This is a genomic window from Rossellomorea sp. RS05 (genome assembly GCF_039822645.1).
Classification (GTDB): domain Bacteria; phylum Bacillota; class Bacilli; order Bacillales; family Bacillaceae_B; genus Rossellomorea; species Rossellomorea marisflavi_B.
Genome location: NZ_JBDKWY010000007.1, coordinates 115,344 through 173,014, shown reverse-complemented (window position 1 = coordinate 173,014; position 57,671 = coordinate 115,344). Strand labels below are relative to the sequence as shown.

Annotated in this window: 57 protein-coding genes and 1 riboswitch (2 of these 58 cut by a window edge); of the genes, 38 read left to right on the top strand and 19 right to left on the bottom strand. The window is 49.1% G+C overall.

The window, feature by feature from the left end; translation table 11 throughout:
- Positions 1-737, bottom strand: the 5' portion of a protein-coding gene (locus ABJ225_RS17135; protein WP_347321185.1) for a GGDEF domain-containing protein. 421 nt of this gene lie to the left of the window's left edge; only the first 737 of its 1,158 coding nucleotides appear in the window; the start codon lies at positions 735-737; its stop codon lies beyond the left edge, outside the window.
- 186 nt (positions 738-923) lie between these two features.
- Positions 924-1,105: riboswitch (Lysine riboswitch) on the top strand.
- A gap of 109 nt (positions 1,106-1,214) precedes the next feature.
- Between ABJ225_RS17135 and ABJ225_RS17130 the strand changes: the two genes are divergently transcribed.
- From ABJ225_RS17130 to ABJ225_RS17120, 3 genes are read left to right on the top strand one after another with little or no spacing between them, the layout of a single operon-like run.
- On the top strand, positions 1,215-2,045 hold the full coding sequence (locus ABJ225_RS17130) for a transporter substrate-binding domain-containing protein (RefSeq protein WP_347321184.1): 831 nt from the start codon (positions 1,215-1,217) through the stop codon (positions 2,043-2,045).
- A gap of 40 nt (positions 2,046-2,085) precedes the next feature.
- Positions 2,086-2,811 (top strand): amino acid ABC transporter permease, encoded by a 726-nt coding sequence (locus ABJ225_RS17125; RefSeq protein WP_048004653.1) that lies wholly within the window; start codon positions 2,086-2,088, stop codon positions 2,809-2,811.
- Positions 2,812-2,829: 18 nt separating this feature from the next.
- Positions 2,830-3,573, top strand: coding sequence for an amino acid ABC transporter ATP-binding protein (locus ABJ225_RS17120; protein ID WP_048015781.1), 744 nt, complete (start codon positions 2,830-2,832; stop codon positions 3,571-3,573).
- Between the two features lie 165 nt (positions 3,574-3,738).
- On the opposite strand, the gene lepB is transcribed toward ABJ225_RS17120, so the two are convergent.
- The 3 genes from lepB to ABJ225_RS17105 form a co-directional block, all read right to left on the bottom strand.
- Positions 3,739-4,281, bottom strand: coding sequence for a signal peptidase I (gene lepB / locus ABJ225_RS17115; RefSeq protein ID WP_048004655.1), 543 nt, complete (start codon positions 4,279-4,281; stop codon positions 3,739-3,741).
- A gap of 153 nt (positions 4,282-4,434) precedes the next feature.
- Positions 4,435-4,824, bottom strand: a complete 390-nt coding sequence (locus ABJ225_RS17110; protein ID WP_347321183.1) for a MerR family transcriptional regulator — start codon at positions 4,822-4,824, stop codon at positions 4,435-4,437.
- A 5-nt stretch (positions 4,825-4,829) separates the two neighbouring features.
- A complete protein-coding gene (locus ABJ225_RS17105) occupies positions 4,830-5,726 on the bottom strand; it encodes a DMT family transporter (RefSeq protein WP_218246801.1) in 897 nt (298 codons plus the stop codon).
- A 287-nt stretch (positions 5,727-6,013) separates the two neighbouring features.
- Between ABJ225_RS17105 and ABJ225_RS17100 the strand changes: the two genes are divergently transcribed.
- From ABJ225_RS17100 to ABJ225_RS17075, 6 genes are all read left to right on the top strand, one after another.
- Positions 6,014-6,865, top strand: coding sequence for a PRD domain-containing protein (locus ABJ225_RS17100; RefSeq protein WP_048004658.1), 852 nt, complete (start codon positions 6,014-6,016; stop codon positions 6,863-6,865).
- Positions 6,866-6,972: 107 nt separating this feature from the next.
- Positions 6,973-8,868 carry a beta-glucoside-specific PTS transporter subunit IIABC gene (locus ABJ225_RS17095; protein ID WP_048015777.1) on the top strand — a complete coding sequence of 632 codons (1,896 nt, stop codon included), beginning with the start codon at positions 6,973-6,975 and terminating at the stop codon, positions 8,866-8,868.
- Between the two features lie 66 nt (positions 8,869-8,934).
- Positions 8,935-10,401, top strand: a complete 1,467-nt coding sequence (locus ABJ225_RS17090; protein WP_347321182.1) for a glycoside hydrolase family 1 protein — start codon at positions 8,935-8,937, stop codon at positions 10,399-10,401.
- 282 nt (positions 10,402-10,683) lie between these two features.
- Positions 10,684-11,265: a biotin transporter BioY gene (locus ABJ225_RS17085; RefSeq protein WP_048015775.1), complete on the top strand. Its 582-nt coding sequence runs from the start codon at positions 10,684-10,686 to the stop codon at positions 11,263-11,265.
- 100 nt (positions 11,266-11,365) lie between these two features.
- Positions 11,366-12,826, top strand: a complete 1,461-nt coding sequence (locus ABJ225_RS17080; RefSeq protein WP_347321181.1) for an AMP-binding protein — start codon at positions 11,366-11,368, stop codon at positions 12,824-12,826.
- Positions 12,823-13,914: an acetyl-CoA C-acyltransferase gene (locus ABJ225_RS17075; protein ID WP_347321180.1), complete on the top strand. Its 1,092-nt coding sequence runs from the start codon at positions 12,823-12,825 to the stop codon at positions 13,912-13,914. The genes ABJ225_RS17080 and ABJ225_RS17075 overlap by 4 nt, the downstream gene beginning before the upstream one ends.
- A 45-nt stretch (positions 13,915-13,959) precedes the next feature.
- On the opposite strand, the gene ABJ225_RS17070 is transcribed toward ABJ225_RS17075, so the two are convergent.
- From ABJ225_RS17070 to ABJ225_RS17055, 4 genes are all read right to left on the bottom strand, one after another.
- The gene (locus ABJ225_RS17070) at positions 13,960-14,439 is read right to left on the bottom strand and encodes a DUF2798 domain-containing protein (RefSeq protein ID WP_048015772.1); all 480 of its coding nucleotides are present in this window, start codon (positions 14,437-14,439) and stop codon (positions 13,960-13,962) included.
- Between the two features lie 130 nt (positions 14,440-14,569).
- Positions 14,570-15,832, bottom strand: coding sequence for an Nramp family divalent metal transporter (locus tag ABJ225_RS17065; protein WP_048015771.1), 1,263 nt, complete (start codon positions 15,830-15,832; stop codon positions 14,570-14,572).
- A gap of 227 nt (positions 15,833-16,059) precedes the next feature.
- The gene (locus ABJ225_RS17060; protein WP_286188333.1) at positions 16,060-17,457 is read right to left on the bottom strand and encodes an MATE family efflux transporter; all 1,398 of its coding nucleotides are present in this window, start codon (positions 17,455-17,457) and stop codon (positions 16,060-16,062) included.
- 29 nt (positions 17,458-17,486) lie between these two features.
- The gene (locus tag ABJ225_RS17055) at positions 17,487-18,314 is read right to left on the bottom strand and encodes a MerR family transcriptional regulator (RefSeq protein WP_048013934.1); all 828 of its coding nucleotides are present in this window, start codon (positions 18,312-18,314) and stop codon (positions 17,487-17,489) included.
- A 191-nt stretch (positions 18,315-18,505) separates the two neighbouring features.
- On the opposite strand from ABJ225_RS17055, the gene ABJ225_RS17050 reads away from it, so the two are divergent.
- Complete coding sequence (locus ABJ225_RS17050) at positions 18,506-18,850, top strand: helix-turn-helix domain-containing protein (protein ID WP_231593211.1); 345 nt, start codon at positions 18,506-18,508, stop codon at positions 18,848-18,850.
- A 94-nt stretch (positions 18,851-18,944) separates the two neighbouring features.
- On the top strand, positions 18,945-19,214 hold the full coding sequence (locus ABJ225_RS17045; protein WP_048013936.1) for a hypothetical protein: 270 nt from the start codon (positions 18,945-18,947) through the stop codon (positions 19,212-19,214).
- A gap of 71 nt (positions 19,215-19,285) precedes the next feature.
- Here ABJ225_RS17045 and ABJ225_RS17040 read toward each other — a convergent pair whose 3' ends face one another.
- Positions 19,286-20,467 carry an MFS transporter gene (locus ABJ225_RS17040; protein WP_347321179.1) on the bottom strand — a complete coding sequence of 394 codons (1,182 nt, stop codon included), beginning with the start codon at positions 20,465-20,467 and terminating at the stop codon, positions 19,286-19,288.
- Between the two features lie 241 nt (positions 20,468-20,708).
- Here ABJ225_RS17040 and yeiL point away from each other — a divergent pair, with 241 nt between their 5' ends.
- The 3 genes from yeiL to ABJ225_RS17025 all read left to right on the top strand — a co-directional run bounded on the left by yeiL (position 20,709) and on the right by ABJ225_RS17025 (position 23,011).
- Entirely contained in the window at positions 20,709-21,383 is a 675-nt protein-coding gene (yeiL, locus tag ABJ225_RS17035) for a transcriptional regulator YeiL (protein WP_048013938.1), read from the top strand.
- A gap of 14 nt (positions 21,384-21,397) precedes the next feature.
- On the top strand, positions 21,398-22,096 hold the full coding sequence (locus tag ABJ225_RS17030; RefSeq protein ID WP_197082300.1) for a tubby C-terminal domain-like protein: 699 nt from the start codon (positions 21,398-21,400) through the stop codon (positions 22,094-22,096).
- Between the two features lie 108 nt (positions 22,097-22,204).
- Entirely contained in the window at positions 22,205-23,011 is an 807-nt protein-coding gene (locus tag ABJ225_RS17025) for an MBL fold metallo-hydrolase (protein WP_347321178.1), read from the top strand.
- Between the two features lie 39 nt (positions 23,012-23,050).
- Here the strand turns inward: ABJ225_RS17025 and ABJ225_RS17020 are convergent, their stop codons facing one another.
- On the bottom strand, positions 23,051-23,269 hold the full coding sequence (locus ABJ225_RS17020; protein WP_347321177.1) for a TIGR04104 family putative zinc finger protein: 219 nt from the start codon (positions 23,267-23,269) through the stop codon (positions 23,051-23,053).
- Positions 23,270-23,463: 194 nt separating this feature from the next.
- Between ABJ225_RS17020 and ytvI the strand changes: the two genes are divergently transcribed.
- On the top strand, positions 23,464-24,492 hold the full coding sequence (gene ytvI, locus ABJ225_RS17015; protein WP_286188332.1) for a sporulation integral membrane protein YtvI: 1,029 nt from the start codon (positions 23,464-23,466) through the stop codon (positions 24,490-24,492).
- Between the two features lie 53 nt (positions 24,493-24,545).
- On the opposite strand, the gene ABJ225_RS17010 is transcribed toward ytvI, so the two are convergent.
- The 5 genes from ABJ225_RS17010 to ABJ225_RS16990 all read right to left on the bottom strand — a co-directional run bounded on the left by ABJ225_RS17010 (position 24,546) and on the right by ABJ225_RS16990 (position 29,720).
- The gene (locus ABJ225_RS17010) at positions 24,546-25,349 is read right to left on the bottom strand and encodes a sulfite exporter TauE/SafE family protein (protein ID WP_218246791.1); all 804 of its coding nucleotides are present in this window, start codon (positions 25,347-25,349) and stop codon (positions 24,546-24,548) included.
- A gap of 84 nt (positions 25,350-25,433) precedes the next feature.
- Positions 25,434-27,344, bottom strand: a complete 1,911-nt coding sequence (thrS, locus tag ABJ225_RS17005) for a threonine--tRNA ligase (protein WP_218246790.1) — start codon at positions 27,342-27,344, stop codon at positions 25,434-25,436.
- 360 nt (positions 27,345-27,704) lie between these two features.
- Positions 27,705-28,433, bottom strand: coding sequence for a hypothetical protein (locus ABJ225_RS17000; RefSeq protein ID WP_347321176.1), 729 nt, complete (start codon positions 28,431-28,433; stop codon positions 27,705-27,707).
- A 289-nt stretch (positions 28,434-28,722) separates the two neighbouring features.
- On the bottom strand, positions 28,723-29,277 hold the full coding sequence (locus tag ABJ225_RS16995) for a TVP38/TMEM64 family protein (RefSeq protein ID WP_347321175.1): 555 nt from the start codon (positions 29,275-29,277) through the stop codon (positions 28,723-28,725).
- The gene (locus ABJ225_RS16990) at positions 29,274-29,720 is read right to left on the bottom strand and encodes a MarR family winged helix-turn-helix transcriptional regulator (protein WP_218246787.1); all 447 of its coding nucleotides are present in this window, start codon (positions 29,718-29,720) and stop codon (positions 29,274-29,276) included. The genes ABJ225_RS16995 and ABJ225_RS16990 overlap by 4 nt, the downstream gene beginning before the upstream one ends.
- A 158-nt stretch (positions 29,721-29,878) precedes the next feature.
- On the opposite strand from ABJ225_RS16990, the gene ABJ225_RS16985 reads away from it, so the two are divergent.
- The 5 genes from ABJ225_RS16985 (at position 29,879) to ABJ225_RS16965 (ending at position 35,598) form a co-directional block, all read left to right on the top strand.
- On the top strand, positions 29,879-30,256 hold the full coding sequence (locus ABJ225_RS16985) for a GntR family transcriptional regulator (protein ID WP_048004681.1): 378 nt from the start codon (positions 29,879-29,881) through the stop codon (positions 30,254-30,256).
- Complete coding sequence (locus ABJ225_RS16980; RefSeq protein WP_347321174.1) at positions 30,256-31,137, top strand: ABC transporter ATP-binding protein; 882 nt, start codon at positions 30,256-30,258, stop codon at positions 31,135-31,137. The genes ABJ225_RS16985 and ABJ225_RS16980 overlap by 1 nt, the downstream gene beginning before the upstream one ends.
- Complete coding sequence (locus ABJ225_RS16975) at positions 31,118-31,726, top strand: ABC-2 transporter permease (protein ID WP_347321173.1); 609 nt, start codon at positions 31,118-31,120, stop codon at positions 31,724-31,726. Before ABJ225_RS16980 ends, ABJ225_RS16975 begins: the two co-directional genes overlap by 20 nt.
- A 666-nt stretch (positions 31,727-32,392) precedes the next feature.
- A complete protein-coding gene (locus ABJ225_RS16970; protein WP_218246786.1) occupies positions 32,393-33,151 on the top strand; it encodes an ABC transporter ATP-binding protein in 759 nt (252 codons plus the stop codon).
- 5 nt (positions 33,152-33,156) lie between these two features.
- The gene (locus ABJ225_RS16965; protein WP_347321172.1) at positions 33,157-35,598 is read left to right on the top strand and encodes an FtsX-like permease family protein; all 2,442 of its coding nucleotides are present in this window, start codon (positions 33,157-33,159) and stop codon (positions 35,596-35,598) included.
- A gap of 259 nt (positions 35,599-35,857) precedes the next feature.
- On the opposite strand, the gene ABJ225_RS16960 is transcribed toward ABJ225_RS16965, so the two are convergent.
- Positions 35,858-36,292, bottom strand: coding sequence for a GNAT family N-acetyltransferase (locus ABJ225_RS16960; protein WP_347321171.1), 435 nt, complete (start codon positions 36,290-36,292; stop codon positions 35,858-35,860).
- A 137-nt stretch (positions 36,293-36,429) separates the two neighbouring features.
- On the opposite strand from ABJ225_RS16960, the gene ABJ225_RS16955 reads away from it, so the two are divergent.
- From ABJ225_RS16955 to ABJ225_RS16920, 8 genes are all read left to right on the top strand, one after another.
- Positions 36,430-36,885, top strand: a complete 456-nt coding sequence (locus tag ABJ225_RS16955) for a MarR family winged helix-turn-helix transcriptional regulator (RefSeq protein WP_347321170.1) — start codon at positions 36,430-36,432, stop codon at positions 36,883-36,885.
- A gap of 72 nt (positions 36,886-36,957) precedes the next feature.
- Positions 36,958-37,464: an arsinothricin resistance N-acetyltransferase ArsN1 family A gene (locus ABJ225_RS16950; protein WP_347321169.1), complete on the top strand. Its 507-nt coding sequence runs from the start codon at positions 36,958-36,960 to the stop codon at positions 37,462-37,464.
- Positions 37,464-38,765, top strand: a complete 1,302-nt coding sequence (locus ABJ225_RS16945) for an NAD(P)-binding domain-containing protein (RefSeq protein ID WP_347321168.1) — start codon at positions 37,464-37,466, stop codon at positions 38,763-38,765. The genes ABJ225_RS16950 and ABJ225_RS16945 overlap by 1 nt, the downstream gene beginning before the upstream one ends.
- 174 nt (positions 38,766-38,939) lie before the next feature.
- Positions 38,940-39,266, top strand: a complete 327-nt coding sequence (locus ABJ225_RS16940) for an ArsR/SmtB family transcription factor (protein ID WP_347321223.1) — start codon at positions 38,940-38,942, stop codon at positions 39,264-39,266.
- A 13-nt stretch (positions 39,267-39,279) separates the two neighbouring features.
- Positions 39,280-40,575 carry an arsenic transporter gene (locus ABJ225_RS16935; RefSeq protein ID WP_347321167.1) on the top strand — a complete coding sequence of 432 codons (1,296 nt, stop codon included), beginning with the start codon at positions 39,280-39,282 and terminating at the stop codon, positions 40,573-40,575.
- A 33-nt stretch (positions 40,576-40,608) separates the two neighbouring features.
- Positions 40,609-41,028, top strand: coding sequence for an arsenate reductase (thioredoxin) (gene arsC, locus ABJ225_RS16930; protein ID WP_218246780.1), 420 nt, complete (start codon positions 40,609-40,611; stop codon positions 41,026-41,028).
- Positions 41,029-41,118: 90 nt separating this feature from the next.
- Positions 41,119-41,823, top strand: coding sequence for a FadR/GntR family transcriptional regulator (locus ABJ225_RS16925; protein WP_347321166.1), 705 nt, complete (start codon positions 41,119-41,121; stop codon positions 41,821-41,823).
- A gap of 5 nt (positions 41,824-41,828) precedes the next feature.
- A complete protein-coding gene (locus ABJ225_RS16920; protein WP_347321165.1) occupies positions 41,829-42,998 on the top strand; it encodes a CynX/NimT family MFS transporter in 1,170 nt (389 codons plus the stop codon).
- A gap of 38 nt (positions 42,999-43,036) precedes the next feature.
- Here the strand turns inward: ABJ225_RS16920 and ABJ225_RS16915 are convergent, their stop codons facing one another.
- The gene (locus ABJ225_RS16915; RefSeq protein WP_347321164.1) at positions 43,037-43,705 is read right to left on the bottom strand and encodes an SOS response-associated peptidase; all 669 of its coding nucleotides are present in this window, start codon (positions 43,703-43,705) and stop codon (positions 43,037-43,039) included.
- 176 nt (positions 43,706-43,881) lie between these two features.
- Here ABJ225_RS16915 and ABJ225_RS16910 point away from each other — a divergent pair, with 176 nt between their 5' ends.
- Positions 43,882-44,604 (top strand): hypothetical protein, encoded by a 723-nt coding sequence (locus ABJ225_RS16910; protein WP_347321163.1) that lies wholly within the window; start codon positions 43,882-43,884, stop codon positions 44,602-44,604.
- On the top strand, positions 44,601-45,305 hold the full coding sequence (locus tag ABJ225_RS16905; protein WP_347321162.1) for a hypothetical protein: 705 nt from the start codon (positions 44,601-44,603) through the stop codon (positions 45,303-45,305). Before ABJ225_RS16910 ends, ABJ225_RS16905 begins: the two co-directional genes overlap by 4 nt.
- 233 nt (positions 45,306-45,538) lie before the next feature.
- Here ABJ225_RS16905 and ABJ225_RS16900 read toward each other — a convergent pair whose 3' ends face one another.
- A complete protein-coding gene (locus ABJ225_RS16900) occupies positions 45,539-46,324 on the bottom strand; it encodes a DUF3891 family protein (RefSeq protein ID WP_347321161.1) in 786 nt (261 codons plus the stop codon).
- A gap of 215 nt (positions 46,325-46,539) precedes the next feature.
- On the opposite strand from ABJ225_RS16900, the gene ABJ225_RS16895 reads away from it, so the two are divergent.
- Complete coding sequence (locus ABJ225_RS16895) at positions 46,540-46,977, top strand: hypothetical protein (RefSeq protein ID WP_048015654.1); 438 nt, start codon at positions 46,540-46,542, stop codon at positions 46,975-46,977.
- Positions 46,978-47,013: 36 nt separating this feature from the next.
- On the opposite strand, the gene ABJ225_RS16890 is transcribed toward ABJ225_RS16895, so the two are convergent.
- Complete coding sequence (locus ABJ225_RS16890) at positions 47,014-47,646, bottom strand: pentapeptide repeat-containing protein (protein ID WP_048015686.1); 633 nt, start codon at positions 47,644-47,646, stop codon at positions 47,014-47,016.
- Positions 47,647-47,780: 134 nt separating this feature from the next.
- Between ABJ225_RS16890 and ABJ225_RS16885 the strand changes: the two genes are divergently transcribed.
- From ABJ225_RS16885 to ABJ225_RS16855, 7 genes are all read left to right on the top strand, one after another.
- Positions 47,781-48,233: a MarR family winged helix-turn-helix transcriptional regulator gene (locus tag ABJ225_RS16885; RefSeq protein ID WP_048015655.1), complete on the top strand. Its 453-nt coding sequence runs from the start codon at positions 47,781-47,783 to the stop codon at positions 48,231-48,233.
- Entirely contained in the window at positions 48,230-50,662 is a 2,433-nt protein-coding gene (locus tag ABJ225_RS16880; RefSeq protein WP_347321160.1) for an MMPL family transporter, read from the top strand. The genes ABJ225_RS16885 and ABJ225_RS16880 overlap by 4 nt, the downstream gene beginning before the upstream one ends.
- Before the next feature lie 250 nt (positions 50,663-50,912).
- Entirely contained in the window at positions 50,913-52,664 is a 1,752-nt protein-coding gene (locus ABJ225_RS16875; protein WP_347321159.1) for a sensor histidine kinase, read from the top strand.
- Positions 52,642-53,790 carry a response regulator transcription factor gene (locus ABJ225_RS16870; RefSeq protein ID WP_347321158.1) on the top strand — a complete coding sequence of 383 codons (1,149 nt, stop codon included), beginning with the start codon at positions 52,642-52,644 and terminating at the stop codon, positions 53,788-53,790. The genes ABJ225_RS16875 and ABJ225_RS16870 overlap by 23 nt, the downstream gene beginning before the upstream one ends.
- Positions 53,787-55,049 carry an ABC transporter substrate-binding protein gene (locus ABJ225_RS16865; protein ID WP_347321157.1) on the top strand — a complete coding sequence of 421 codons (1,263 nt, stop codon included), beginning with the start codon at positions 53,787-53,789 and terminating at the stop codon, positions 55,047-55,049. The genes ABJ225_RS16870 and ABJ225_RS16865 overlap by 4 nt, the downstream gene beginning before the upstream one ends.
- A gap of 761 nt (positions 55,050-55,810) precedes the next feature.
- A complete protein-coding gene (locus tag ABJ225_RS16860) occupies positions 55,811-57,271 on the top strand; it encodes a glycoside hydrolase family 68 protein (RefSeq protein ID WP_347321156.1) in 1,461 nt (486 codons plus the stop codon).
- A gap of 315 nt (positions 57,272-57,586) precedes the next feature.
- On the top strand, positions 57,587-57,671 hold the start of the coding sequence (locus ABJ225_RS16855; protein ID WP_481900636.1) for a glycoside hydrolase family 32 protein. Its footprint extends 1,487 nt past the window's final position; only the first 85 of its 1,572 coding nucleotides appear in the window; its start codon is at positions 57,587-57,589; the stop codon falls past the right edge of the window.

Genomic DNA, 57,671 nt, shown 5'->3' with positions numbered 1-57,671 from the left:
CGAAGGATGTGTTCCGCATGCTGAGTAAATGATCTGCGGTTAAGGGCACCGGTCAAATCATCATAGTTGGCAAGGACGACGAGCTCCCGGTCGACCTTCTCCTTCATCAGTAGAAGGAAGGCAAGATTCATCAAATTCGATAAAACATAAAAAGAAAGCAGGACAACCAATTGAAGGACTCCGGGATTGTAAAGGGTAAAGGATTGGATTGGGACGAAGAAGGCCGCCATCCCCCGGACGATGGAGAAGATGACACCAACTCCATAGAGGAGACTGACCACCTTCATCAAAAGGGATGAACTCTTGAAACCAACCAGACAAACAGGCAGAAGAAGAATGGCCGTCAAGAACGAATAGTAGGCGATGCGGTCAGACTCCGTGTTGTAAAAGATAAATAAAATGGAAAAGCCCATAATTCCGGCGGTTGTCACATATATATAGATGAGCCTCATCTTAGGACGTAAATAACCCTGAAGATTCACTAGCACTGCAACTTCCAAAGAGGTACCTGCATAAAGGACTATGTTGGCCAACCATATCGACAAGACATCAGGGATATCTCCCCTGAACACCATCAGGGATACCGCCAGGATCTGGCAGCATTTGGCCAGGAAGAACATATTCAAGGTCAAATCCCGCTTGTGAGTGTATCCATACGATCCGATCATGATCAGAGTGAACAAGAAGCCGATGAACAGCAGGGCTGTGATGATGGTGGAATCGACATAGATTTCCATGCCGGCACTCTCCTTACTGAAAAATGGTCTGAGTATAGTATATCAAACCTGGGACTTTATGAGTGTCTGTCGATCTGGAAACGGGTGTAATCTTTGGTAATCGGGAAAATGACTAGTTCAATGGATTGACAGTTTCCTGGTTTAGTTGTAAACTGTTAGAGAAATTTAATAAGACCTCGCTATGTATAGTGAGGTAGAGGTGCGATATTTAACAGTCTTCAGCGGAGCTCGAGAAGCGTCGATGCTGGGGAGAAGGAAATGTCGCCGAAGCAGATGATATTCTCGGTATCATGTGCTGGGTCTGTAGTTAAGAGCTGCAGGACTGTCTCAATAAACGTCCCGGTTTATTGAGTTGTGCTATCTCATTGGGGAATAGAGAGGACTTATGGGTGACTTCGTATACTACGGCCTGAGTTGATCTCAGGCCGTTTTTTGTTTGTCCAAAAGCATTTACAAAAAATAGGGGGACTGAAGAAGATGAAAAAAAGAGCTTCGATCTTTGCACTATTATTGGTATCGGCACTGGTTTTACTTGCAGGTTGCGGGAAAAGCGGCGCTTCAGGTTCGGCAGACAAAGACACCTTCACTGTAGGCCTTGAAGCAGGTTATGCACCTTTCAACTGGTCACAGAAAACGGACGCCAATGGGGCGGTTAAAATCAAAGGAAGCAAAGAATATGCCGGCGGGTATGACGTGGAAATGGCGAAAAAGCTGGCAGATAAAATGGGCAAAGAACTGGTTGTCGTGAAAACAGAGTGGGACGGACTCGTTCCTGCTCTCAACTCAGGTAAGATCGACGCTATCGTAGCTGGGATGTCACCAACGGCTGAACGTAAAGAAGCAATCGACTTCTCTGATAACTATTACAAATCCGACCTTGTGATGGTAGTGAAAAAAGGTGGCAAATATGAAGGCGCAAAATCAATTCAGGACTTTAAAGGGGCAAAAGTGACAGCTCAGCTGAACACCTTCCACTACTCTGTGATCGATCAAATCAAAGGCGTATCCAAAGAAACAGCCATGGACAACTTCCCGGCCATGAGGGTCGCTCTTCAATCAGGTATCATTGATGGATATGTTTCGGAACGACCTGAAGCCGTCAGCGCTTCATCGGCTAATGACGCATTCTCCATGGTCGAGTTCGAGGACGGGTTTAAAACGAAAGAAGATGATACAGCCGTTGCTGTCGGAGTCGAAAAAGGTAGCGACTTACGAGAAGCCATCAACAAGGCTCTGAAAGATATCTCAGAAGACGAACGTACAGAAATCATGGACCAGGCCATCAAGAACCAGCCTGCAGAACAATAATCATGTTGCCGGTCAGGCACTATGAAGAAGGAGGAGAACAATGAGCTTAGAATGGATCATCAGAATTATTACAGACAACTGGGCCATGTTCTTGCGAGGAGCGGGTGTGACCCTGTTGATCGCCTTTGTCGGTACCGTGATCGGTGCCGCCATCGGCCTGTTGGCAGGTGTCATCCGGACCATCCCAGTCCCTGAACGCGGACCGAAGAAGGTCATCCTCAAAGTCGTGAACATCGTATTATCCATCTACATCGAATTTTTCCGGGGCACGCCGATGATTGTACAGGCAATGGTCATCTATTACGGTTCGGCCATGGCCTTCGGATTTGATATGAACGTCATGGTGGCGGCTTTCATCGTCGTCTCCATCAATACGGGTGCTTATATGGCTGAGATCGTCCGCGGTGGAATAATCTCCATCGACAAAGGACAATTCGAGGCTGCTCAGGCCATCGGGATGAACCATGTGCAGACGATGTGGAACGTTGTCATGCCTCAGGTCGTCCGTAATATTCTTCCGGCAACGGGGAATCATTTTATCATCAACATCAAAGATACATCCGTCCTGAATGTCATCTCCGTATCGGAGCTGTACTTCCTGACCAAATCCGTGGCAGGGAACAACTTCCGTTACTTCGAATCATTCTTTGTCGCATGTATGATCTACTTCGTCATGACATTCGCCGTGACCAAGATCCTCCGTCACTTCGAGAAGAAACTCGACGGACCGGACAGCTATACAATGGTAGATGCGAAAGCCAAATAAGGAGAAGGAGGAAGCCCTGTGGAAAACGTCATAGACATCCAGCATTTGAACAAATCCTTCGGCACCCATGAAGTGCTCAAGGACATCGACTTTTCAGTGAAAAAAGGGGAAGTGGTGAGCATCATCGGTTCCTCCGGTTCCGGTAAATCCACCCTTCTCCGCTGCATCAATCTGTTGGAAAAACCGAGCGGCGGCCAGATCATTTACAACGGGGAGAACATCCTCGACAGCAAGCATGATATCTTCGCATACCGCCAAAACCTGGGCATGGTATTCCAGCAGTTCAACCTGTTCAACAACCACAACGTCTTGAAGAACTGCGTCGTCGGCCAGGTCAAGGTGCTGAAGCGCTCCAAAGAAGAAGCGGAAAAGGTCGCTTTGAAATACTTGGACGTCGTTGGCATGAGCCAATATGTCAACGCCAGCCCGAAACAGCTCTCAGGGGGCCAGAAGCAGCGTGTCGCCATCGCGCGCGCCCTTTCCATGGAGCCCGATGTCATGCTCTTTGATGAACCGACATCGGCACTCGACCCTGAGATGGTCGGTGAAGTGTTAAGAGTCATGAAGGAGCTAGCCGGATCCGGCCTCACCATGCTCATCGTGACGCACGAAATGGAATTCGCCAAGGAAGTATCCGACCGCGTCGTCTTCATGGACAAAGGCGTCATCGCCGAAGAAGGCCCGCCGGAACAGATCTTCAACCATCCAAAGCAGGATCGGACAAGGGCGTTCTTGAAGCGAACATTGAAACAACTCAGCTGATTAAAAAAATCAACGGAAAAATCCGAATTCCCCTATTAGTGCAGGGGGTTCGGATTTTTTGTTGCTTGTGGAAAATCAAATCCTCCGCTTTCCTGAATGGAAATGAACAGGAATCTTCAAAAAAATTTGAAAGAAGCGCAGGGGTTTGAATCCCGGCGCTCCTCATCAGTTATGAATAATCTTAAAATCCTTAAACGGATAGTAGATCAAATTCGTTTTTCCCACGATCTGATCCATGGGGATGGCTCCGATCATGCGGCTATCTTCGCTGTTCTGGCGGTTGTCCCCCATGACGAAGACGGTGCCTTCCGGGACGGTTTTTTGGCCGACTGCCGTATCTTCCAGCTTGAACGGTTCGGTCAGGTCGCCTGCTCTGGATACTTTTTGGTCGTCGAGGTAGGGTTCATCATAGGCCTTGCCGTTGACATAAAGGGTGTCATTTTTAAATTCGATCGTATCACCGGGTAGCCCGATGACGCGCTTGATGTAATCCTGCTGCTCATTGGCGTGGAACACAACGATATCGAATCGCTTCGGATCCCCGATTTTCGTTACGATCATCCGGTCTTTATCCTGAAGGGTCGTATTCATGGATGCACCTTCAACCACAATCGGGGTGATAAGGAAGGAACGTGCGATGACCACCAGGATGATGGCGATGGCCAGTGCCTTGATCCATTCCAGGGATTCACTTTTTTTCTTTGTCACAGGTTCAGTCTCTCCTCTCCATGTCCTCACTCTGGTTTCGAGTGCGGGATGGTCTATCTCCATTCATTCTACCACTTCTTCCATGATTCCTTCTAATCCTATCAGGCTATTTTGCTAATTTTCCATTATTAACCTGAGTTGGTGGGAGAGGAATTACTGAATCAATCCTTCATAGTATCTGATCTTTTCCTCGCTAGCCTGGATGATCTTCTCGATTTCCTGCTTTTGCAGTTCCATGACGTGGATGTGTTTATGAAGGATCGCAATTTTCTTCTGTACGGAGTTACGGTATTCATCGTTCTTTTTCTCCCTGTTGGGTAAGGCAATCTTTCTCGCCTTCACGATATCGGTCATCTCTTCAATGGATAGACCCGTGGACTTCAGGCTTGATAGGAGAAGAAGCGTCTCGATGTCGTCATCGGTATAGACCCGTCTCCCGTTTTCGAGCCTTGACGGTGGCGGGATGAGCCCGACTTTTTCGTAATAGCGCAGCGTATCCCGGGAGAATCCCGTTTTCTCAGAGGTTTGACCGATTGTATACACAGCTATCACCCTTTCATTGGTTTCTTTTTGGGTAGGGATGTAAACAGGATGCCGAGGCAGACGAAGATCGCCCCGATGATGACATTCTGTGTGATCGCTTCATGAAGCTGAATGGCTCCGAATATCAGTCCGAGGATCGGTACTGACATCAGGGAGATGGAGGCAATGGAAGCCTCGATGTTCCCAAGCACCCAGTTCCAACCGACGAATGCGACGGCGGTACCAAGTATGCTGCTATATAAAAGGGCCAGCATAGAAGGCATATGGATACTTAGATGAGCAATTTCATGGTGTTCTTTCAGCAGGGAGATGATTAGGAGAATGATTCCCCCGTCAATCAGCTGCCATAGGGTCATCTTGATCTTATCGTGATCACGTCCGATTTTCTTCGTATACACATTAGCTGAAGACCAGAAGAAGGCCGACACGACAATGACGATTTCGCCAAAGAGGGCAAGATTCCAAGACAGATGAAGCAGCTTTGGCCCGATGATGGTGGCCAGTCCTGCCGCCCCGACGATCAGTCCGAAGCCCTTGAGCCAGTTCAGGCGCTCATTCAGGAAAAAGTGTGCGAGTATGCTGACGATGATCGGCATTGTATAGACAAGGACAGAGGAAATGCCCGAGTCGACAAACTGGATCCCGTAGGTGCATAGGGCGTAATAGCCTACGCACATGAGCATGCCGAGGGCGAAGAATCTGCGCCATTCATTTCCTTTTGGAAGGATCGGTTTCCTTCTTATAATTAACACAGTGATGAGGACCAATGCACCGATGAATAATCTCAGGGTCGTAAAGAAAAACGGAGGGATGTCTTGAAGTCCCACCTTCATGCTTACCCATAAATACCCCCAAATGATGCTGATCAGTCCGATCATGCCGATGACTTTTATGTTTTTCATCTAGAAACAACTCCTTTACAATGTCAGCCACCTCAGTGGCACGGAAACCATCCTATAATCTGGAGTTGACTCCAAGTCAAGCATTAGCGAGGGTGGTATATAATGGATGGTTTAGTGCGGGTTCAAAACTATTGACATCGTTTTCACAAAGCAGTATAGTATGAGTACAAAGTCATATCAGGATTGTTACTGACTCGATCAGGCATTACCTATGTTAAAAGCACAAAGGTTCACTGTGTGTTTTTAAGATAGGATTTTGTTGTTTTAGGGGATATGGAGGACGTTCCATGAAATTTTCAAAGGCATTCAATAACAACGTAGCATTGGTAGAAGATCCATCAGGGACTGAATGGATTGTGATGGGGACGGGTGTAGGATTCCAACGGAAAAAAGGGGATCCCATTCCCGAAGAGAATATCCGGCGCAAATTCGTTGCAGAACAGTCACCGACCCGCAGACCATTGATGCAGGTGTTGGATGAAATTGATTCCGAGGTCCTCGATGTTTCAGTGGAAATCATCAAGAATGCAGAGGCGGAGCTTGGGGTCACATTCAATAATAATAGTTACCTCACACTCGCCGATCACCTGAATTTCGCCGTCAAACGGGCGAATGAACGGGTGGACTATCCCGATACGAACCGGTGGGAAGTGAAGAATCTTTATCCGAAGGAATACGCAGCGGCGAAAAACGCCATCCGTCAGGTGTTCGACAGGCTGGACGTGCTGCTTCCGAAGAGTGAAGAAACTTTTATCACCTATCATTTTGTCAACGGACAGCAGGAACGCAAAACCGATATTGAAGAAACACTCAAGATGACAGAAGTGATCAACCGGATCATCGAGATCGTCCAGTATCACTTCCAAGTGAAGCTTGATGAGGATTCCCTCAATTACACCCGCTTCATCACGCATCTGCGCTACTTCTTCATCCGGCAGTTCAAACAGGAACAAGGCGACCCCGAGGAAGTCGATGTAACCTTACTTGAGGTCGTGAAGAACAAATATGAGAAAGCCTACCGGGCAGTGGAGAAAATCTCCCACCTGCTCCTCAAGCAGTACGGCTGGACGCTGTCATCGAATGAGACCCTGTATCTCACGCTTCACGTGTGGCGCGTCACCAACCAATCAGCTAAATAGCTTCATGGTGGATTGTTACTGATTCGATCAGGCATTACCCAAATGGACTTGGCCAAAGGGCCGATTCCGTTTGGGTATTTTTTTTGGACAAAAAGGGGGAACGAATGATGGCAAAGAAGTATAAAGAATTAGCCGAACAGGTAGTTGAAAACATCGGAGGCGGAGGGAACGTCGATCAGGCGTGGCACTGTGTCACCCGGCTCCGCTTCAATCTTCATGACAAAGAGAAGGTTAATATTGATACGATTAAATCAATCGACGGGGTGCTTGGCGCCCAGTTCTCAGGTGATCAGTTCCAGGTGATCATCGGGAACACGGTATCGGATGTATTCGAGGAAGTCGAACCGCTTGTGGGCGGATCCGGGAGTGCTCCGGAAGGCAAAGGACAAAAGCAAGGCGCGTTGTCTGCAGTCATGGACTTCATTTCCGGTATCTTCACTCCGATCCTGCCGGCTCTTGCCGGTGCGGGGTTACTGAAAGGGTTCTTGGCCCTGTTTGTTACTGTCGGATGGTTGAAGGATACCGGAGACACGTATGCCGTACTTAATGCCATAGGAGACAGCGTGTTCTACTTCATGCCGTTCTTCCTGGCCGTATCTGCTGCCCGTAAGCTAAAGACCAATGAATACCTGGCTCTTGCCGTGGCTGGAACGCTTATGTATCCGACGTTTATGAATGCAGCCAACGGTTTTACCGACGCGAAAAGCTTCAACTTGTTCGGTGCAGATTTCATCTCGATTCCTGTATTGAGCTATGCATCAAGCGTCGTACCGATCATCCTCGGTGTCATTCTGCTAAAGTACGTGTACAACTTAGTGAAAAAAGTGATTCCATCAGTCATTTCACTTATGTTCTCATCGATGATCACTTTGTTGATTGTTATGCCTCTTACCCTCTGGGTGATCGGCCCGCTTGGAACCAACCTAGGAAACGGCTTATCTGATATCTTCCTGTGGCTCTTCACACATGCAGGTCCTGTCGCCGGAGCCCTTATGGCTGGGTTGATGCCGTTGATCATCATGACCGGAATGCACTATGCATTCGTTCCAATTGCCATCCAAAATTTGAACCTATACGGCAATGACGCTGTCCTACAGCCGATGATGTTCATCAGCAACCTGGGACAGGCCGGATCCGCATTCGGTGTGGCTGTACGTACTAAGAATAAAGCACTTCGTCAAATGGCAATCTCAGCAGGGATCTCCGCCACTATCGGAATCACCGAGCCAGCCATGTACGGGGTCAATATGAAACTGAAAAAGCCATTTGTATACGCGCTGGGTTCCAGTGCCGTCCTTGGGGCGTTTGCCGGCTGGTACGGATTCAAAGCCTTCGCACTCGGCGGACTTGTGGGGGTATTCTCCCTCCCGGTCTTCGCAGATCCGAGCGGTGCATCGGCTGCGATCATCATTGCCATCATCCTGTTCGTCCTTTCGCTTCTCCTTCCGTTCATCCTTGTCCTGATCCTTGGGTTCGAGGATATCCCGGAAGACGGTGTGACTGTAAAAGCAGATACTGAGCCGAAACAACCGATTGCTACTGGTAAACAAGGAAGCATCCAGTCTCCTCTTGAAGGAACCATTGTTCCACTGAAAGACGTATCCGACGCGACCTTTGCCGAAGAGATCATGGGAAAAGGGATTGCGATTGAACCATCTGCCAACCGTATTGTGGCGCCGATCAGCGGCACAATCATGGTCCTTGCCGATTCCAAGCATGCCATTGGGATCAAGGGGGACAACGGGGAAGAAATCCTCATCCACATCGGGATCGATACGGTTTCCTTGAAGGGTGAGCACTTCAAGGCCCATGTCGCTACGAATGACCAGATCGACGCCGGACAGGTACTGGTCGAGTTTGATCGTGATGCCATCAAGGAAGCGGGCCTGGAGGCGGTCACCATGGTGATCATCACCAATACCGCCGATTATCTCGATGTGCTGCCGCTGAACGAATCCGGACCGATCTTTGAAGGGGAACAACTGCTGACATTAGTGAAGTAAATATAGCTTGGAGGCTGCAGAGCAGCAGTCTCCAAAGCATTCCATTATAGAAAGGGACGATGAAACATGACGAAAACAATAACAGGATTCAAACCAGACTTCCTATGGGGCGGAGCGACAGCTGCGAATCAGGTGGAAGGAGCCTACAATCTTGATGGAAAAGGTCTTTCGACAGCTGATATGGTCCCTCATATCCCGAAGGAAAAGCGCGGACTCAACGTGAAAATGGACGTGACTTCCCAATACATCGAGGATGTCCTTGCGGGCAAAATCGACGATCGCTTCCCGAAACGTGACGGAATCGACTTTTATCATCGCTATAAAGAAGATATCGCGTTGTTTGCCGAGCTTGGCTTCAAAGTATTCCGCCTCTCCATCAACTGGGCGAGGATCTTCCCGAACGGCAACGATGCCGAGCCGAATGAAGCAGGCCTTCAATTCTATGAGAACGTCTTTAAGGAACTGAAGAAATATGATATCGAGCCGCTCGTGACCCTGTCCCACTATGAGACACCACTAGAACTGACGCGCAAATATAACGGTTGGTACAGCCGTGAAGTCATCGACTTCTACGTCCGCTACGCCGAAACGGTGATCACCCGCTATAAGGACTACGTGAAATACTGGCTGACGTTCAATGAAATCAACGTAATCACACACAGCCCGTACACCGGTGGAGGGGTCCTCATCGATCGCCTCCCTGAGAAAACAAGCGATCAGATTGCCTACCAGGCTGCCCACCACCAATTCGTGGCGAGTGCATTGGTGACGAAGCTTGCCCATGAGATCATCCCAGGTGCACAGGTAGGCTGTATGCTTGCCCGCATGCAGACATATCCTGTGACGAACCATCCGGATGATGTCCTGAAAGCACAGCGCATGAACGACCTCAACCTGTTCTTCACCGACGTCCACGCCAAAGGGGAGTACCCGTCCTTCATGAACCGATACTTCGCTGAAAACGGCATTGAAGTCATCAAGGAAAGAGGAGACGACGAGATCCTGAAGCAGTACCCGGTAGATTTCATCTCGTTCAGTTATTACATGTCCATTTCCGTGACAACCCACGGTGAATTCGAAGCAACGGCTGGAAACCTAGTAGAGGGTGCAGTGAAGAACCAATACCTCGAGTCATCCGACTGGGGCTGGCAGATCGATCCGAAAGGCCTCCGCGTGGCTCTTCAGGACTTCCAAACCCGCTACGGAAAACCGCTATTCGTCGTCGAAAATGGTCTTGGAGCATACGACACGGTTGAAGAGGATGGTTCCATCCACGACCCGTACCGCATCGACTACCTTCGTCAGCATATCGAGCAGATGAAGGAAGCCGTGAAGGACGGAGTCGATCTTATGGGCTACACCGCTTGGGGACCGATCGACCTTGTGAGCATGTCTACTTCGGAAATGTCCAAGCGCTACGGGTTCATCTATGTGGATCAAGATGACGACGGAAACGGTACACTGAACCGTTCCAAAAAAGACTCCTTCGCCTGGTATCAAAAAGTGATTGAAACGAATGGTGAAGAACTTTAATTCTCTCCGGGCGGCAGATGACTCTGCCGTCTTTTTGATGTGAATAAACGATTCTACGTTCGGGATATGCAATACGCAGGTGAAGCAGCGATTGGAATAATCAAATCTTATAAACCACCGCTCATCTTCATATCAGGAGCCTGCGGTGGTTTTTCGTTTAGCAGATTCTCTGATCGGGTGAAATTCTATTTATATGTAAACCTATTATAAAATAAAGTTGACATAAATCACCCCAGTGTCTATGATAAAACTATCAAATGACATAAAACAGGTGATCATCATATGAAAATCAGAGAAATGACATTAGTGGCGGTCTTCGCGGCCGTTATGGGCTCATTCGGGTTGATCCCGTCCATCGCCCTTAGCTTCACGCCGGTTCCCCTTACCCTTCAGACGATGGGTGTGCTCCTGTCAGGAGGTATCCTGGGGGCTAGACTGGGTTTCATGAGTCAGGCGGTCTTTCTTCTACTTGTCGCCGCGGGCGTACCCCTTCTATCTGGTGGACGTGGTGGACTCGGTGTTTTCGTCGGTCCAAGCGGGGGCTACATCATTTCATGGGCTGTCACGGCGTTTGTCATCGGGTATGTGCTTTCCCTTTTCAAAAAAGTGAAGTTCCACCATGTGTTACTCGTCAATCTTACCGTCGGCATCTTCCTTATCTACCTGATCGGGATCCCGGTGCAGGCAATGGTCATGGGTATTTCGGTTATGGATACGGTGAAGGTCAGCCTTGCCTACATACCGGGGGATATCATCAAGGCAGTGGTCGGGTCGCTCCTTGTCTACAAGCTCCGTACCCATCCTGTCATCATGCGCTCACTGAGCTCTTTGAAACGTTCGGGCAATCTATCAAAAACGGCTTAACCGAAAGGACACACTCGTGTCCTTTTTTGCTTTATAAAGAAGGAATCCGCCATCTATTCCACGAAAGGGTCAAAACAGACCATACAAAAGGAGAGAAACGATGACGACCATCACCAAGGCTTATTCACAGCACGCAAAAATCAGAGCTGAAAAGACGGCCATCCATACAGAAGATAAAGACGTAACCTATCGGGAGTGGGCAGAAGCAGTCGAGCGAACGGCAGCGTGGCTCCAGTCCCGACATGCAGGCAATCGGACAATCGGTATCCTCCTACCAAACGGTATCGACTTCCTGCAGTTTTTCGCAGGGGCAGCCATGGCAGGGTGGAATGCCGTCCCTTATGACATGAAATGGAAGAAGCCGGAATTGGAGAAGCGGGTGTCCCTCTCGAAACCTAGCATTATTGTCACGACTGAAAAATCCTTCAATCATTTGAACGGAGTATTTCCGGAGGCGAGAAAGGTTGAAGATTGTCTTCAAGAAATAGCGGATACGCCTTTCACAACCATCACACCCCCTGGAGACAATCCCCCTTTCTATACAGGCTTTACCTCCGGGACGACAGGCAGTCCGAAGGCCTTCGTACGCTCCCATGATTCATGGGTGAAGAGCTTCGAGTGCAGTGTCCATGACTTCGGACTGGATGAAACGGTTCATGCTCTCATACCGGGGTCCCTTTTTCACTCTCATTTCCTCTACGGAGCCATCAGTACGCTTCATCTTGGCGGAACGGTGTATCTATTGGATAAATTCTCTCCAAGCCAGACGATGGAGTGGCTTGGGTCCTGGCCAATCACAGCCCTCTATGTAGTCCCGACGATGGTGGAAGCCTTCCTGAAAGAAGGGCAGAGTGTGGAGAGGACATTCAAGCTTCTTTCCTCAGGGGCAAAATGGACGGAGGAATCAAAGGCGAAAATCGGGATGATGTTCCCCGCTATGGAAATGATCGAATTTTATGGAGCGGGTGAGTTGAGTTTTGTCTCCTTCCTAACGGGTCAAGACGGACAGTCCAAGACCTCGACTGTCGGAAAGCCGTGCCGGCATGTGGAAATCGAAATCCGTGATCGCAACGGAGGGGTCATCACCTCTCTTGATGAGGTCGGGAAAATCCATGTCCGGAGTCCATTCCTGATCGACGGCTACTATGAAGAGGAAGATGGGACGATTGAAGGGATAAGGGATAAAGATGGGTGGGCAACGGTCCACGATATGGGGAAGATTGATAAGGACGGGTTCCTGATCATTGAAGGACGCGAGAAGAACATGATCATGTACGGGGGGATCAACCTGTTTCCAGAAGAAATCGAAACGGTCCTTGCCCGCCATCCGGGGGTGGAAGAAGTCGCCGTCATCGGGATGCCCGACACTTACTGGGGACAGATCGCCGTCGCGGTGGTAGTTGGACATGCGGAGAAACTTGAATTGAAGCGTTTTTGCAAGGATCATCTTGCTGGATACAAAGTACCCCGGCGGTGGCTCTTCGTCCCTTCCCTCCCTTATACGACGAGCGGAAAAGTATCCAGGGCTGAGCTCCGAAGACAGATGGAGTCTACCGTATGAAAAGGGCCGTGATCGTCCAGGCGAAGCGAACCCCGATTGGAAAAGCCGGAGGAATCTTGAAGGGACTGGAGGTCCATGAATTGGCGGCGCCCCTCATCCGTCATCTCGCCGGAGGTGCCAAGGTCCCCATTCGTGATGTCATCCTCGGAAACGTGGTTGGTCCAGGAGGAAATGTGGCCCGCCTGGCAAGTCTCGAAGCGGGTATCTCCCTTGCAGTACCGGGAATGACCATCGACCGGCAGTGCAGTGCAGGATTGGAGGCGATCCGCCTTGCTTGTCACCTTATCCAGGGAGGGGCTGGGGATGCATACATTGCAGGTGGAGCAGAAAGCGTCAGCACCTCACCGTTCCCAAGCCGCGCCCGGTTTTCACCGGATGAACTTGGGGATCCCGAGATGCCGGAAGCAGCCGAGCTGGTGGCCGAGCGATTCTTCATTACGAAGGAAGCCCAGGATGAGTATGCCCTCCTCAGTTTTGGTCGGAGCTGGCGTGCCCATGAGGATGGCATGGTTCATCAGGAAATCCTCCCCCTTCCCGATGTGGATACAGACGAAGAGCTCATCAAAAAGAGGAATCTTCCTGCGTTGTTGAAGAGGGCCAGACCCCTCATCAAACCGGAAGGCACCGTCACGCCCGCGAATAGCTGCGGAATCCATGACGGGGCTGCGGCTGTCCTTGTGATGGAAGAGTCCCTTGCTATGAAGAACGGATTAAAGCCCATTCTGCGTTTTGTGGACAGTGAAGTCGCCGGGGTTCATCCCCACTTTCCAGGCGCAGGACCGATCCCGGCGATCAAGGGGATCCTCGAGCGGAATCAGCTTACAATGGACGACATCGGTTTGGTCGAAATCAATGAAGCGTTCGCCTCCAAGATTGTCGCATGCGCCACGGAGCTCTCCATCCCTTATGAAAAATTGAATGTATCGGGCGGTGCTTTGACGATCGGTCATCCATACGGTGCCTCTGGAAGCATCATGGTGACGAGGCTTTTTTATGAGGTACAGAGACGGAACGGTGTCCGCTTCGTGTTAGCGGCCATTGGAAGCGGCGGAGGAATTGGGTTGGCGGTATTGTTCGAAGTTGTTTAATGGATGTTCCCGCCCATTATCTTAAAGGGCGGGAATCACAAGGGATCAAGCAGCAGGTGTAAGGCGTGGTTTCACTACTTTTGTGAATAATCCCCGTACAAGTGGCCCCATGATGAGTAGCTGTAGCGGCAAGGCCATGATGACATTCTTCCCGGCAATCATGAGGTACGCTATGAAGAGGTTTTCTACCTCCAACCCATGAGCGAAGACGGCTGTCACAAGTCCAAATACCGACATGAAGAGAACCATCCCAATGACCATGCAGGTTGACATGGCGAGGATCATGTTGATTTTTTTCGAACGGTCGATGGGGAGGCTGAACGCAATCTTCCTGGCAAGGGGTCCGACAACGGCGATATCCAGTAGCAAGGCAATCACGAGTCCTATGACGATTTCGACAACGGAGAACATGGAGAAATCTTGGATGGTTCCGTTAATGACAGCGTTATAGAGTGACATGACGATCACCATTCCGAAGCACATCATCACCCCGAATATGAGACCTTCTTTTTTAGAGCTTGGCATATTGATCATTCCTTCATTTGTAATGAAGCTAAGGATACCAAGGAAGGTTCTTCTTTCGTAAGTGACAGATTTGTGAACAAATTAACCAACAAAAAAGAGCATCCCGGGTGGAATGCTCTTTTTTTCGTGGTCAAAGGAATGTATCGATAATCAAGTACCCGTTCAGGAGGATAACGATTCCGCAAATGATCCAGGCGATGGTGGTGGTCACCTTGTGATTCCGAAGTTCGCCCATGAGCTCCTTGTTGCTGGTGAAAATGATGAGCGGGACGAGGGCGAAGGCGATACCGAATGACAGGATCACCTGACTGACGACGAGCGCCTTGGTTGCGTTGACACCGGATATGATGATGATCAGCGGTGGAAGCATCGTGATTGCCCGGCGGAGGTACAGATTGATGTGCCTGCGTATGAAGCCTTGCATGACGACATCACCTGTCATCGTTCCCACGGAGGAGCTGGAGAGACCGGCAATCAGGAGACCGAGGCCGAACAGGATGGCGGTGAATGAACCAAGGTTCGACCCGAGTTCGTTGAACATGACGGTCAGATCCTCGATCCGCATGCCCTTCTCGAAGAAGAGGGCTGCTGCGATGATGAGCATGCTCATATTGATGGCTCCGGCTACGATCATGGCGATGACAATATCAATGAATTCAAAGCGGAAAATCTGTTTCTTTTCTTTTTCCGAACGTCCGACGATCCGCTTGTTCGTCAGAGCGGAATGAAGGTAGATCGCGTGGGGCATGACGGTGGCCCCGAGGATTCCTGCCGAGAGGATGATGCTCTCTGTCCCCTCAAAGGATGGCGTCACGATCCCCATACCGACGGCTGCCCAGTCCGGCTGGGCGAAAAATGTCTGCAGGGCGAATGCAAGGACAACCATGATGACCATGGCGGAGATCGTCGTCTCGAACGCCCGGTATCCCCTGCGCTGCATTTCGAGAATCGCAAAGGAGGCGACGGCCGTAATGATGGCCGACGGCACCATGCCGATCCCAAAGATGAGATGGAGACCCAGGGCGGCACCGATGAATTCGGCAAGGTCGGTGGCGATGATGACGAGTTCGCTCTGGAACCAGAGGAATATCGATGTTTTCTTGGAGAATCGGTCCCTCGCAACTTCAGGAAGATTCCGTCCTGTAGCGATTCCGAGTTTTGCTGATAAAGATTGAATGAGTACGGCCATTAAATTGGAAAAGGCGATGACCCACAGCAGCTGATAGCCGTAAGTGGAACCTGCGGCGATGTTGGTCGCAAAGTTACCTGGATCGATATAGGCGACGGCTGCAATGAAGGCGGGTCCGAGGAATGGCAGGATCCGCTTCCACCCTTTTACATCCCCTCTAAGGACGGCTTCTGCCGCAGACGTTGTTTTTGTTGACTGCTTCATGTATGTTCACCTGCTTCATGATAGTTAGTTATAGGTTAAAAAGTTTCCTTAGGTCAAACTTAACGTCATTATATTCCTGTCACCTGAAATTGTAAACCATGAAATCCTGCCTTTAACGAAAGAAAGATGAGTTTATTTTTCCACAACCTTGCCCATAAGAAACGTATTTCTGTCCACTTTATGAAAAACAGCCCAAGTCGCTTTAAGACTTGGGCTGTTGAGGTGGTTCATCCGTGGATAGGGGATTCCCCGGTCAGATGGGTTGTCGAGAGAGTTCTTTTTCTGACCATAAAGAATAGCAAGGCTGTCATCGTCAGTTCTGCAAATGGCAGGGCGAGCCATACTCCGGTTGATCCCATCAGGGCAGGCAGGACCAGTAGGAATGTGACAAGGAAAATGAATCCCCTCAAGAGGATGATCAGGGAAGACGCCCCGATCTGTCCCGTTGCCTGGAAATATGTCATATAGACAAAGTTGAATCCAAGGAAAAGGTACCCCAGGAAGAAGAGGCGGAGCCCTTGTATGGCCATGGTCCGGACTTCCTCCGATTCGATGCCGAACAGGGATACCAGGAGTGGCGCTGCCACCAATCCGATACCAGTCAATCCGACTCCAAGAATCAGTGCGGCTTTTTCCCCGATCCTTACGCTGTCCTTGATGCGCCCTGTTTCCCGGGCTCCGTGATAGAAGCTGATCATCGGCTGCAGGGCGGCTTCGATTCCGAAGAAGGTGATGAACATGAAGCTATGAAGATAATTGATGACGGAGAATGCGGCCACCCCATCTGTCCCCAGGAGATGGACGATCGTCACATTGTAGCCTGCCACGAAAACGAACATCCCCATCTCAGCCAGGAGGCTCGGAAACCCGATGGAGAAGATGTGAAGTAGTCGCTGGAGGCTCCATGCAAATGCCGGCTTCCGCAGAGAACTTTCTTTTTTCATAAAATGGGTCAGGAGGATGAGGACGCCGACTGCTCCCCCCGTGACCGTGGATACGGCAGCACCAGTCACCCCGAGTCCCCAGACGAAGATCGTCAGGTAGTTCATGCCGATGTTGACCAGCGCCATGACGACCAGTGAGATCATGGAAAGAATGGGACTTCCGTCATTCCGGACAAAGATGCTCAGCACCTGTTCGAGGGCAATGATCCAACCGAAAAGGAACATGACGCTCAAGTATTCATGGGCGAAAGGGGCTGTATCCGAATTCGCTCCAAGCAAGCTCCCCACAGCCTCCATATTCACGTATCCCATGAACCCGAGAAGAGCGAGCAGGGTGATGACGGAGGTGACGGAAAGACTGAAGAAACTTCTTGCTACATGATGGTCAGAGCGTCCCAGGTGCATGGAGTAAAGCGTCCCGCCCCCCATCCCGATCCAGAGTGCAATGGCGAAGATGAGGGAGAATACAGGAAGGGCCACATTGACACCCGCAAGCGCGATCTCACCGACGCCGTGGCCGATGAAGATACCGTCGATCAGGATATTGACGGCCATGACCATCAGGCCGAACATGGACGGGAAGAAGTACCGCAGGAATACGTTCTTCACCGGTTGCTTTAGAAATAGACTGTCTGTCGTTTCCATGATGAATTGACCTCCATTGATGGTGATAGAAGTCATTGTAAACGTTCAAGCAGCTTGAAGGTCAATCACCTTCTTTTCACGGGAACCTGGATCATGGTCAGGTAATCGTTCTCATCCTTGACGACAGATTCATCGAGGATGTAGAGCTCGATTGCCTCCCCGTCGACAAGGTAGCCGTGAGTATGGATATGGTCGAGTACGTGCAGATGGGCTTCTTTTATGTCTTCATAAGGCCCCTTATAGGGATAGCAGGCGTATAGACCTCCTCTAAGGAAGTGGGGGGAGGCATGGTCTTCATTCAAGTCGAAGATGCGGCTGTATTTCACTGGTCCCTCTTCCTGTAAGCTCGGATAATCGACGACAAAACCGAGGTCTCCCGTGAAAAATCCATCGTAGACGTGGGACATCTGGGAAATCCTCTCCATATCGCTCAAATGGATCTCATCCATCTTCGCAATCATATCGACCGGTCCTTCATTATAGTAATACGTGATGGACCGGGCACTGAACTCCTTGATGGTGACAGCCGTCTCCGTCAGCAGGGACAGTCCTTCTTCGATGGTGGTGATCTTGTTCTGGATCTTGCGGGAAATGATCTCCAGGTCCCGGATCTCCTGCCTGGTCTCTTCCAGTTTCCGTTGAAGGAGGTCGAGGGTCCCCTCGGGCGACCGCTTCTCCAGCTGTTCCTTGATATCCTTGATGGCAAACCCGTTCTTCCTCAGGAAGATGATGGCATCCAGCGTGGCAAACTGCTCGATGCCATAGTAGCGGTATTGATTTTGTTCGTCTGTATATTTAGGGCTGAATAAACCAATCTCGTCATAATAGCGAAGCGTCGGTTTTGATAATTTAAAGAGATTGGATATTTCTCCGATTCTCAATCGTTTTCTCATAGTCCCTCACCTTTACATAGAAATGGTTTCTTCCATTCTACCCCAAAATCCCGCAATAGAAGGAATATGGAGGAGGAAACGAGAATAAAGCGATTAGGAAGGCAGCTTCGGTATGCAACCACAGGTTGCGGACGTTCAACCACTGTCTTCTTCCAAGAGAATGACCGTGGGATTATACTGAATCCATACTAATGAACAGGTGGTCGATAGAAATGGAACTGGCAGGGAATTTAAAACGTAAGCGTGAAGAGTGCAGGCTGTCCCAGGATGACGTGGCTTCAAAGCTGAATATCTCAAGGCAGTCGATATCGAAGTGGGAAACGGGAAAATGCTACCCCGATCTGGATAATCTGATCCTTTTGAGCGATCTGTATAAGATATCACTTGATGAATTGATCAAAGGGGATAAAAGCTTTCAGGACCGGATCATCATAAAGGAAACGGGGAATGTAAGGAGAATGTGGCCCTGGTGGGTGATCTTCCCTGCCTTTGGCATGCTGTATGGACTGGTGTCGATGATTCTTAATCGTTTTTGATCCTCCATGTGTGATTCCGGTAGCGCCCAGTAGATGGGGGACTCTCCAATCCGTTATACTGGATAAAACGGAAGGACAGGGCGGAGGTTAAATCATGGAACAGTTTGTCAGTCCCGGCAAGGTAGTGGCTTCAGCCGGGGCATTCATTTTCGGGGGAATTGTCTTGAATCTGCTTCTCCATCCATTGGGCTCGCACGAGATGATGGGATTCCTACTCTTCCTGGTTGTAGGAGCCGTGCTTTATTATGGCCTGCTCACGTTGCATCGCATCAACAGGATGATAACAATGGCCCTGTTAGGATTGATCGGAATCGGGAGCATGGTGACGGCCGTGTTCCTGCTTCTGCATCCGGTGGCCCATTAGGCTGTTAATTACACACACAAAAAGGAATCCCGCCTCCTCAGGCAAAGGATTCCTTTTTGTAATGCTCTCCATCAACTTGCAAGGGACGACTGGGCACTCCGGTCGTTTTTCTGTATCTTCCGGTAAACGAGTGCGATGATGAATGACGGGATGGTGCAGACGATCATTCCCAAAAACGCGTAGCGCGGATCGATTTCGTACAGAAATCCTCCAAACAGGGTGAAGACGGCGGTGCTCCAGCTGAGGGCAAGTGCGGAATAGATGCCCTGCGCCTTCGGGACGTCCTTCGGTGCGATGTTCTTGATCAGATACTGCATGAACGCATAATGGCCCATGGCAAATGAGCAGGCGTGCAGAAGCTGCGAGATCGAGAACACGGCGACGCTCGGGAAGCCGAAGACAAGGAGCCAGCGGACGGTCGAGCCGAGGGCAGCCGTTGCAAGCATCGTCCCGACAGATACGTTCCGGAATAAGCGGTCTGCCACGAGGAAGAACAGGATTTCAGCGATGACCCCGATGTTCATGATGGCCCCGATCCAGGACTTTGGCGCATCGATTTCCTGAAGGAAGATGTACCCGTAGTTGTAGTAAGACGCATGGGCCGCTTGCAGCAGGATGACGATGACAAGGACAAGGCCGAAGTGTTTCACCTTGAACAGCTTGAGCATGGCCCCACGGGCGGCCGGCAACGGCTTGGGTTTATTCGACAGAACGTCTGGAGCCTTCAGCATCCCGAGTGCGATCAACAGGAACAACCCGATCAATAAGGCCCATATGATGACACCATCTCCAAGCTTACTTGTGAAAAGTGTGAGGATCAGTCCACCGATGACGAAGCCGAGGGACCCCCAGGAGCGGCTTTTTCCGTAATGCTTCAGCTGTTTGTTCTGCACAAGGACACCGGCCGCCGTGTCGAGTGCGGGCATGAGCGTAGGATAGAAGAAGTGCAGCAGCAGGACAACGGCCATGAGGGTCCAGTAGGAACTTGCCGGGATGCAAAGAAGGATGGCCAGGAAGGTTCCAATCCCCATGCCGTTCAAGAGCATCTTGCTGCTGAATTTAGAAGAAAGATAGGGAAAGGCGAACAGGGTGGAGAGTCCTCGGATCACGAGCCCGAGACTCATGATCAAGCTTGCCTCTGCCACCGTTACCCCCTTTGAGTTGATCATCCAGCCCGTCCAATACGGCAGGAAGATCCCCCATGTAAGATAAAAGGTGAAAAATTGTCTACTCATCCAGCGTTGTGTATTCATGTCGATTCCTCCATTTGACTGCATCATACCAAGGAGAATGGCAAAAAAATATGAGAAATCTCACATTCTGAGAAAAACACGTCTTTCCACCCCCTTAGGACTATGGTAGATTTTAGATATTATAACTGGAGGTGGGAAGAATCGATTTTATACTTGATACGTTAGTAGGAGTTGGACTCGTATTTTTGATCCTGATCACCTTTCTTCTTTATACATTGTGGAAAAAAGGTAGGTAAGTGCCATGAAGAAAATCACAGGTTCCACAAGACAAAGCATCATGAAACGTCATTCCATAGGGTCTTTCTTTTCCTTTCCCATGGACCGGCATCTGGAAGTCCACGTGTTCGAGAGGGATGAATGGCTGATCCGGGAAGGGACAAGGCCAGACTATTTTTATTATGTAATTGAAGGAAAGGCGAAAATCTATGTGACATATTCCAATGGAAAAGCCTCCTTGATCAACTTTGTAAATGCCCATGACTTCATCGGTGAGATGGAGCTTGTGAACGAAGTATATTATTCTAAAGGAATCCAGGCACTTACAAGAACGGTCTGCTATGCTGTTCCACTCGAGTCATTCCGCGATCAGCTGCTAGAAGACGCCACGTTCTTGAGGGAGTTGACCAAGTTCCTTACGCTGAAGGCGACGGCCATGTCGGCCAAGTATTCTCAAACGCTGTCTTTTCCACTTGAGAATCGATTGGCCGATTTCATCCTCCAGACAGCGGACGGCACCATCTATAAAGAGAAGCATGTGACGGTCTGCGATTTCCTTGGCGTATCGTACAGACATCTCCTTCATGTGCTCTCATCCTTTACAAAAAAAGGATACATCAGGAAAGAAGGGACCCGGTACATCATCACCGATGCCAAGGCACTTGAGGTCCTGGCCGAACTCCTGAGAAATGAAAGCTGAAAGTAGGGAAAACGTTGATCCAATTACTCTTTTATTTTGTCATGGTCATGATCGTGGCCTTGTTCCGCTATCTTTTGTTCGATGCTGTTGATCCTGAGCTGTTGGGAGCTGCCCTCCTATTTCCCGTGGGAGCCCTTGTTCTATATGTGCTGACCAAGCACTTCCAAAAAAAGGAGCAGGCGTATGTTCCGAAGGATGTGAAGGGGTGGAGCTTTTATCACCTTCAACGGTCATTCTCCGTCCCGAAGCCTTTATTCGAAGGAGATCAAAAAAGAGGGTATCTTAAGCGATATTACGAGAGCAAGCGTCGTTTCATCATTGGAGAGATGGTCAGTTCTAACTGGTACGTCTCCTTGGAGATCAAGATTGATGGAGATCTCTATCAGGTTAAATGGTACCGGGAACGCCGGTTTTCCATGAAGGAGCAATGGGAAATCGTTCGTAACGGCGAGCTGATAGGCCAAGCGGAGACACTGGCGAACTCAAAGGGGATAGGCAAACGGAAGGAAGTAATCGAATTCCGCATCGGAGAGCGGACGCTTCAAACGATTACCAATCCGGTCACGTCGACGATATCCGTGCATTCGGGTGATGCTGCAATCGGCACTTTGAAGCGGAATCATACGGTGAGTAACGTTTCGGTCATGGAAGTCGGGAACCGTGACCCAGAGGTACTGGTGGCGCTCATCCTTCATCATTTTTATTTCAAGTAAGTCATGAAAGGAGTGGGGAGATTCCTGCTCCTTTTCTTCTGAAAAAGTGAGTGATTATTCATTCATGTGGTACAGTAGAGAAAAGAGAGATGATGGGGAGGGTTCTACGTGCTTTTTAAACAAAAATCATGTCCGAGTGAACAATCAGGCGTTCGATTGTTCGAGTGTAGACAAGAAGCATTCGGGGTTCAGTTGAATTGCTATGCTTTTGCGGCTGGGGATGTCTTGATCGATACCGGCTCGCACTCCTTGCGTCGCCATTTCCGACCGTTCATTGATGAGGTGAATCCCGAATTGGTCATGATCACGCATCATCATGAAGACCATACGGGAAACGCTTCCTATTGCAACAGCAAAGGAATCCCGGTTTTGATGGACCCTCTTTTTCGTAAGGAATGTACGGAAAAGGCAAACTACCCCTTTTATAGACGGGTATTCTGGAGTAAACGTCCTGCATTCCAATCAGAGCCGTTGCCTGACGTCATTCATTCCGGACGGGATGTGTTTAAGGTCATCTCCACTCCGGGACATGCCGCCGATCACGTTTCATTCCTGAATGAGTCAACCGGGCAACTATTCTCGGGGGACCTCTACGTTTCTCCTAAAACGAAAATTGTACTGCGGGAAGAAAGCATACCTGCCATCATCCGGTCGATCAGGGACATTCTCACGTATGATTTCGACGAGATGTTCTGTTGCCATGCAGGTTATGTAAAGAATGGGAAAAAAGCCATGAAGCTGAAGCTTGAGTACTTAACAAAAATAAAGGAAAAGGTGACGGCCCTTCATCATGAAGGTCTTGGGGTCAATGAGATTCAACAGACCATGTTTCCAAAAAAGTACCCGATCATGTCATTTTCCAGAGGGGAATGGGACTCCAAACATATTGTTTCGTCCATTCTCAAAGAATTATAGAAACCGGCACGATCCCTTACCGATCATACCGGTTTAGATTTACCAGAGGGGCTCTTTCTCTCCGCTCAGTTTGATGATAATAGGGAATAGAAGAATGGCCACCACACTTATGAAGCCGAGGCTCATCATCCTCTGCGATTCGGCAGAAATGTATTGGGTGGTACCACAGTGGGGACAGCTTTTTCCTTCTTTGGAGAAACCAAGCTTCCAAAGATCTCGTCCCCTCCATTTATTTTGACAGCTTGTACAAGACACCATGTTGATCCACTCCTTTGCTCTTATTTACGGATGGACCACCAAATAGGTTTCATTGTTAGATTTCTATTTTTACTAAAGATTTACTTTCCTCCCTATTCACTTTAGAATTGAGTTACTATAGTGAAGGTTGCCTAATGGCCACTCGGAAGGAAGGTTATTGATAGTTGAATCGAGTTCTGGTTAAACGCGTTATAATGTTTGTGCTTCTCCTAGCTGCTTGTGTGTTTGTGTATGTTTACTTTTCGGTGTTCCTCCCCATATTCCTTGCCCTTTTGACAGCCATGGTCATGGAACCGCTCGTCAAGTGGGTGAAGAAACTCATCAAGTCGGAAAAACGTCTCCTGCCTGTCATCATCGTCTTCACCACGTTTATGCTTGTTTGTGCGTGGGGACTGTATTTCACGGTGACGAGGGTGTTCAATTCCCTGTATGAATGGTCGTTGAATATTCCGGTCTACGCAAAGGATATTCAGGTGTTCGTCAATGATCAGGTGATCCGTTTCAATGAATTCATCGATGAAGTCCCGCAGGGTGATCGGATTGTCAAGGAAATCGAGAAACAGTCCCAAGGACTAACCGATACAGCTGTGCATCTGACCTCACAGCTGATCAATGCCATCGGTTCGGCGCTTCAATCGATTCCAAATATGGTATTCGTCACACTGATTTATCTCATCACCTTTTTCCTCTTTAGTCTGGATCTCCCGAAGCTTCTGAATATGTTCTTCAATTTCTTCAAGCCGGAAACATCGGGTAAACTCCGCTTTGTATTCCAGAAGATGAGCAACGTGTTCATGGGGTACTGGAAGGCTCAATTCATCCTGAGTATCGGGGTATTTCTGATCACCTATATCTCATTACTGTTCATTTCTCCAAAGGTTGCTCTCATCATGAGCATCATTATCTGGCTTGTCGATATCATTCCCCTTTATGTGGGACCGGCACTGGTGCTTGCGCCATGGGGCCTACTCGCCATGATACTGGGAGACATGAACGGAGGCCTGGCTTTGATTGTTCTCGCGGCTGTGATCACCATTGTCCGCCGTGCCATCGAGCCGAAAATCCTTGGGGACTCGATCGGCCTTGCTGCCTTGCCGACCGTCTTGACCATGTACTTCGGGTTCGTCTTCTTCGGGGTCATGGGGCTGATCCTTGGACCATTTGTGTATATCGCCATCCGCTCTGCCAAGGAAGCAGGCCTTTTCCAACTGAATAAAGGATAAAAAAGCGGGGACGAATCCGGTGCAGGTCTGCACTGGATTCGTCCCCGTTTTATTTACGCCACGATCATCATGATGATCACGACGGCCAGGATGGCAAGATAGGCTTTTGAAAAGATTCCGTCAGGCAGCTTCTGTGCCCATTTTCTTCCGAATGGGACCCCGATGAACCCCCCTACCGTGAAACCGACAAGGGCGGGGAGATAAATGAATCCGATTGTGGATGCAGGCATATGGTCTACCTGCAAACCTGAAACCAAGTAGCTGATTGCCCCTACAATGGCGATGGGGAGGCCGAGTGGGGTCGCCAGTGCGACAGCATTCAGCATCCGCATCCCTTGCTTCCGGAGGAACGGGATGGTCATGACGCTCCCACCGATACCGAGGAGGGTAGAGATGAATCCGATCCCCGTCCCGAAGAAAGCCGAAGCCTTCTTCCCAGGCAGCTGGAAGTCATCGTCCTCCCGATCCGAGGTGAACGTCTTCTTCACGAGGTTGCTGATCAGGATATAGCCGAGCAGGGCGATGAAGAGGATCCTCAGAACCTCGCTATCGATGAAGATGGCCACGATTCCACCGATGAGCGATCCAATCGCAACGAACCAGGCCAGCTTCTTGAAGACAGACCACTTGATGTTCCCTTTACGGGAGTGATTATAGGTTGAGTTGAATGAGTTGATGATCATGACGGCAAGGGATGATCCGATGGCTGTGTGCATGAGGTATTCATGAGGGATCGTGTCGGGCAGGAATGCATACAGCACCGGTACCACAACGAAGCCTCCACCGAAACCGAACATACTTGAGAGGATCCCGATCAGGATCCCGATCAAGCCGAACATGATAAGAGAAATAGTCATGTTGACACCTTCCTTGTTGGATTGAGGCAGCTTTATCTTTTTAGGATACGCTACTTTTTGGCATTCAACAAGGCGACATTCCCATCACTGCTTGTCGCGGATCTGATCTCTTACCTTTTTCACGAAATCATTTACGGGGTATTCCTCCAGCTTCTCGCTTCCGTAGCACCGGACGGTCACGGAGCCACTCTCCTTCTCTTTATCTCCAAGCACAAGAATATAAGGAACTTTTCGCATTTGTCCTTCGCGGATCTTCTTCCCTAGCTTTTCATTTCTATTATTCAAAGAGGCGCGGATCCCTGCCTGGCGAAGTTTCAGCAGAACGCTTTCGGCATATGGAGTGTGCGCGTCTGAGACGTGGATGACCTCGACCTGCTTAGGTGCGAGCCATAGGGGGAACGCTCCTCCAAAGTGCTCGATTAGGATGCCGAGGAAGCGGTCAATGGAACCGAAGACGGCACGATGGATGACAACCGGGCGCACTTTCTCATTTTCTTCATTCACGTATGTCAGATCGAACTTCTCGGGAAGCTGGAAGTCGAGCTGGACGGTCGCGCACTGATGGCTGCGCTTGATGGCATCCCTGATGTGGATATCGATCTTCGGTCCATAGAAAGCTCCGTCTCCTTCATTGATTTTGTATGGAACACCAATCTTCTTCAATACGTTCTCCAGAGCAGATTCCGCTTGGTCCCACAGATTCAGATCCCCCATGTACTCATCCGGACGGGTGGAAAGTTCGATTTCGTAGCTGAATCCAAATACTTGGTATACATGGTCGATGATCTTCAAGGCAAGGGACACTTCTGCCTCGATCTGCTCTGGCGTTACAAAGATATGGGCATCATCCTGACAGAAGCTGCGGACGCGCAACAAGCCATTGAGGGCGCCGCTGAACTCGTGCCGGTGTACTTGTCCAAACTCTGCCATGCGGATCGGCAGGTCCCTGTAGGAGCGTAAACCATTCTTGAAGATCAGCATATGTCCCGGACAATTCATGGGCTTAAGGGCAAACGATTGATCGTCCACCTGAGTAAAGTACATATTCTCTTTATAATGATCCCAGTGGCCGGACTGATCCCAAAGGCGCTGGTTCATCATAAGGGGAGTGCGGACTTCCTGATAATCGTAGGATGTCTGGAGGTCCCTTAAGAAGGATTCCAGCTCCTTCCGGATCAGCTGTCCGTTCGCCAAGTAAAAGGGCATCCCCGGAGCTTCTTCCGAGAACATGAACAGGTCGAGCTCCTTCCCGAGCTTCCGGTGATTCCGCTTTTCCGCCTCTTTGAGGAAAAGGAAGTGATCTTCCAATTCCTTATTCGACGCAAAGGCAACCCCATAGACCCGTTGGAGCATACGATTGTCGCTGTTCCCGCGCCAGTATGCCCCTGAGACGCTCATAAGCTTGAAGTGCTTCACCTTGCCAGTGGATGGCGCATGGGGGCCGCGGCATAGATCATAGAAATCCCCTTGTTCGTATACCGTTATGGCTTCACCGGCAGGAATATCTTCAAGCAGTTCCAGTTTCAATGGATCATGAGAGAAGAGGTGCTCCGCCTCATCCTTTGTCACTTCTTTTCGGAGGACAAGGAGATCCTCTTTGACTATCTGTTCCATAATGTCCTCAATCTCCACCAAATCCTCCGGCACTAAAGCTTTTTCTATATCGATATCATAATAGAATCCGTTTTCGATCACCGGCCCCACTCCGAAAGAGGCGTCCGGATACAGTCGTCTGATAGCCTGGGCAAGGATATGGGCGGCCGAATGGCGTATGACACCGATTCCCTCCTGAGACCCGGCATCGTAAATGGAAATGTCAGCATCCTCCAGAATCGGTCGTGTCAAATCAACCGTCTTTCCATTCACACTCCCTGCTACGGCTTTTTTGCGTAAGCCCGGGCTGATCGACTGAGCGATATCGGTCAGTGTGACACCTTGTGGGAATTCTTGTTGTTGACCATCTGGAAATTGAATCCTAACGTGTTGATTTGACATCTTCTTTGTCTCCTTTTCTATAAAAATAAAAAAACACATGACGTCCCAAGAAGGGACGAGCATGTGTTGATTACCCGTGGTTCCACCCAAATTCCCACCGCAAGCGGTGGCTCATTGAATATGCTGTAACATCGCATAAAACGGCACAAGTTTCCAAGCGCGGCTCAAAGGGAGTAAAACCGGATGCTGCATTGGGGAGCTTTCAGCCGTGTCTCCCTTCTCTGTAAACCGTTCATCCAGCCTCGTATCCTCGTCATGGCCGAGTCGATTGATTAAATTGTTACCAACTATACCAGAGGAAGAAAATAATGTAAATACTTTATTTTCCTGATGGCTTTGTTAAAGTTTAATGTTGATTTATCACAATTTTAAAAGGGCTATAAAAAGCCATTCATTATTCGTAATAATAAGCATTTGTCCAATGGTAATCTTTACCTTTTCTTTTACACCATTTAACAAAGTCCTTTTTTGTTCTTTTTTAAACATCATCCAATCATTCAAAAGTTCTCTATAATAGTTAATTTTGTCATCATTATTCTTCCTGGTTTGTTGGCATTTTACCTTATCATTTAACTCCTGTAACTTGGTAATAAGAATAGAATCTTCTTCAATATTGCCCAGATATAAATCTTCAGATATATGGTGAAACGCATACCAAAGAGAGTAAAAATTAATATCAATTAGTTTTAACAATGATAATTGTTCGCTTTTGCCACCAAGTTCAATTGCATTGTTTAAGTATTCAATCTGTTTTTCGGTTTGTAAAAACAAACCATACCACCTATATGGTCTTGGTTCTTTAGGATTTTTCTTAATCCATTCCTCAAGTAAAGGCTTTAATAAATTTTCTTCTAAAGGATGAACAAGTAAGTGGTGAATATTGTCTGATAATTCAAATAAAGTAAATAGCCAACAAGCGAAATTCTGTTGTTTATCATTATCCCATTCCTTTGCTTCATCTATAAATGAGGATAATGCTTTAAAGGATTCCTTCCGTAGCCCTTTTTCTTTGAGGACACAAAACTTTTTGAATAAAGGGTATTTATCTAATCTGTCGTTTTTCAAGACATTCGTATAAATATCTTCCATTTTGCACTTCCCATCTCGTTTCAAATTAGTCGAACGTAACGAAAAACCTATATGTTAAATTTGGACAGACGCCCGCAACATTTACATTGATGCCGTTGCCGACCCTTATATTTTCCGAACCGAACAGTGTCCTCATTGTTCATCGGAATACGTCAAGAATCCGGACAAGTATCAACATTTACCTTTAACAGAGCTTTCCTGATAAATATGCATACTATCATGAAATAGTGTTCGAGTATCTGCCGCTGGGCAGTCATGATTTCCATTATTCATAGTGCAGGAGTTTCAACTAAATGGCCGTGAATAAAGCCTTTGGATGATGATGAAGAGGGAGATTCCTGCAAGGGCGGCAAGGATCCATTTCCTTGTTCCTGTCCATTGAATGACATGATATACCGAGAATCCCTCTATTAAAATCGATCTTGCCAAGGGAGCTTGCCGCAACAAATACCGTCCACGGCGTTTTGCCGATGGCTGCGATGAACGTCACTAAACCCGATGGGATAAAGGGCATGATCCTCAGGGAAAGGATGAGGATGAACGATTCTTTCCCTGAGGCACCTAACAGCTTCTGAACTTTAGGATGGGTGAACCCCTTCCAATCCTTCAGCTGCCTGAATCCTTTACGATACAGGAAAAAGGCGATGATGGCCCCGAATACCTCCCCGATGAAGGACACGCCGATTCCACCCCAGAGGCCGAATACAGCGAGGTTTGCAGCAGTCAAAAAGACGCTAGGAACGACGCCCAGAACGCTGATGACAATGTTCAATGCAATGCTGATGACGACGGCTATCGACTCATATGCAATGAAGAGGTCGATCGTCTGCTGCTGCCAATTCACTCGTCGTCCCCTTGACGATCCATGACGATTCCCTGGAGCTTCTGCGCGATGTCGCGCATTTGCTTCGTTTCTTCGATGCTTAATTGTGCGTAATAGTGATCAATGATGTATTGATCGACGCGTTCATATTCTTTGAAATAGTCTTCTCCTTTATCTCCCAGGGTCAAAAATGTTTCCCTTCGATTGTCTGGATTAATGGAGCGAGTCACAAATCTGTCTGATTCAAGTTTTTTAACGAGTTGGCTGACAGAGCTCATGGAAAGGTCGAATTGGTCCGCTACGTCCTGGATTTTTGTCTTCTTGACTTCGTACACGTATTTCATGATCATGAACTGCTTAGGAGGGATATCGTGGTTCAATTTCGCGAAATGATGTTTCAGAAGATAGCTGTTGATGGAGTTGAAGATGGATACAGCTTCTTTGATATAGGCAGCTTGACTCAAGTTTATTCACCTCTAATAGTTTATGTAGTTAAACTATTAAACATATTAAAACATTAGGGAGTATCGGTCAATCACAATTTTTTTGAGAATCCCTATTGTATATATTGTGTATATTGTATATATTATTACATATAAAGTAAAAATTGAGAGGTTCAGGTATGAAAATCCTAATTTCAAATCGCTCCAAGCAACCGATTTATGAACAGATCAACGAACAGGTGAAGGAGCAGATCATGTCGGGGCATCTTCCAGCCGGAAAGAGCCTGCCATCCATGAGGCAGCTGGCAAAGGAACTAAGCGTCAGCCTGATTACGACGAAGCGTGCGTACGAAGAGCTTGAGAAGAACGGATACATCTACTCTGTTGTAGGGAAGGGATCGTTCGTTGCGGATCAAAACAGCGAGCTGATCAAGGAGGAGAAGATGAAGGGGATTGAAGAGCAGCTCTCTTCAGCCATCCGGAGCGGGAAGGAAATGGGGATCCCGCTTTCGGAACTTCAAGAGTTGCTCGATATGTTATATAGGGAGGAAGACTGATGGAGAATGCAATTGAATTGAGGAATGTGGAGAAACGATTCAACGGCTTTGAGATCAATGATTTTTCACTCGAAGTGAAGAAAGGGTTCATTACAGGACTGATCGGGGGGAACGGGGTCGGAAAATCCACAACGCTCAAGATGATCCTGAACCTGTTGAAGCCGGACCGTGGAGAGCTGAAGGTTCTCGGTATGGACTACAGGAATCATGAAAAGGAAATAAAGGAACGGATCGGCTTCGTATTTGATGAGAATGTCTTCTACGAGCAGCTGACACTCCATGAAATGAAGAAAATTGCGAAGTGGTCCTATTCTAGATGGGATGATGATGTGTTCGAACAGTATGTCACGATGTTCCAGCTCCCCTTGAAGAAAAAGCTTAAGACCTTCTCGAAAGGAATGCTCATGAAGGCTTCACTGGCTATCGCATTTTCCCATCACGCAGAACTCATCCTGATGGATGAACCGACGGCAGGTCTTGACCCCATATTCCGCAGGGAGCTCCTCGATATCCTGCACAGCGTGATGGAGGAGGGAGTGAAGACGATCCTTTATTCCACCCACATCACGACGGATCTAGAAAGCGCGGCCGATTATATCACGTTCATCCATGGTGGCCGGCATATTTTCACGAAGCCTTATTACAAGATTGAAGAAGATTATGCATTGGTCAAGGGCGGGCTTGAACTGCTGGATGCAGACACGGAGAAGGAATTTGTCAGCTTCAAGAAAACGAAATTCGGCTTCGAAGCCCTGACGGCAGACCGGGTGAAGGCCGAGGACCTCTTCGGTGGCCACGCCCTTATCGAGGCACCGACGTTGGAGGATATCATGTATTACACGAAGAAAGGGGACCGGTTCCATGCTTCAGTTGATTCGTAAGGACTTCATGCTCCACCGGAATATCCTCGTCATCCTATTGGGCGTCTTGATCATCTATCTCGTCCTGGGGGCTCCGCCGATCTGGGTAGGGCTTGTCTTCATCCTGGTCCTGTCGATGTCGACCTTTGGGAATGATGAGAAAACGACGATCAATCTCTTCTTGAATTCCCTTCCGTTCACCCGTAAGGAAATCGTCAGTTCCAAGTATCTCAGCGTCCTGATCTATACGGTTGCCATCACAATCCTGCTATTTTTAGGGAGTCTGCTCATTCACGGCAGGATCATGGAATGGCAAGGGATCGTCTTCATGACGATGCTGTCCCTCCTGTCCCTTTCCTTCATGCTCCCGTTTGCTTACCGGTTTGCATCCAAGTACCTGATGATTGCCTCACTGGTCCTTTTCGCGGCTTACTTTGCCGTCGTGAATGTGTTCATCCTCAATTTGAATGACATCATAAGGGAATCTGTCGGGACGCTGATCTCCCTGGAAAGTACCGCCCCCTATCTGATTGTCTGTGTGGCGGTCCTGGCGATCTTCGCGCTCTCGTGGGTCCTATCGATCCGGATTTATGAGAAAAAAGTATTTTAGCCTGATCCGCTCATATTAATCCAGCTTCATGGAGACAATACGCGTGAAGATTCATTGAGGAGGGCGTATTGATGACGAAGCATCCAAGACTCTTGTTGTGGTTGATATTGCTGGTTCCCTGGTTGACAGTTCCATTTCTCGGGAAGGAAACGATCAAGCGATTCGGATTGACCAGCTTGTTTATAAGTGTATTCATCAGTTTGGAATCAATCCTCGCCAAGAAGAGAAAGTGGTGGTGGTTTTATGAAAAGCTATTCCCAGGGGCATATGGAGAAATGCCGCTCGTGTGGGGACAGTTTCTCATTGGAACCCTCTGGATCATGAAATTTTCTTACGGGAAGATATTCCGTTTCTTGCTGACAAATTTTGTGACCGATCTGTTCTTCATTTATCCATTTTCAGCTTTTCTTAAGAGACAAGGGCTATTCTCATATGTCAGGTTAAATCAGATTCAGGTGTATGGTGTCTTTTTCTTGAAGTCGATTTTGATATATTTGTTCCAGATGGTACAAGATTCAATTGGAAAAAAGTCGCATATAGAATGATACAAATAGGACCCGGGGCTTTTACAAGCTTCTGGTCTTTTTAATGTAAAATTTGCAGGAAACGTTCACTGGTTGTAAAATTACAACAATAATGGATAGATTATGTTTAATGAGGTGGCTCATGAGTCAGTCGGTATTAGAAATCAGCAATTTACATAAGCAGTACCAAGGTGCGGGACACGAGGTGAACGCCCTGAGGGGGGTATCATTTTCCCTGGAGGAGGGGGAGATGCTGACCATCATGGGAACGAGCGGTTCTGGAAAGAGCACGCTCCTGAACATCCTCGGGGCACTGGATGAGCCGAGTGCAGGTACCATCATGTTGAACGGAGAAGAGACCACCCGGTTTTTCAAGGAACCGGATGCCACCATCTACCGCCGCGACCACATCGGATTCATCTTCCAATCCTTCAATCTTCTGAAGGATCTGACGGTCGAAGAAAACATCGGACTTCCCTTGGTGTTGAAAGGCGTGGGGAAGAGTGAAGTGAAGCAAAAGGTAGATGAGATGCTGGGTCTCGTGCAGCTCACGGATTGGCGTAAGCACAGGCCGGTTGAGCTATCCGGTGGGCAACAGCAGCGTGTGGCCATCGGCCGTGCCCTGATCACGTCACCACCCATCATCCTTGCAGATGAACTGACGGGTAACCTGGACTTCAATACAAGCAGGGATATCCTACATATGCTAGTCGAACTGAAAGAAACATTCCAAAAAAGTGTCATCGTTGTCACCCATGATCCGAATGTTGCGACCTATGGGGACCGGGTCCTCTTCTTCCATGACGGACAGATCGTGGATGAACATCGATGTACGGGCGAGGGCGACTTGTCACAAATTCTGAATAAGTTTCAGACAATCATGGAGCTACGCAATCAATGAGGGGCATGAAGACGATCTTCGCCACCTCCATGCGCTTCCTGAGGGCAAATCCGTTCATTACCCTGTCTTCGATCCTGAGCGTCTGCCTTTCCATTTCCCTTGTTCTCACCATGATGATGTTCGCCATGAATGCCAAGCAGTCGGTGAAGGATGAAGTGACGGAGATGTTCGGGACGATGGATCTGTCTGTCGGATATGATACCGCCGATAACGGGTTCATCGATCAGGATTTCCTTGACCGGCTGACCGCAATGGAAGGTGTAGAAGAGACGTCCAATGTCCTCATCTCCCAGCTCGCCCTTTCTTCATTCGGAGGGGAAGCCCCTACGTACAGTCTCGGGGTCGGTACCGATGAGCTGGTCAAGAGCCGCTATCATTTCAAGAAAGAGGTGGGGGGAGGTGAGATCATCATTAATGAGTCCCTTGCCAAGGCCCTAGGAGTGGGAGTAGGGGATGAGTTGACGGTGGAAGGGAAGACCCTTTCCTTGATTGAGACGTTCAAGGACAATACGGGCACTGGGGTGGTGCCCGATATCCTGATTCTCTCTTATGATGACGTGAAGCGCTTCATGGGTGGGGACATCAAAGCCACCTATGTACTGGTGAAGACGTCAGCAGGAACAGACAATCTCAAGCTTGCGACGCAAATCAAGGGATTGGATGAGGGACTCCGCGTCGAACTGGCAGAAGAGAACCCGTATCTGACAGCGAATCTATCATCCCTCTCCATCTTTATTTATGTCCTTAGCTTCTTCGTCCTGATCGTGACTTCACTCCTGATCATCTCGAACTTTGAAACGTTCTTATACAAATATAAACAGCAGTTTGCCATCATGAGGTCGATCGGGGCAACCGCGAAGCAGCTCTTCGGAATCATTTTCATTCAAAGCAGTGTCATCACGGCAACAGGCGCCTTCCTTGGTGTGGGGCTCGCTTACCTCAGTCAGCGCTATGTCCAGGGATTCCTCCAGGATTGGATGGGCATCGCTGTGGCACGTGGAGACTTCCATACCGGTACCGCCCTTTGGGTGACTGTGGCATGTGCCTTCCTGATCCAGTTGTTCCTTCTGATCCCGGCCCTTAAAAACGGGAAGACCCTTCCATTGAAGGTCATGCAGGAGAATGAGGAGCTGTCGTTCTCCACCAGTGGCAGGAGGTTCATAGGCAGGGCCCTGCTCATCATAAGCATCGTCGTGCTGGTATTCGGAAAGCTGGTGGCGGTGGACGAGGAGAATCAGGTGTTGTGCGTGCTTGCTGCCGCGACAATCTTCACCCTTTCCATATTCGTCCTGTTCCCACTCTATCTCTCACCGATCCTGAAGAAGAGCGCGCCCTTCCTGCGGAGAGTTGCCGGAAATGCTTCCTACGTCGCAATCCGGAATGTCATTCCCCAGGTGAAGAAAAATACATTCGTGATCCTGACGGTGAGCATGATGATGATCATTGCCGTATTTGGATCCGTCATGCTGACGACGATCCAGAACAATGAAGCCCTGTATCTAAAGAGCCAGTTTCCGACTGAAGTCGTGTTGCAGTCAAGACTGGAGTCGACATCCCTTGATCCATTCAAACTGAAGGAATCAGTCGAAGAAAAAATGCCTGGTTCTGAAGCAAGCTTCATCAGTACCTATACAGGGGCCGCCCTTATGGAAGGGGATTCCCGCTTGGACGTGACGGTCCTGAGGGGTGATCTGGATGGGATGGTGAAGCAAGGATTCATCGATGAATCATCCAGTCATGAGGACGGTGTGATTGTCTCTGAACCTTTTGCCAGGAAGCATGATTTGAAAGCGGGGGACCGCCTTCAATTGGAAGCATTCTCGAATGATTTGGAGGATTATGTTCCGTTGAACCCTTTAAAGGTAGCCGCCATCGAAGGTGAGTTATTTGATACGGATATCCTGTTGGATTGGAAGGACGATACGTTCAGTGACGCAGGATTTGCGAGGATGTTCGTCAGCGGAGGGGATCCCGGGCAACTGGAATCATTGAAGGGTGAGTTTCCGGAACTGCAAGTCCACTCGTACGGGCAGTCAGTTAAAGAATCGAATGAAATGTTCCAACAGCGCTGGTCCATCTTCATCATCTTCCTTGGCGTGATGCTTCTGAGCGTCACAATCGGTGTCTTCAACACCCTATTGAACAATATTCATTCGAAGCGTAAGGAGTTTGCCATATTAAGGACCCTGTCACTTACCAGGAAAGGAATCATCAGTGTGATCCTCACACCGGTGCTATTATACATCATGATCGGATTAAGTCTTGGTATCGTGGTTGGAGCCGTCATCTCCTATATCATCAATATCATTGATCCGGGACCGCTGGCCATTGACTACGGCATCATAGGAGGGATTGTCCTTACGATGGTGGTGACGACCCTGATCATATTCACCCCTCTCGCCTACCGCATGGGGGGAAGGAAGCTGACAGAAGAATTGAACGAATAAGCCCTGATTCTGTCACATTTGGACGCATCCGGATAGGGTTGTTTTCAAGGCTGTTGTGTTACAATGGGCGTATCAATATCCATGAAGGGTTGGTTATACATGAAGAAATTCTGGATCATTTTGGGTATGATCTTATTGTTCTTTATTTTCGGTGGTCTGATCACGATGTATATCACGGGTAACGTGCTGAATTGATAAATTGCCTGGGAACGCTTGAATATAAGCATTCCCAGGTTTTATTGTTTCACGTGAAACGCTTTCATTTATGCATGACGATCCTAGTGTTATTGTTTGTGAAGGAGTGCCGTTCATAAAATCCCTCCGCAGGAGATCCCGGCGAGGTGAGGAGGTAGATCGACTCAATTCCTTCACGGTTCAGTTCCTTTTCCAAGTGAGAGAGGAGCGTGGATCCAATTCCTTTTCCCTGGATGGATGGGTCGACGCAAAGCTCCGCGATATAGAAGGTCATCCCTTTTGATGTCCTTTTGGCATTCCCTGCAATGAAGCCGGCGGGCTTTCCATCAATGTGGAGGGTATAACCGCGGAATTTTGGTGTGCTCAGGAGGTCCGACAGCCGTTCCTCTGCTGACTCCACGGTCCATGTCTCGTTCCAGGGTGGAGAATTGAATACATCGATGTACAGGTGGATGCAATCAGTTAGTTTTTCTTTGGTAAGAATCGTTAGTGATGACATTGTGCTGCCGTCCTTTCTAAAAACTATGATTGTGTCTCGTTCTAATAGTAGACTATTTTCAAAAAAGCAGAAAGAATAAGAATTATAGTTGACTTAATCAACTATTGGTATTATCATGTAAACAAGGAAGTGATTCTATGAATAAAGAAAAGCAGAGTGAGATGCGCGAAATGCTTCAGCAGCTTGTCAGGGATTTCGGATTATTGCAGCGAGATGGATCCGATTGTTGCGGGATCACGGTAACGCAAAGTCATATTGTGTATGAGCTTCAAAAAAGTCCTGCTATCTCCCTTCAAACGCTGGCTCAAAAGCTGGTGATGGATACGGGTATGCTAAGCAAACAAGTAAACAAGCTTGTAGAAATGGAGCTCCTCACCCGGACAGCCGATCCAAAAGACCGGCGCTACGTGCTCCTTGCCCTGACAGATACAGGTGAAGAGAAAGCGGACGAAATTGCTGGTCAGATGCTCCAATACATCGGGAATATCTTTCAGTTCATTGAGCCTGCGAAACATGATCAGGTCATGGAAAGTATGAGTCTCCTCCTCTCGGCTATGCGCCAGAACGGAGGAAATGGAAGCTGCGCCACTTGATGGGAGTGGTGTTGCTTTAGGGCTAATAGTTGATAAAGTCAATAAATGATTAATTCAAATGGAGGTGGTGGAGTGATTCGTCATGCTACAGAAAAGGACCTACCAGCGATCCTGTCGATATACAACGAGGGGATTGAAGACCGGATTGCCACGCTGGAAACGGATCAAAAAGACGCAGTCTACATAAACCAATGGTTTCAAAGTCATAAGGGGCGATACATCGTACTGGTTTCTGAAGATATGGGTGGAATTAACGGATATGCAAGTATTCAACCGTACAGCCCGCGGGCGGCCTACGCCGGGGTGGGCGAGTTGTCGGTTTATATCAGGCGAGGAGCAAGAGGGCAAGGGATCGGCGGGCATCTTCTGAGGAACCTGGAGGAGGAAGCGGCCAAAAAACAGTTTCAAAAACTTGTCCTCTTCACCTTCCCGTATAATACCCTTGGGCAAGGGCTCTACAGGAAACGTGGATACCGGGAAGTGGGAATCTTTAAGGATCAAGGAATACTGGATGGAAAATATGTCGATGTCATGATCATGGAAAAAATTCTACCAACTAACCAAAAGGAGAGAGAATAATGAACCAATCACCTCAATTACCAGTTGCCATCATCGGAGCTGGACCAGTCGGATTGGCGGCTGCCGCTCATCTTATCAGTTACGGTCAACGGTTTGTTCTATTTGAAGCAGGAGAAGCGGTCGGAGCGAATATCAAGACGTGGGAACATATCCGCCTCTTCTCACCTTGGAGGTATAACATGGATAAAAAATCAGTGGAGTTGTTGAAACGCCAAGGGTGGCAAGAGCCGGATCTGGAAGCGCTGCCGACAGGCCGGGAGCTGGTCGATGACTACCTCATTCCCCTTTCTGAGACCGTTGGGATAAAGTCTCATCTTGAACTGAATGCAAAGGTTTTGTCGATCAGCAAGAAAGATCGCGATAAGATGAAGACGGCAGGCCGTGATGAAGTCCCGTTTGTCCTCTACGTCGAGCGTGACGGGGAAGTCTCCAAGGTTGAAGCGCAGGCCGTCATCGATGCTACGGGGACCTGGGGGAACCCGAACCCGGCCAATTCAGATGGTGTCTGGCTTTCCGGTGAGCGACGTGCCAACGAACGATCATTCTATGGCATGCCGGATGTGACGGATAAACATCGTGAACGGTACTCCGGAAAAAATGTGGCTGTTGTCGGGAGCGGGCACTCCGCCATTAATGCCCTCCTTGAACTGGCAACACTGAAAGAAGTATACCCTGAAACGGGAATTGTCTGGATCATCCGTAAGAAAAGCGTCAGTGAGGCTTACGGTGGTGAGGAGAAAGACGCTCTTGCTGCCAGGGGAGAACTCGGGAGCCGCATCCATCGCCTCGTCGATTCCGGCATCGTCCAAGTATATGAAGGATTCAAGATCGAGCAAGTGAGGTCTGCTGATGATGGAACGTTGATCATCAAGAATGCCACAACTGAAATCAAAGGAGTGGATGAAATGATCGTCAATACGGGCAATCGTCCTGACCGCACCATTTTCAGCGAACTGCGGACGGCGATCGATGAAGCGACCGAAAGTGTGAAAGCCCTCGCTCCTCTCATTGATCCGAACGTCCACAGCTGCGGGACGGTAAGACCGCATGGTGAGAAGGAACTCAGTCAGCCGGAAAAAAACTTCTACATTGTCGGAGCCAAGAGCTATGGCCGGGCCCCTACATTCCTCATGGCAACCGGGTATGAGCAAGTACGGTCTGTGGTGGCACACATAAGCCAAGACGAAGAGGCCGCCTCGAAAGTGGAGCTGGAACTGCCTGAAACCGGCGTATGCAGTGTGACCTTTTCAAAACCGGCCACAACATCCTCCTCCTGCAGTGCATCAAGCTCCTGCAGCTGAGTGATGAAACACTGAAACACGGGGACGGTTCCGATGCGACAAAAGGTGGCGCATCGGAACCGTCCCTGTTCGTTATTTTATATAAGTCATTGATTATATAAGTGATTCGTTATATAATCCGTACATACAAATGAATGTGCAGGGAGGGGATTGGTGTTGACTACGATAGCAGTTATGGATGCAAAAAGGGTTTCGGCTTGTATGAAGACGCTTGGTGACCCGACGCGCCTGATGATGATGAAGCTGTTGAGCTCGGATGATTATTGTGTCTGTCAGTTCGTGGATATGTTTGAAATGAGTCAGCCGTCCATCAGCCAGCATTTGAAAAAGCTGAAGATTGCCGACTATGTGAATGAAGAACGAAGGGGTCAGTGGCGCTATTTTTCATTAAATGCCGCGTGTCCGGAACATGAATTGATCCAGCTGATCCTTCAACAAATTCCCGACAGCGATGAGGTACTTCAACAATTGAGATGCAGGGGCGAGAACGCAACCTGCTAGAGGAGGAATTATGTTGACAGAAGTAATATTGGCATCGGTGATTTTCCTGATTACACTGGTGCTGGTCATATGGCAGCCGAAGGGCTTGTCGATCGGCTGGTCTGCCTGCGGCGGTGCGATCTTGGCTCTGCTCTTGGGAGTGGTCACATTCAGTGACGTCATCGATGTTACATCGATCGTATGGAACGCAACCCTGACCTTCATTGCCATCATCCTGATATCACTCATTCTCGATGAAATCGGGTTCTTTGAATGGGCAGCCCTTCATATGGCCAAAGCGGCCAAGGGTAGCGGGGTCCGCATGTTCATCTACGTTTCGCTTTTAGGGGCCGTGGTGGCAGCCTTGTTTGCAAATGACGGAGCGGCATTGATTCTGACGCCGATCGTCTTGGCGATGGTTAGGAATCTCAACTTCAATGAGAAGCTCGTATTTCCTTTCATCATGGCGAGTGGATTCATTGCGGATACTACATCGCTTCCCCTTGTGGTGAGCAATCTGGTCAACATAGTATCGGCAGATTACTTCAACATCGGGTTCGTGGAATATGCTTCACGCATGATCATCCCGAACTTCTTCTCCCTTGGAGCAAGCATACTGGTGCTCTATCTCTTCTTCCGAAAGAGCATCCCAGGGAAATATGATGTGTCCCAGCTGAAAAAACCGGTGGACGCCATCAAAGATGAGAAAATGTTCAAGGTGTCGTGGGGGGTCCTGGCTGTTTTGCTTGCGGGCTATTTCGTCAGCGAATTCATCGGAATCCCGGTCTCCATTGTAGCGGGGATCGTCGCACTCTTTTTCCTGATCATGGCGAAACGAAGTCCCGTGGTGAACACGAAGACGGTCATCAAGGGTGCGCCATGGGCCATCGTGTTCTTCTCGATCGGGATGTATGTGGTGGTATATGGACTTCGCAACGCAGGTCTTACTGATATCCTATCCGCTGCCATCCAGGCTACGGCGGACCAAGGGCTGTTTGCAGCAACGATCGGAATGGGCTTCATTGCGGCCATCCTTTCCTCCGTCATGAATAATATGCCGACGGTGATGATCGACGCGATTGCCATATCGGATACGAATACGACGGGGGGCATCCGGGAAGCCTTGATTTATGCGAATGTCATCGGCTCCGACCTGGGGCCGAAGATCACCCCGATCGGTTCCCTGGCCACGTTGCTATGGCTCCATGTATTGTCCCTTAAGGGCGTGAAGATCTCGTGGGGAACGTATTTCAAAACAGGTATCATCCTGACGATCCCGACCCTGTTCATTACACTGGTCGGACTGTATCTCTGGTTACTGATCCTTTAAAATTACACTACTCGTTGTAAGGAGAGACGCACCATGTCAAAGAAAACCATCTACTTTTTGTGTACGGGAAATTCATGCCGCAGCCAGATGGCTGAAGGCTGGGCAAAAAAACACCTCGGAGACGAGTGGAACGTCTACAGTGCGGGAATCGAAGCCCATGGCTTGAATCCCAATGCTGTAAAGGCGATGAAGGAAGCGGATATCGATATCTCGAATCAAACATCTGATATCATTGATCCGACCATCTTGAATTCAGCGGATCTTGTCGTGACCCTATGCGGGGATGCGGCAGATAAGTGTCCTGTGACACCGCCTACCGTAAAACGTGAACACTGGGGCTTTGACGATCCGGCCAAGGCAACAGGATCTGAAGAAGAAAAATGGGCATTCTTCCAGCGAGTACGGGATGAAATCGGAGAACGCATCGAGCGTTTCGCCCGTACAGGAGAATAATAAAAAGAAGCGCAGGAGCGGTTTTTTCAACTGCTCCTGCGCTTCTTTTTATGAACCAATCATCCTACCTTTAAAAGGAGTCAGAACATTATGGGAAAGGTGCAATCAAAAACATTGACGGAGCAGGCACTGAATCAGCTTGAACAACTTCTTGAGAGCGGGGAGTGGCCGATTGGTGAGAAGATTCCGCCGGAACCGGTCCTTATGGACACCCTGGGGATCAGCCGCAATACCCTTCGGGAAGCCATCCGATCCCTTGTTCACGCCGGATATCTGGAAACGAGACAGGGAATCGGAACCACCGTAAAGAGTCACAGCGGCCTTGACCGTGCCCTTCGTAAACGGATGAGAGCAGGCGATTTGGTGGAGGTCCTTGAGCTGAGGCTGGCTCTCGAACGAGAGGCAGCTGAAAAGGCAGCCCTGAGAAGGACGGACGAACAGCTTTGGGAAATGCGCAGCCTCCTGGCTTTGTGGCAGGAAGCTGCTGAAGAGGGAAAAGCCTCGTCAGCCTCGACATTCGTCCGGCATGATAGTGCGTTCCACCAAGCGGTTATTCGTGCATCAGGAAACTCGATGTTCACGGAGATGTATGACTCCATCATCGATTCTGTACATCAATCAATTTATAACCTTATTGACCTGAACGACTTGAATCAGGAAGATATCAGGCTGCACACAGAGCTTCTATCAGCCATAGAGGCGCAGGACCCTGTGAAAGCGTCCGAATGCGTCAAAAAGTATCTTGGGACGCTGATTGATCAAATCAATGCCAGTGAACATATCAGAAAGAAGTGAATCGCATGCAAGAAGCAAAGCAACAACAGGCGGGCTGGATAGCCGTCATCGGAGTAATCTTCATCGCCATGAATCTGAGGGCTCCGATCACCTCTGTTGGACCGCTCATCCCACTGATCCAGGGGGACTTCCATTTTTCTAACGCTGTGGCGGGGAGCATCATGACCATCCCGCTCATCGCCTTTGCCCTTTTTTCACCGTTTGCGCCAAGACTTTCCCTGAAGTTCGGGCTCGAACCGGTCATTTATACGGCTCTTGTCGTATTGCTTGCAGGCATGGTCCTTCGCGTCTTCCCCCATGGCAGCTGGCTTTTCGTCGGCACCGGTCTTGTCGGGATCGCCATTGCCATCTGTAACGTACTCATGCCGGCCCTGGTGAAAAAGTCGTTCCCCATGAAGGTCGGATTGATCACGGGAGTCTACGGGATTTCCATGAACGTCTTTGGGAGCCTGGCATCAGGTGTCAGTGTCCCACTTGCCCAGTCAAGCTCCCTTGGCTGGAGCGCTTCACTCGGGGTATGGGCCTTCCTTGCCGTGCTCTCGGTCATCCTATGGAGCTTCTTATTGAAATCAGTCAGAAAAGAAAAGGTGATCGAGCCTCCTGCGGTGAAGGTGCGTATGTGGAATTCCCTGAAGGCTTGGCATGTCACGGTCTTCATGGGTATCCAGTCCTTCATGTTCTACACCCTTCTTACCTGGCTTCCGGCCATCCTTCATGACCAGGGGTATACCCTCAATCAGGCAGGTTGGGTCGTGTCGACGCTTCAGATGGCGATCATTCCCATGACGTTCATCATCCCCGTGGTCGCTGAGAAGATGAGTGATCAAAGGTTGTTGACGATCGGGTCTGTCATCCTTCTGTTCCTTGGATTGATCGGGTTGATCACAGGCTTCCTGACCGTGTTATCTGTCCTCCTGATCGGGGTCGGCATCGGAACGATGTTCGGCCTCGCCATGATGTTCTTCGTCCTGAGGACGACTGACAGCGCCCAAGCGGCCGGATTGTCTGGTATGGCCCAATCCATGGGTTATTTATTGGCGGCAGTGGGTCCCGTGTTCTTCGGTTACCTACATGATCTGTCCGCCAATTGGACGATTCCATTCATCCTGCTCATGCTCCTGACCCTGATCCAGCTCTTTGTCGGGATCGGGGCAAGTAAGGGGAAACTCGAATAATGCAAACGAAGCACGGGGATTCCCGTGCTTCTTCGCATTTACAAGCTATTCAGCGGAGACAGGACGTCGGCCACGTCGTTCTTCGGTGAGTTGACAAGCTCGCTCACGGCATAGAGCTCCATTTCTTCAGCCGGATAAGGGACCAGAAGCGATTTCAGCTCGTCAACCGCTTGGTTGGAAGGGTCCAGCCACCTGGCGTAATCCGAACGTTTCAAAATGACGGGCATGCGTTCATGGACGTCTTCTGTCAGGGCATTCGGAGTCGTCGTGATGATGGTGCACGTATGAAGGGGAGCATCTCCTTTTTTCCACGTTTCCCACAATCCGGCGAAGGCAAAGGGCTTTCCGTCCTTCATGACGAAGCGGTATGGTTGCTTGCGATCATCGACTTGTTTCCATTCGTAGAATCCATCAGCGATAATCAGACAGCGCTTCTTCCTGAACGGTTCCCTGAAGCTTGGCTTCTCTTCAATCCCTTCAGCACGTGCGTTGATCATCTTATAGCCGATCTTCACTTCCTTTGCCCAGTGGGGAACAAGCCCCCATCTCAACGTGCCACCCCTGCGCTTCTTCCCGTCTGAAATAATGGAAAATACCTCTTGGCTCGGGGCGATATTGAACCGTGGTTCAAGCTTGGCAGATATATCGAATTCAAACTGCTGTTGAAGTTCATGCACACTCTCAATTAATGAAAAACGGCCGCACATGCTTCCATCCCCCTGTCATTTTTTAACCAGTATACCAACAATACGCCGGATTCAATCAGAAAAACCATGTATTCATGCTGAAGGAAAGATCAATATATGATAAAATATGGAAATAATGGGTTTGTGATGAAGATTCTACATATACGTAACTATAGAGATATATAGGGGGAATGAACATGGCGACTTATGTTAATGGGGGCGTCCTATCGTGGCTGATGACCGCAATTGCATGGGGCATATTGATCATAGGTGCGGTTTTTATGATAAGACGACAGAAGCACCAAGCTCCATTCTGGAAGGCATTCCTAGTTTTCATGGTAGGGGTATTTACCATTTCATACACATTTGAGCCGAGGGGGATCATGGTCAGGATCCCGATCCTTCCACTGGGCGTTTTGATCCTATATTTGACCTTGAGGCGGAAAAATGGGAGATGGGAGAGGTATCGCCGTTTCGCCTGGTTCGGGTTTGCCGGTAATATTCTTCTGGCGATCATGGCACTTGCGGCCATTCCGCTCAGTGCCATTGTTTATCCATCAGACGATCCGGCTACGTATCTATCAAATCCAGAGAAGGTCTCCCTTGTTCAGAGTCACCCTGCAGTATCGAATGTTAGCCTTGATCAGATGAAGTTGGCTGAACAGCTGGATGGAATGACGGAGGCACAGCCAGACGGGGAGTCGTGGTACCGAGAATCAACGGTAGAAGATGAAAATCAGTCCAAAGCACCGGAGCGCTTCCCATATCTCCTCAGTGGCGTCGAGCCGAAGTGGGGAAGCGGTCTTTCATCGCTGATCTATGTTGAAGGAAACGGGAAGGGCTTGCTAATTTTATCTGGCAATACCCAATACTACTATCAACTCTCTGAATCAATCATAAAAGGGGGCGGGGCGGAATGAAGAATGTGAAACGGATGATCATCATCGTACTTGCCGTCTCCTTGATTGCCTTTGGCTTTGTCTATTGGTTCAAGCTAGCGCCGGCGGGTCCGCTACCTGGTGATAAAGGAGCGATAAAAGAGATCAACGGGTTGCTGAACAAAACAGGTACGAATGAAAAGGTGCAGGTGAAGTCCATTCTGGATAAGGTGCAAGCCGATGACCACCATGCCTTCATCCCCTTCGAAACCGATGACGGTGGGCGTGGCTTCAGCCTTTGGGTATGGAAGAATCATCAGTGGAAGGCATCGTCCGCCACAACAGACGGCGACCCGGTGATATGGAAGGTGCGCCCTGGTGAGCCGGCAAGCTACCGTATGGTGTGGAGTCTCGATTCAGCTGAAAAAGTCGACCGTCTGGTATTCTACCTGATCCAGAAACGGTCTTTCCAAAACGAAGCGTATCAACCTCGGATCCAAATGGAAAAGGTCATCCCCTTCGCAGAGCATCCATACGGGGCCATCAAGGTCCCAGAGGAGTGGCGGACCATAATCCGCGGTGAAGTGGCTGAGTTCGAGGTGCCCCGTGTGGAATTCGGATGGAGGTCACTCGATTCTTCCGGAGAAGATGTTTTCATAGAAGGCAAGGGTCAGTCTTCTTATCTCCGGTATCAGGATCACCAGGATCTGATGATACCGCTGGAGAAAGATGAATTGGAATGAAGGAAGAGGCTGGGACAAACACGTTTTAGTCATAGTGAAACCCGCATTCATTTGCTTACGATCAGGAGGATGAATGCGGGTTTTTACTTTATTCCGTGAACAATACGATTTCAATATTTCCAGCTGTAGATTTGAGTGCAAGAAGACAGTTGCGGGAGGAGGCTCACGGGCTCCCCGCGGAAATTCTGATTGTGTTCGTCATGAAAGACTCACTTTCTTATTTTGTTTGTCTGCTATTCTCTCATCACGAGTGGACCGGCGCTGCTGATCGTAATGCTGTGGGTGGACAGATCGCCGGAATCATAGGCTTTGGCAACCCCATTATGGTGAATAGAAGATATACTCACTTCTTTATAGAACAGTTCCACGGTGAAGGGATGCTTGAAGGGAGCTCCGGTTATTGCGATGTTATGAGGGCCGGTCCACTGTCCTTTCAACGGGTCATCGGTGTGATTAAAGTCTTCCGTATGTTTGAATCCATTTTTGAACCACGGGTGCTCTTCGGCTTTCGATACACCGGGACGATTCAGGCACATGAACAGAGACAAATCGTCCGAGAATTGGAGAAGGGTGAAATGCTCTTGAAGGAGATCTTCATCCAGAACGGGCAGTCGTTTCCGCAGTTCGGTTTGTCGTCGGGCTTCCTTTTCCAGGAAGCGAAGGCAGTCGGGATCTGAGGTATTGGAAAAGAACGAGCAGAAGTGAAGGCTGCATAGAAGTCCTGCGTAAGGATGCCTATCTGACACCTCATCCAGCCCCCGTTCATAGAAAACGAGCTTAGGAACGAGCGGGTAGTCGGAAAAAGTGAAAGGGCGGTGTACGGCATCGTTCCAGACTGGTGCTTTGTCCAATCCGATCCAGCTCCTATCATGTTGGTAAGAAGCATACAGAAGTTCGTCCCAAAAGGCGTTGGATCTTAGTAAGGAAGCGTCGAAGTGCTTCACGATCTCTCCTGACAGGAAGGCATGGTCATGCTGTTTGATCATGATGAAGGAATCATTCGTTTCACGGATGATCATAGCGGAATCCCCCTCACAATAGATAATGCCATTTTATCGCACGCCTCGATTTGCTGTAAAACGTATTACGCATTCAGTCTCTGGGAGGCACTAAGTGATCGGGTTATAAGAAGAATAGGTCCCAGGTCTGAGCGGGAATCGACCTGAAGCTCGTTCCCGATCATCAAGTGGCACTGGTATGCTGGTATTAAACAGAAGAAACGGGTGGATGATAAATGAGACGATTGATGATATGCATCGTGTTGCTGGCTGTAGGGAGTACCCTGATTTTGACGGGATGCTCTTCTGGGAAAAGCGAAAAGGGAGGCCTCGACGGGCTTCAGGATATCCAAAAAATCGATCGTACGGAGGGCGGGGAAATCATTCAAACTGTAAGCGATGCCGATGAAATCAACTCTTTCAGCAAGGCTCTTGAAGTGGAAAAATGGAAGCTCGCAGGAAAACAGAAGGATGATCTGGTTGCGGGAAGCACCTACCTGTTTTACAGGATGGACACGGTGAAGTTCGGGGAGAAACAAGCAGACCAAACGGATATGAAGGAAGTGGCGCGCGTTACCGCATACAAGGAGGAACCATACGTTCTCTTGATGTATGGTGGTGTAGAGATGGTATTTGAAGTACCAGCGGAAGTCCAGCATCGCTTGAATCAATGAGAAGGACCCCTGAATCGGTTTCAGGGGTCTTTTCATTCAGCGGATATCCAAGCCAAGAAGCGCAGCAAAGGAAAGAGCCTGCTTTTCGGAGACGATGCAGCCTTTCAGATCTTCCATTGAAACGAGGATGGACTCGAAAAACGAGGTGCTGAGATCGATCCCCTTCAGTTTCGTTCCGTCAAAGCTTACGTCATCGAGATCACAAAGATCATAGATGACCTTCGACAGCTTGCAGTTGAAGAAGTCGGATCGCTTCATATTGGACTCTTTGAAGATCACTTTTTCCAACTTGGAATCACTGAAATTACACATGGTCATGAGACAGTTTTCGAAGGTGACATTCCCGAAGCGGCTTTCAGGCAGCTGGACGCCCATAAGCTTGCATTCCTGGAACGTGACGCGATGAATGCTCGCCCCTGTCATATCCACGTTGGAAAAGTCACAGTTGATGAACTCGACATCGGTGAGGTCGATATTTCGGAAAGAGGTCCCCTGGAAGGAGGAATTCTTGATGACCATGCCGGAAAGGTGCACCCGGTCGATTTCCTCTTCGTCAAAGATGGATCCATCGATCTCAAGGTTGCTTAAATACGGGTCTTCCTCCATGAAAATCATCTGGAAGTTCCCTTGCGTGAGCTGGCGGGGTAGTTTTGGTTTATCAATTTTAATAGGAAACACCTGCTTTATTTGAAGTCGGTTGGGGACAAACCCCTCCTACCTAGTGTAGCATCTTCTTCCTTGACATTGAATAGTTGACCCCCTAAACTAATGGAGTAATCATATTAGTTTAGGGGGTCAACTACTTGGATAAGCGTCTGATTGAGGCAGTGGAGCTATTCGAGGATGTGATGGTGTTCGGGACTGAGCGCGTGCTCAGGGATGTCGAAGCCGAAGTGTGGCAGGAATATTCCCGGGAACAAATCCAGGTCTTGAAGCTGTTGAATAAAAACGGTCCGCTGCCGGCCGGTGCCATTGCTGAACTTCAATGTGTGCATCGAAGTGCGATTTCCAACCGGCTGAAGAAACTTGAAGAAAAAGAATTGATTGAAATTGTCAAAGCCGAGGGCGATCACCGCTCGAAGCTCGTCAGCCTGACGCAGCATGGTCGTGCTGTTGTGAAGGAATCCGACCAGGCAGTTTACGATTATATTGAAGCATTGTTTGCCGATCAGGTGGAGGATGAAGAGTTAGATCAATTCCTCCAGATGTTCAAAAAGATTAAACATATACTGAAATTGGAGGGTGAGCGTAAGTGAAGAATATTATCAAATTCAAATGGCCGATCACCATCGGCATGATCATTTTGACCGTTCTGCTTTTCGTCCTTGCACCGAATCTTTCCAAGCAGGCGGAGGATGCCGGGACATTCCAGCTTCCGAAAGATGCAGGATCCCAGCGTGCAGCTGAAATCCTTGAAGACGCCGGAGCCGGGGATGAAACGATTTCCCTCGTGTATGCACTCGACGGCAAGCTCGATGATGCCGCGAGGAAAGACATTCAGAAGGATGTCGATCAACTGAAGGATCTTGGGGATCCCGTGAAATCGATCCTTGATCCGTTTGAAAACAAAGACACGGAATCCCAGCTTGTTTCGGAGGATGGGAAGACCGTCCTCGTTCCGATTACTGTAGACGGCACACAGGAAAAAGTCGTCGAGCTTGCCGACTCCATTCAATCGGATATCATCGATGGGAAGAAAGATGTCTACCTGACTGGGGAAGCATTGATCAATAATGATGTGAACCTGAGCGCCCAGGAAGGATTGAAGAAAACGGAGATCATTACCGTCGTCTTGATCTTCGCTCTCTTACTAGCCGTTTTCCGTTCCATCGTCACACCGTTCATTCCGCTGATTTCCGTGGGGATCACCTATCTTCTCAGTCAGTCGATCGTGGCATTCTTCATCGACTGGTTCGGATTCCCCGTATCTAACTATACGCAGATCTTCCTTGTAGCCATCCTGTTCGGGATCGGGACGGATTATTGTATCCTCCTTCTCAGCCGTTTCAAGGAAGAACTCGGTGCAGGGAAGCCTGTCAAGGATGCCATCATCCGTACGTATAAGACGGCGGGCCGCACCCTTTATATTAGCGGACTCGCCGTATTCATCGGATTCTTCGCCATCGGGTTTGCCGACTTCCCGATCTTCAAATCGGCCGTGGCCGTTGCGGTCGGGATTGCGGTTCTGCTTCTTGTTTTGAGCACCGTTATGCCGTTCTTCATGGCGACATTGAAAGAAAAACTGTTCTGGCCATCAAAAAAATCCGTTTCCCATAACGATAGTAAGCTGTGGGGATGGATGAGCAAGCTGTCGGTCAATCGTCCGATCCTTTCCATGCTTGTCGTGGCTGTCATCACGGTCCCGCTCCTGTTGACCTATGACGATGCCCTCTCATTCAATACAGTAGATGAAATCGGCGATAACTATGATTCTGTCAAAGGCCTGCATGCCATTGAAGATGGCTTCGGCCAAGGGGATTCCCTGCCGGTGCAAGTGCTCCTCTCAAGCGATAAGGAATTGGTCACGGAAGATATCGTCCCTTATGTAGAGAAGCTGAGCAGTGAACTCGAAAAAGTCGATGGCGTGAAGAGCGTCCGCTCCGTGACACGTCCGACAGGGGAAGTCATCAACGAGTTCTATGCAGATTACCAGCTTGGTAAGATTGCAGAAGGAGTCGATCAGGCATCTGATGGAGTCGGTCAGACTGCAGATGGCATCAAGCAGTCCATGTCCCTCCCGCCTGAAGTCCAGGCTCAGGCTGCCCAGTCTGGTCAACAGCCGAATCCGGTTGAAGGACTTGATCAAATCAAAGACGGCCTCGACCAGGCAAGCAATCAGCTGAATCAAATGGCTGACAGCAAGGCGATCCGTGATACAGGCACCTTCGTCCCTGAAGGAACCTTGGAGCAGGATGAGTTCAAACAAGTGCTCGACCGCTATGCCTTCGATGATAAAAAGGGTACGCAGCTTGAAGTCATCCTCGAAGACAATCCGTATTCCCCGGAAGCGATCGATACCGTTGAGAAGATCGATGAGGCAACGCAGCGCGTCATCAAAGACACACCACTTGAAAAGGCAGAAGTCGCCTTCGGCGGGGTGTCCAGCATCAACCGCGATCTCAATGATATCTCGACGAGCGACTTCACCCAGACCGTGACGATCATGCTCATCAGTCTGTTCGTCGTACTGGCGATCCTGTTCCGCTCATTCATCATGCCGCTCTATATGATCGGTTCCCTGCTTCTAACGTACTTCACGTCTGTTGCTGTGGCCGAACTGATCTTCATGAACGGATTCGGATATGACGGCATCAGCTGGGCGGTTCCATTCTTCGGATTCGTCATGCTCGTAGCCCTCGGGGTCGATTATTCCATCTTCCTCCTCGACCGCTTCCGCGAAGAAGCAGCCGGAGGCATGACCGTGACGGAGGCCATCAAGATCTCCATGTCCAAGATGGGGACCGTCATCATCACCGCCGCCATCATCCTGGCCGGAACCTTCGCTGCCATGATGCCATCCGGCGTCCTCAGCCTCGTACAGATCGCGACCATCGTCATCACGGGTCTCCTCCTGTACGGACTGATCGTCCTGCCGCTCCTCATCCCAGCCATGACTGTGTCATTCGGCAAGGGCGTGTGGTGGCCGTTCAAACCTCAGAAAGAAAAAGATAAAGCACACTCATAACATGATAAACAGAAAGCCCCTTGCGGATCAGCAAGGGGCTCTCTTCATTGCCTGTTGATGAGGCGGTTGATATGGAGGGCAAGGTAGATGAGTTCGGTGTACATCATGATAATACCAAACTCCCTATCACATACTATCTATGACAGTATGTGAAGTCCTGCTACTTCTGATGCATTGACCCTATACGGTTCTCTGTTATAGTTTAGGTTTGTTGAAAATTTGGTATGGTTGAGGGAAAGGGGGGGACATGATGCGGAGTGTACGGTCCAGGTTATTCGGGATGCTGGTTATTTTTATTATTCTGCCCTATTTCTTATCTGTTTTTATTATTTATGACAATACGAGATCATCGGTCGAGGAACATGAGATCGAGAAGAGCCGGGAAGAGCTTGAAGAAGGCAGCAGGGCTCTTCAGCGGTACTTTGACGAGATGATCGAGCTCTCCTACTCCCTCTATAATGACCCGGATGTGCTGAGCGTGTTCGAAAACGGACTGAATGATGAGCAGAGAAAACCGTTTGAACGGAGCATGAAGATTTTCTCGATCAGCCGTCCTGAAATCAGACAGATGAGGATCTATTTTGAAAAGGATTCTTCTGCTTTGAGTGTGTATCAGTCGAAGTTCAGTGCGCCGAAAAAACAGGAGGACTACGTGAGTCAGGCGCCCTTTCGAACCCTGTATGAGTCCGATGACAATTTCTTCATCGAAAGGCCGCATGTGATAGAAAATGCCAATAATGCGGCGATTCTGCCTGAGTCCGACCGCACCCGGGTGTTGACGATCCATCATAAAGTCTCCAATGTTTTGTCAGGTGAATTCCTTGGCTTCATTTCCATGGATATCGACGTCAATGCCTATTCATCCCTGATCCTCAACCTCTCTGACGGTGGTGAGAGCCGCTTGACCCTTCTCGATGGGGAGGATCGCATCATGTATTCGAGTCAGCGCACCAATGACGGCGAATCCGGGGATGAGGGGGATAAGCTGGTCCTCGAAGAGAAGCTGAAAGGCAATCTTGAAGGGTGGAGGCTCGTCAAGGTGATCGACCGCGATGTTCTCTTTAGAGACGTAAATCAAGCGGCCACGACGAATATCTTATTGGGAATCGGCGTTGTGCTTCTGGGCATCATCATGGTAGTGGTCATATCCCATATCATCACCAAGCCCATCGAGAACTTAAGTGAGAAGGTCAGGAGCATCGGTGGGGAGAATATGGATGTGGACTTTACCACCTCCCGGAAGGACGAGCTTGGTCATCTTGAAGATCATATGGACGAGATGATGGACCGCATTAACCAACATATCGACCGTGAATACAAACTTGAGATCGAGAGCAGGAAGAATCAATTCCGCGCTCTCAGATCCCAGGTGAACCCGCACTTTTTATTCAATGCCCTGCAAACGATCGGTGCTGTGGCCTTGAGGTCGGGGGCGAAGGATGTATACAAACTCATCACGTCCCTTTCTAAGATGATGAGGTACTCCCTCCATGCCGATCAATGGGTCATCGTACAGGAGGAGCTCGACTATATCGAGACGTATCTCTCCCTGCAGCGTGAGCGATTCGGTGAAGGAGTGCAGGCTGATATCCAGGTGGATGAAGAGGTTCGTGCTGCTTCCATTCCGAGCATGCTGCTTCAGCCTCTGGTCGAGAACTACTTTAAGCATAGCTATGAAGAAGGGTATGACGAAGCGACACTCTCGATAACGGGTGAAAGGGTTGGAGGATCCATCCTCTTTACCGTGCAGAATACCGGGGCATCCATAACAGAAGAAGACCTCGGGCGGATACGGTCCGCCGTCTACGGGGGCCCATCGGGGCAGGACGGCGGAATCGGCTTGAAAAATATCTATGACCGCCTGCGATTGAATTTTAAAGAGAACGCATCTTTTCAGCTGGATACATTGGAAGGTAGGGGCTTCAGGATTATCATGAAGCTGCCTTTCATGGAAGATAAGCAAGAAGGGGGAAACAGCGATGAAAGCACTGATCGTCGATGATGAACGCAATGTACGGAACGTCATCCGCCAGCTTGGGGACTGGGATGTGTCCGGCATCACCATGCTGCTGGAAGCGTCAAATGGCCACGAGGCCCTCGACATCGTCCGCACTGAAAACCCCGATATCATTTTTACAGACATCAAAATGCCGAGGATGACAGGACTGGAGCTCATTGAAGAGCTGAATAAGTTCGGGTACACCGGGAAGATCATCCTGATCACGGGCTATGACGATTATACATTCATGAGAAAGGCGATCCAGCTCAACAGTTTTGACTATCTGCTGAAACCCATTGATGCCGATGCGTTCGATGCGGTTTTGAACAGGGTCGTGACGGCAATCGGGGAGGAAGCGTTGGAAGACGGGGAGATTGTTGAAGAAGCGAGGCGTCTCCGCAGCAATCAGATCTTTACATCTGCGTGCAGCGGCGGAGGAACAGAAGAGCTGGCAGCTTTCCTTCCTGTGGATGAGGAGCTGGAGGTGTCCCTTCTCTCCTTCTACCACACCCATCTGCCCGAACCGCATATGGATGCACTGAGGGGTGAGCTTCAGGAGAAGGGTATCGGGAATGTGTTTGCCTTTCTCGAAGAAGAAAACCTGTACGCAGTCCTGACGGTGAAGGGTCAATGGGTCTACGTAGAAGAATGGGTGAGCAGTCATATCGATCTGCCCATCCGTCTTGTCCAGGGGGAACTACCCGATCTGGTTGAGTTGCCATCTGCATTTAGCAAACTGCAGGATGAGCTCCAACAGAACCACTACCGGAGCATCCGCAGCCTAGATGAACTCGAGTCTGCAAGACGGATCCAAGAGATCGTATCATATGTGGAAACCTACTATATGGAGGATATCTCCCTTGACCGCCTCTCGAAAATGTTCTTCCTCACAAGGGAACATATCTCAAGGACGTTCAAGAAAGAAACGGGGCTTCCCCTTTCCAAATTCGTGGCAAAACTCCGGATCGAACAGGCGAAAGTCTGGCTGACCGATTCAGAGGAGACGATTTATTCGATTGCGACCATGCTCGGCTATCAGGATGAGAAGTATTTCTCAAAGCTGTTTAAAAAAATGACCGGTTTTACTCCATATGAGTTCCGCTCCGGGAACAGCGGGGTGACAGAATGAAAAAACCGATATTGGTCCTGCTATCGACACTGATTGTAAGCTCCATTGCCCTGTCTGCATGCGAGGGGCGTGATGAACAACAGGAGGCACAAAGGGAGAAGAAACCTGTCACCCTCACGGTCCGGAATCCGAAGGTGGAGATAGCGAATGAATTTGAACAGATGGCCAAAGAATATGAAGAAGCCCATCCAGGGGTCAGGATCAAAGTCGAGACCGTGGGTGGTGCTTCGGATGATTACTCGGATATTACCGCTAAGCTGACTGCGGGAAAAGGACCCGATATTTTCACGAATATAGGCAATGAAGCGATGAAGGAATGGATTCGATATCTAGAAGACTTATCGGATGAACCTTGGGTGGCCGATGCCTCCCCTCATACGCTGGATGGAATCACCCTTGACGGGAAAGTATACGGGGAGCCCATGAGCATTGAAGGCTTTGGGGTCGTCTATAACCGCGACCTCTTCAAGAAAGCGGGCATCACCGAACCTCCGCAAACGTTCTCGGAACTGGAAGCAGTTGCCCGCAGGCTGTCATCTAAAGGAATCACGCCCTTTGCCAACGGGTATTATGAAGATTGGAAGCTCGGTCATCACTTGACGAGCGTGGCCTTCGCTGAAGAAGGTCCCGGGTTCGTGAAGGCACTGAATGAAAAGGGCACTCATTTTTCCGACAGTGAAGAGTTCAACCGTCTATTCTCACTCATCGATCTGACGGTCCGATATGGCAATACGGCTCCAGCGACAACGGATTACTACACAGAGGTCGACCTTTTCAAGGAAGGAAAGGCTGCCATGATCCTTCAGGGGAACTGGGTGGAGCCATTGATGGGTGATGCGCCCACGGGGATCTTCCCCCTCCCCCTCAATGACCGGGGGGACGCCAAGATGATTGCCGGTGTCCCGAGCTACTGGGTGATCAATAAACAATCGTCGGAAACCAAAAAGAAAGAAGCAAAACGCTTCCTTCGGTGGATGGTGTCTTCTGAAAAGGGCCAGGAGTATATGACGGAGCGCTTCCGGTTCATTCCGGCGTTCAAGAACGTGCCGGTGAATGGTCTCGGTCCTCTGGGTAAAGAGACACATTCGTTGATCAGCGAGAACAGGACGTTCAATTGGTCTTCTTTCTCTCCATGTATCAAGAAAGAGTTTGGAGAGATCATGAAAGCATATATCAATAAAGAGAGTACGAGGCAGCAGGCACTCAAAGGGTTTGATGAGGCTTGGAATGAAGGGGCTTGTGCGGCTCCTTCCCCTTGATTGCGCGGCGCATCAGCCGTGCTTTTTTTATTGGGTTTGAGGATTGTTCGTTCTATTTCCATGCAATCGAGGTGTGGGAGAGGGGGGGGCTGACTTGAAACAGATATTGCCCTCTTGTTTTTGTGATGAGGATGTGGTGAAGACGAGATCGTTCCGTTTCGCTGCGGCCTCCCGCTTTCCATGGGGCGTGCGGTGAGCCGCTTCGGCGTTGCCTGCAGGGTCTCACCCTGCCCGCTTCTCCCATAGGAGTCGGGAGGCCTTCGCTGCACTTCACTCTGTGCGATGGAGAGGGGTGTGCTAATTCGGGACATGACATCACATTCCTCGTTGTTTTCTGAAATGACGTTCTAACCTGATTTATGAACGATTACCTCACCAAGTCCAATAGCACTGAGTGGATTGGAGCGGAAGGGATTTGACTCCTGCGGAAAAGGGGGATGATCGAGACCCCGCAGGCACGAGGAGGCTCGACATGCCCCCCGCGGAAAGCAAATCCCTGCAGCGCAAAGGAACGGGCTATTTGCCCAGCTCACACTTCATTTAGGACGATTTTGACTTCAATTATTATCATAAACACGATGATCGAGACCCCATCTTTCAGGCGACTATAGACCCACATATCAATTTAAGACGAAATCTATATCAATCCCTGCCATATACACCAGCACCCCGTCCTCCTATAATTCAATTGTAAGGCATCGGAGCATTCGCCCCAGCCCTTACCGAATTCATATCATAACAACACATAGGAGGAGTACTTAATGAACGTTCGTCAATTTGCAGCAGTTTCTTTAAGTGCAGCCATCTTGTTCGGAGGCAGCTTCACATCTGCATCTGCCAAGGGCGGGGCTGACGAAAAGGGATACAAGGAAACATACGGCACGTCACAGATCACACGTCAAGACATGAAGGATATGATCAACCAGCACGGTGATGACAAGTTCACTGTCCCATCCTTTGATGCTTCCACAATCAAAAACGTAGAATCCGCAACAAAAACCGATGAGAACGGCAATAAAATCAAAATGGACGTATGGGATACATGGCCACTTCAAAACGCTGATGGCACTGTAGCTGAATACAAAGGCTACCAAATCGTCTTCGGTCTTGCCGGTGACCCGAAAAAACCTAACGACACATTCATCTATATGTTCTATAAAAAAGCAGGCGATGACTCCATTGACGCATGGAAAAACGCTGGACGCGTCTTCGATGACGAAGACAAAAACAAAGCAAACGACAAATATCTCAAAGGTCAAGTGGAAGAATGGTCAGGTTCTGCCCTGTTCACGGATGACGGTGAGATCCGTTTGTTCTACACAAACCGTGGAGATTTCGATGAGAGCAAGGAGCTCTTTGGACGTCAAACATTGACAACTGCCCAAGTCAACGTTTCTGAAAAAGGAGACAAAGATTTGCAGGTTGATGGAATCGAAGATCATAAGTCCATCTTCAACGGCGGAGACGGCAAAACCTACGAAAACGTAGAGAAAGCCTTCGAAGATCGCAACTTCAACAATAATCATACCTTCCGTGACCCGCACTACATCGAAGACAAAGGTCATAAATACCTTGTATTCGAGGCCAACACTGGTACAGAATACGGATACTCAGGTGAAGACAATCTTTACAACCGTGCATACTACGGCAAAAGCATGAAGTTCTTCCGCGACGAGCTTAAGAACCTTCAGAACAGCCCTAAGAAAGAAACAGCTGAACTTGCGAACGGTGCAATGGGAATCATCGAGATCAACGATGATTACACATTCAAAAAAGAGAAGAAACCTCTTCTTGTGTCAAATACCGTAACGGATGAAATCGAGCGCCCGAACATCTTCAAGAAAGACGGCAAGTTCTACCTATTCACAAGCACACGTGGATCAAAAATGACCATTGATGGAATCGATGATGAAGACATCTATATGCTTGGTTATGTGTCAAATTCACTGGATGGTCCATTCAAACCGATGAACAAAACGGGAATCGTCCTTCACCAGGATCTTGACCCTAATGACATCACTTGGACGTACGCACACTACGTGATCCCTCAGGAAGAGTCTGACAAATTCGTTGTGACCAGCTACATGACGAACCGCGGATACTTTGCTGATCACAAATCTACCTTTGCTCCATCCTTCTTGCTTGATATCAAGAACAAGAAATCTTCTGTCGTGAAAGACGGAACGCTTGAGCAAGGTCAAATCACGTACGACGGGCAATAATCTTTGAAAAAGAAAAAAAGAAATGTCAGCTAGTGGCATTTCTTTTTTCTTTTAGCACGCAGCGCTTCCCCGCTGCGCTGGGGTGCCTCCCGGTCACGCACAGGTCAGATTCCTTCCATCAACAACAGTGAGTTACTACACAGCACCTAGTTGAACGTCTTACGCCCGTATCTCCTAACAGGTGTAGGCTTCCCCTCTCCTTATGTACACGAAGGAGCCTGTGCAGTGAGTGAGGCCCCGCAGCGAGGCGGGGATGTTCGCTCGAAATCAAGTAAATAATGATACAACAACTACAAACAGGTGGTGAAGAATAAGATGAAATCTATAGGAAAGAAGGGGATATGGGTGATGGCTGCCATACTGATCCTTGTCATCGGCGGCGTCGTCCTGTGGGTAAATG

Coding starts and splice junctions, on each gene's coding strand:
- ABJ225_RS17130 (WP_347321184.1), top strand. CDS start 1,215: ATGAAAAAAAGAGCTTCGATCTTTGCACTATTATTGGTATCGGCACTG.
- ABJ225_RS17125 (WP_048004653.1), top strand. CDS start 2,086: ATGAGCTTAGAATGGATCATCAGAATTATTACAGACAACTGGGCCATG.
- ABJ225_RS17105 (WP_218246801.1), bottom strand. CDS start 5,726: ATGAAAAACATAAAAGTCATCGGCATGATCGGACTGATCAGCATCATT.
- ABJ225_RS17100 (WP_048004658.1), top strand. CDS start 6,014: ATGAAATTTTCAAAGGCATTCAATAACAACGTAGCATTGGTAGAAGAT.
- ABJ225_RS17095 (WP_048015777.1), top strand. CDS start 6,973: ATGGCAAAGAAGTATAAAGAATTAGCCGAACAGGTAGTTGAAAACATC.
- ABJ225_RS17090 (WP_347321182.1), top strand. CDS start 8,935: ATGACGAAAACAATAACAGGATTCAAACCAGACTTCCTATGGGGCGGA.
- ABJ225_RS17085 (WP_048015775.1), top strand. CDS start 10,684: ATGAAAATCAGAGAAATGACATTAGTGGCGGTCTTCGCGGCCGTTATG.
- ABJ225_RS17080 (WP_347321181.1), top strand. CDS start 11,366: ATGACGACCATCACCAAGGCTTATTCACAGCACGCAAAAATCAGAGCT.
- ABJ225_RS17075 (WP_347321180.1), top strand. CDS start 12,823: ATGAAAAGGGCCGTGATCGTCCAGGCGAAGCGAACCCCGATTGGAAAA.
- ABJ225_RS17070 (WP_048015772.1), bottom strand. CDS start 14,439: ATGCCAAGCTCTAAAAAAGAAGGTCTCATATTCGGGGTGATGATGTGC.
- ABJ225_RS17065 (WP_048015771.1), bottom strand. CDS start 15,832: ATGAAGCAGTCAACAAAAACAACGTCTGCGGCAGAAGCCGTCCTTAGA.
- ABJ225_RS17060 (WP_286188333.1), bottom strand. CDS start 17,457: ATGACTTCTATCACCATCAATGGAGGTCAATTCATCATGGAAACGACA.
- ABJ225_RS17055 (WP_048013934.1), bottom strand. CDS start 18,314: ATGAGAAAACGATTGAGAATCGGAGAAATATCCAATCTCTTTAAATTA.
- ABJ225_RS17050 (WP_231593211.1), top strand. CDS start 18,506: ATGAACAGGTGGTCGATAGAAATGGAACTGGCAGGGAATTTAAAACGT.
- ABJ225_RS17045 (WP_048013936.1), top strand. CDS start 18,945: ATGGAACAGTTTGTCAGTCCCGGCAAGGTAGTGGCTTCAGCCGGGGCA.
- ABJ225_RS17040 (WP_347321179.1), bottom strand. CDS start 20,467: ATGAATACACAACGCTGGATGAGTAGACAATTTTTCACCTTTTATCTT.
- yeiL (WP_048013938.1), top strand. CDS start 20,709: ATGAAGAAAATCACAGGTTCCACAAGACAAAGCATCATGAAACGTCAT.
- ABJ225_RS17020 (WP_347321177.1), bottom strand. CDS start 23,269: ATGGTGTCTTGTACAAGCTGTCAAAATAAATGGAGGGGACGAGATCTT.
- ytvI (WP_286188332.1), top strand. CDS start 23,464: ATGTTTGTGCTTCTCCTAGCTGCTTGTGTGTTTGTGTATGTTTACTTT.
- ABJ225_RS17010 (WP_218246791.1), bottom strand. CDS start 25,349: ATGACTATTTCTCTTATCATGTTCGGCTTGATCGGGATCCTGATCGGG.
- thrS (WP_218246790.1), bottom strand. CDS start 27,344: ATGTCAAATCAACACGTTAGGATTCAATTTCCAGATGGTCAACAACAA.
- ABJ225_RS17000 (WP_347321176.1), bottom strand. CDS start 28,433: ATGGAAGATATTTATACGAATGTCTTGAAAAACGACAGATTAGATAAA.
- ABJ225_RS16985 (WP_048004681.1), top strand. CDS start 29,879: ATGAAAATCCTAATTTCAAATCGCTCCAAGCAACCGATTTATGAACAG.
- ABJ225_RS16980 (WP_347321174.1), top strand. CDS start 30,256: ATGGAGAATGCAATTGAATTGAGGAATGTGGAGAAACGATTCAACGGC.
- ABJ225_RS16975 (WP_347321173.1), top strand. CDS start 31,118: ATGCTTCAGTTGATTCGTAAGGACTTCATGCTCCACCGGAATATCCTC.
- ABJ225_RS16970 (WP_218246786.1), top strand. CDS start 32,393: ATGAGTCAGTCGGTATTAGAAATCAGCAATTTACATAAGCAGTACCAA.
- ABJ225_RS16965 (WP_347321172.1), top strand. CDS start 33,157: ATGAAGACGATCTTCGCCACCTCCATGCGCTTCCTGAGGGCAAATCCG.
- ABJ225_RS16960 (WP_347321171.1), bottom strand. CDS start 36,292: ATGTCATCACTAACGATTCTTACCAAAGAAAAACTAACTGATTGCATC.
- ABJ225_RS16955 (WP_347321170.1), top strand. CDS start 36,430: ATGAATAAAGAAAAGCAGAGTGAGATGCGCGAAATGCTTCAGCAGCTT.
- ABJ225_RS16945 (WP_347321168.1), top strand. CDS start 37,464: ATGAACCAATCACCTCAATTACCAGTTGCCATCATCGGAGCTGGACCA.
- ABJ225_RS16940 (WP_347321223.1), top strand. CDS start 38,940: ATGGATGCAAAAAGGGTTTCGGCTTGTATGAAGACGCTTGGTGACCCG.
- arsC (WP_218246780.1), top strand. CDS start 40,609: ATGTCAAAGAAAACCATCTACTTTTTGTGTACGGGAAATTCATGCCGC.
- ABJ225_RS16925 (WP_347321166.1), top strand. CDS start 41,119: ATGGGAAAGGTGCAATCAAAAACATTGACGGAGCAGGCACTGAATCAG.
- ABJ225_RS16920 (WP_347321165.1), top strand. CDS start 41,829: ATGCAAGAAGCAAAGCAACAACAGGCGGGCTGGATAGCCGTCATCGGA.
- ABJ225_RS16915 (WP_347321164.1), bottom strand. CDS start 43,705: ATGTGCGGCCGTTTTTCATTAATTGAGAGTGTGCATGAACTTCAACAG.
- ABJ225_RS16910 (WP_347321163.1), top strand. CDS start 43,882: ATGGCGACTTATGTTAATGGGGGCGTCCTATCGTGGCTGATGACCGCA.
- ABJ225_RS16905 (WP_347321162.1), top strand. CDS start 44,601: ATGAAGAATGTGAAACGGATGATCATCATCGTACTTGCCGTCTCCTTG.
- ABJ225_RS16900 (WP_347321161.1), bottom strand. CDS start 46,324: ATGATCATCCGTGAAACGAATGATTCCTTCATCATGATCAAACAGCAT.
- ABJ225_RS16895 (WP_048015654.1), top strand. CDS start 46,540: ATGAGACGATTGATGATATGCATCGTGTTGCTGGCTGTAGGGAGTACC.
- ABJ225_RS16875 (WP_347321159.1), top strand. CDS start 50,913: ATGCGGAGTGTACGGTCCAGGTTATTCGGGATGCTGGTTATTTTTATT.
- ABJ225_RS16870 (WP_347321158.1), top strand. CDS start 52,642: ATGAAAGCACTGATCGTCGATGATGAACGCAATGTACGGAACGTCATC.
- ABJ225_RS16865 (WP_347321157.1), top strand. CDS start 53,787: ATGAAAAAACCGATATTGGTCCTGCTATCGACACTGATTGTAAGCTCC.
- ABJ225_RS16860 (WP_347321156.1), top strand. CDS start 55,811: ATGAACGTTCGTCAATTTGCAGCAGTTTCTTTAAGTGCAGCCATCTTG.